The organism is Streptomyces sp. NPDC020983 (assembly GCF_044333485.1).
Taxonomy (GTDB): Bacteria; Actinomycetota; Actinomycetes; order Streptomycetales; family Streptomycetaceae; genus Actinacidiphila.
This window is the reverse complement of the sequence record NZ_JBIRRA010000005.1, coordinates 1-57,671: the sequence shown is the minus strand read 5'-3', so window position 1 is coordinate 57,671 and position 57,671 is coordinate 1. Positions and strand designations below refer to the sequence as shown.

Genomic DNA, 57,671 nt, shown 5'->3' with positions numbered 1-57,671 from the left:
GGGCAACAAGCGCAAGTGACGTCCGGCCGTACGCGGACCGCGTACGGGTGAGGGCGGAGACCGACAGGGACCCCCGGCGGCCGCCGGGGGTCCCTTCGTGTGACGGGCCGGGACGCGGGCCGGGGGCTGCCCGCGCGGTGGGCGGGCCCGCGGGCCGGGCGTCCCTTCGCGCGGCGGCTCGGGCAGACTGGAGCCCATGGCAATCCACGAGAACCTGCTCGGGGGCCCGGCCCCCACGCACCTGCCCGACGACCCCGGGCCGCGCGAACTGCTCGCATCCGGCGCCGCGCCCGCCGATGTGGCGGCGAAGTACCCGGCCTCCTCGCTGGCCTGGGCGCAGCTCGCGGACGAGGCGTTCGAGGGCGGCCGGGTGGTCGAGTCCTACGCCTACGCCCGCACCGGCTACCACCGCGGCCTGGACGCGCTGCGCCGGGCCGGCTGGCGCGGCCACGGCCCGGTGCCCTTCGAGCACGAGCCGAACCGCGGCTTCCTGCGGGCGCTGCACGCCCTGGCCCGGGCCGCCCGGTCGATCGGCGAGCAGGAGGAGTACGAGCGCTGCACGGCCTTCCTGCGGGACAGCTCCCCGACCGCCGCCGACATCCTGGGCTGAGACCGCCCGCCTTCCCTCCGTCCGGCCCGATCTGCCCCCGTCGTCGCGTACCGTCCTCCCCGGCTTGCTCAGCGTGGAGGAATGTGACGGTACTGCCACAGGAGGGGGGCAGTCGGCCCGGCCGCGTATCTGTGTGCGATTGTTGGCCCCGACTGGTTGTCGTTAGCACGCACATGTGAGGGCGTGTCCGCAGGCAGCACAGGAGTGCCGCAGCGATCCGGGCCGGGCCCGGGCACCTGCGCACCCGGCTGCGCGTACGCAGGGGGAGCCGTGGCAGGACCGGACAGGCATCGGCGTGGGCGCCGGCGCGCGAAGAAACGCGCATCCATAGCCGGGCCGCTCGCCCTCGCCGCCGTCCTCGTGCTCGGGGCCGGTGCCGGATACGCCGCCTGGCACAAATCCCGCGCGAGCGAGGGCAGCGCGAGGCTCGGCACCGACTCCGTCCCCGCCACGACCACGCCGCCCGCCCCCGCCACCACGGCGGACGGCGACCGCAGCCCCTCGCCCACGCCGACCACCACCAGCCCCAAGCCCTCGAAGAAGGCCGCCAAGCCCACCGCGTCGGCGACCACGAGCGCGCCCCCCGCGTCCGTGCCCAAGCACGGCACCGGCTACTTCACCGTCGCCCGCGCCTCCGGTGCCGCCTCCGGCCAAGGCACCATCCGCCGCTACAAGGTCGAGGTGGAGGGCGGGATCTCGCTGTCCGCGACCGACGCCGCACACGAGATCGCCGTCATCCTCGCCGACCCGCGCGGCTGGACCGCCGACGGCCACGACGGCTTCCAGCTGGTCTCCTCCGGCCCCGCCGACTTCGTCATCAAGATCGCCACGCCCGACACCGTGGACCGCATCTGCGGCGCCGCCGGCCTGGACACCGGCGGCGAGGTCAACTGCGACGTCGGTGCCACCGTCGTGGTGAACCTCAAGCGCTGGATGCTCGGCTCGCCCGAGTTCGACGGCCCGATCGCCGGCTACCGCGCGCTCATCATCAACCACGAGGTCGGCCACCGCATCGGCCACCATCACGAGGGCTGCCCCGGTCCCGGTAAGCCCGCCCCGGTGATGATGCAGCAGATCAAGGGCCTGCACGGCTGCGTCGCGAACCAGTGGCCGTACGACTCCCAGGGGCGCTACATCTCCGGGCCGCCGGTCGCCTGAGGCGCCCGGGCGCCCGCCGCGGGGTCCGGCCGGGCCGTACGGGCCCGGCGGCGCGCCGGGAGGGACCGGCCCTTGCCGGATCAGCACGCACCGCCGATGATCGCGGCGTGGCCCGGTGATCCCGGGTACCCGCACACGGAGGTACACCATGTCCGACCACCCGACCGACGAGGCGGCGACCCCGAACCTCGCGTTCGAGGGCAGCACACCGTACGAGGACTACGTCCAGGCGTCCGTCCTCACCCATCTGCAGCACCCGCTGTCCGACGAGCCCGGCGAGCTGGCCTTCCTCGTCACCACCCAGGTCATGGAGCTGTGGTTCACCCTGCTCGTGCACGAGTGGACCACCGCGGCCCGCGCGCTGCGCCAGGACGACCTGCCCACCGCGATGGCGGCGCTGCACCGCAGCCTGCCCGAGCTGGAGTCGCTCAACGCCTCCTGGAAGCCCATCGCGCACCTCACCCCCGGGCAGTTCAACGCCTACCGCTCCGCGCTCGGTGAGGGCTCCGGCTTCCAGTCGGCGATGTACCGCAGGGTCGAATTCCTGCTCGGCGAGAAATCCGCCTCCATGCTCGTCCCGCACCGCGGCACCCCGCGCGCCTACCGCGAGCTGGAGAAGGCCCTCACCGAGCCCAGCCTCTACGACGAGGCGCTGCGGCTGCTCGACCGGCGCGGCTACCGCATCCCCGCCGCCGTACTCGACCGCGACCCGACCCTGCCCTACGAACCGCACCCCGAGGTCGAGACCGCCTGGCAGCGCGTCTACGCCGCGTCCGACCAGGACTCCGACCTCATCCGGCTCGGCGAGACCCTCACCGACATCGCCGAGTACGTGTGGCGGTGGCGCAACGACCACCTCGTGGCAACCCGGCGCGCGATGGGCGCCAAGACCGGCACCGGCGGCTCCGCGGGGGTGGCCTGGCTGGAGAAACGCGCCACCAAGAACGTCTTCCCCGAGCTGTGGACGGCCCGAAGCCATGTCTGAGCCCACCGCACCGCCGTCCCCCGCCGCCGCCCTCGCCGCACGCGCCGCCGAGCTGGACGCGGCCGATCCGCTCGCCGCCGTCCGCGACCGCTTCGTCCTCGACGACGCCACCGTCTACCTCGACGGCAACTCGCTGGGCGCGCTGCCCCGCGGGGTGCTGCCGCGGCTGAACGACGTCGTCACCCGCGAATGGGGCGAGCTGCGCATCCGCTCCTGGGAGGAGAGCGGCTGGTGGACCGCCCCCGAGCGGGTCGGCGACCGCATCGCGCCCCTCGTCGGCGCCGCGGCCGGGCAGATCGTCGTCGGCGACTCGACCAGCGTCAACGTCTTCAAGGCGCTCGTCGCCGCCACCCGCATGGCCCGGAAGGGCCGCAGCGAGATCCTCGTCGACGCCACGACCTTCCCCACCGACGGCTACATCGCCGCCTCCGCCGCCCGGCTCACCGGCTGCACCGTCCGCGCCGTGCCGCCCGGCGAGATCGCCGCGGCGGCAAGCGGGCGGACCGCGGCGGCGCTGGTCAACCACGTCGACTACCGCACCGGGCGGCTCTACGACCTGCCCGGTATCACCGCCGCCCTGCACGAGGCCGGATCCGTGGCCGTCTGGGACCTCTGCCACAGCGCGGGCGCCCTGCCCGTGGGCCTCGACGACGCCGAGGTCGACCTCGCGGTCGGCTGCACGTACAAGTACCTCAACGGCGGGCCCGGCGCGCCGGCGTACCTCTACGTCAGGCGCGCGCTCCAGCCGCTCTTCGACTCCCCGCTGCCGGGCTGGAACTCGCACGCCGACCCCTTCGGCATGGTGCCCGGCTACCAGCCCGCGGACGGCGCCCCACGCGGCCGCGTCGGCACGCCCGAGATCCTCTCCCTGCTCGCCCTGGACGCCGCGCTCGACGTCTGGGACGGCGTCGACATCGCCGCCGTCCGCGCCAAGAGCCTCACGCTCACCGACTTCTTCCTCGGCTGCGTGACCGCCCTCGTCCCGCCCCGGGTCGTCGAGCCCGCCACGCCCGCGGGTCACGCCGACCGCGGCAGCCAGGTCTCGCTGCGCTGCCCGGACGCGGGCGCGGTGATGCGCGAGCTGACCGCGCGGGGCGTCATCGGCGACTTCCGCCGCCCCGACATCCTGCGCTTCGGCTTCACGCCCCTCTACACCCGCCACACCGACGCCCTCCACGCCGCCCGCACCCTGGCGGACGTGCTCTCCCCCGCCGGGACGGCCTGAGCGATGACCCACGACCCCGCCACGACGAAGCCAGCCGCCCCCCGGCCGCCGGCAACGGCGGCGCCCGTCGAGCCCGCAGCCGACACGACGGGGGCTGCCGTCCCGGGGGAGCGCGCCGGGGTGGCGCCGGGCGCGGTCGCGGCCGCGCGGCGCGCCGCCGCGGCCGCCGCCGAAGAGGCGTCGGCCTTCGCGCACCCCGCCGTGCCGCCCGACGCCACCGCGGCGTACGGGGAGCATCCCGAGCAGGTCGTCGACTTCTACCGGCCCCGCGCGGACGGCAGCGGGCGGGGCGCGCCGCTGGTGGCGCTGCTGCACGGCGGGGCCTGGCGGGCGCGCTACGACCGGGCCCACATCTCGCCGCTCGCGGCCCGTCTGGCGGGGCGCGGCTTCGCGGTGGCCTCGGTGGAATACCGGCGCGGCGCACCGCCGCCGGACGCCCAGGACGGCCCCGAGCCGCCCGTCGCCGGGCGCTGGCCGGAGACCTTCGACGACGTCGCCGCCGCTGTCGACGCGCTGCCCGCGCTCGCCGTCCGCACGCTGGGCACCGGTGTCGTCGATCCGCGGCGCTTCCTGCTCAGCGGGCACAGCGCGGGCGGCCACCTCGCGCTGTGGGCCGCCGCGCGGCATGTCCTGCCGCCCGGCTCGCCCTGGCGCACCAGCTCGCCTCCGCCGGTGCGGGGTGTCGTCGCCCTCGCCCCGATCGCCGACCTCACCTCCGCGATCCGGCTGGGGGTGTGCTCCGACGCCGTGACCCAGCTGCTCGGCGGCCCCGGCCACGTCGCCGCCCGGCTCCCGCACGCCGATCCCGCCGCGCTGCTCCCCACGGGTGTCGCCGTCACCGTCGTGCACGGCGCCACCGACACCGAGGTCCCGCCGGCCGTCAGCCGCGCGTACGCCGCCGCGGCGGCCGCCGCGGGGGAGGAGGTCACGGCGGTGTGGCTGCCCGGGCGCGGGCACTTCGCCCTCATCGACCCGGCGAGCCCCGCGGTGTCGGCTGTCGCCGACGAGCTCGACCAACTCGCCTGGTAGGCGGCCTCGGGCCCTCCCGGGCCGGGCACGGAGCGCCCCGGGGCGCTGCGGGCGCCTTCCCGGCGCCGCGGCCGCCCGTGCGGCCTGCCGCGCCCGGCGGGGGCCGCGCAGGCCCGCCGGGGGCACTGCGGAGCGCGAACCCCCGCTGAGAGCTAGCGGCTGCGCTTCGCGAGACGCTCGACGTCGAGGAGGATCACCGCGCGGGCCTCCAGGCGGAGCCACCCGCGGCCGGCGAAGTCGGCGAGCGCCTTGTTCACCGTCTCGCGGGACGCGCCCACGAGCTGGGCCAGCTCTTCCTGGGTGAGGTCGTGCACGACGTGGATGCCCTCTTCCGACTGGACGCCGAAGCGCCGGGAGAGGTCGAGCAGGGCCTTCGCGACGCGCCCCGGCACGTCGGAGAAGACCAGGTCGGACATGACGTCGTTGGTGCGCCGCAGCCGGCGCGCGACCGCGCGCAGCAGCGCGGTGGAGACCTCGGGCCGTACGTTCAGCCAGGGCTGGAGGTCGCCGTGGCCGAGGCCCAGCAGCTTGACCTCGGTGAGCGCCGTGGCGGTCGCCGTCCGCGGACCGGGGTCGAAGAGCGACAGCTCGCCGATGAGCTCCCCGGGGCCGACCACGGCCAGCATGTTCTCGCGGCCGTCGGGGGAGGTGCGGTGCAGCTTCACCTTGCCCTCGGTGACGACGTACAGCCGGTCCCCGGGGTCGCCCTCGTGGAACAGCGAATCGCCACGTGCGAGCGTGACCTCGGTCATGGAGGCGCGCAGTTCAGCCGCCTGCTCGTCGTCGAGCGCCGCGAAAAGCGGGGCACGGCGCAGAACGTCGTCCACGAGCTCTCTCCTTGTCGACATCGCTGGGTTGTCCCCATGATGCATGACGTATCAAACAGTGCGATCAATCACAAGGATGTCTTATCAGGGGCCGGATGAGTGCCCCGGGGGGCCGATTGGGGGCCGCGGGGCCTTCCGCCGGCGGCCGAACGAGTGGGCCGCCGCCCCGTTTTCCGCTCTCAGCGAACACCCCCGGCGGCGGGTCGGGCCTCCCCGGTCAGGACCGGCGCCGCGCCCGGCGGGGCGGGCTCGCCGGGATCACCGCCGGGTGTCGGTGGCGGCCCGTAGTCTGGCGTGCATGGCGACGAGGAGTGGCGCGGTGAGCCCGGCTCCGGCCGGTGCGGCCGCGGTCAAGAAGAAGGCGAAGGTCGCGCAGACGCACACCGGGCTCGTGCGGCAGGCCCGGCGGATCAACCGCGAGCTGGCCGAGGTCTATCCCTATGCCCATCCGGAGCTGGATTTCGAGAATCCCTTCCAGCTGCTGATCGCCACCGTGCTGTCGGCGCAGACCACCGACCTGAGGGTGAACCAGACGACGCCCGCGCTGTTCGAGGCGTATCCGACGCCGGAGGCGATGGCGGCGGCGAATCCGGCCGAGCTGGAGGAGATCCTGCGGCCCACCGGTTTCTTCCGCGCGAAGACGCGCGCGGTGCTCGGCCTGTCCGCGGCGCTGCGGGACGAGTTCGGCGGCGAGGTGCCCGGCCGCATAGAGGACCTGGTGAAGCTGCCGGGCGTCGGCCGCAAGACGGCCAACGTCGTCCTCGGCAATGCGTTCGGCGTGCCGGGGCTCACCGTGGACACGCACTTCGGGCGGCTCTCGCGGCGCTTCGGGTGGACGACGTCGGAGGATCCGGAGCAGGTCGAGAAGGACGTCGCCTCCCTCTTCCCGAAGTCGGAGTGGACGATGCTGTCGCACCGCGTCATCTTCCACGGCCGCCGTATCTGCCACGCCCGCAAGCCCGCGTGCGGCGCCTGCCCGATCGCCCCGCTGTGCCCGTCCTACGGGGAGGGCGAGATGGATCCGGAGAAGGCGCGCAAGCTGCTCAAGTACGAGAAGGGCGGCGCGCCCGGCCAGCGCCTGAAGCCCCCGCCCAACTACCCGGGCCGGCCCGCCCCGCCGCTGGCCGCCTCATGACCCGGGCGCGGGGCGCGGGGGCGGCGGACGCGCGGGTGAGCCGGGAGGGCCTGCCCGGCTGGCTCGCCCCGGTCGCGGACGCGGCGGAGCGGATACGCCCCGAGCAGCTCAGCCGCTTCCTGCCCCCGGAGTCGGGCGGGCGGCAGTCCGCCGTGCTGATCCTCTTCGGCGAGAGCCCCGAGCCCCCGCACGGGCCCGACCTGCTGCTCATCGAGCGCTCCGCCGCCCTGCGCTCGCACGCGGGCCAGCCGTCCTTCCCCGGCGGGGCGCTCGACCCGGAGGACGGCGACCCTGAGGGCGCGGGCCCGCTGCGTGCGGCGCTGCGTGAGGCCCGCGAGGAGACGGGCCTGGATCCGGCCGGGGTGCAGCTCTTCGGTGTCCTGCCGCGCCTCTACATCCCGGTCAGCGGCTTCGTCGTCACCCCGGTGCTGGGCTGGTGGCGCGAGCCCAGCCCCGTCGCGGTCGTCGACCCGGCGGAGACGGCCCGGGTGTTCCGCGTCACGGTCGCGGCCCTCACCGACCCGGCCAACCGCGCGACGCTCACCCATCCGAGCGGCTTCCGCGGACCGGCCTTCCTGGTCGAGGACGCCCTCGTGTGGGGCTTCACCGCGGGCCTGATCGACAAGATCCTGCACTACGCGGGCTGGGAGGTCCCCTGGGACCGCGAGCGGACGGTCCCGCTCGGCTGACGGCGCGCCCCGGCCGGCCCGGGTCCGTGGCGGATTCCGGCCGGATCCGGGCGGCCTGCTGCTCCGTACGCTCCCGCGCGCTCAGGTCGCCATGAGACCGTGTCCCTCGTGAACGTGCTGGACTTCCTGCTCATCCTCGCCGCTGCCTGGTTCGCCGTGGTCGGCTACCGGCAGGGCTTCGTCGTCGGCGTCATGTCGGTGGTCGGCTTCATCGGCGGCGGCCTCGTCGCGATCTACCTGCTGCCGCTGGTGTGGGACAAGGCGACCGGCGACGCCACCCCGGGCTCGGTCGCGATCATCACGGCGGTGGCGCTCGTCATCGTGTGCGCGTCGGTGGGGCAGGCGTTCACCACGCACCTCGGCAACAAGCTCCGTACGAAGATCACCTGGTCACCCGCCCGCGCGATCGACGCGAGCGGCGGCGCGCTGGTCAACGTGCTGGCGATGCTGCTGGTGGCGTGGCTGATAGGCAGTGCGCTGGCCACCACGGCGCTGCCGACGATAGGGCGCGAGGTGCGCTCGTCGAAGGTGCTGCTCGGGGTGTCCCGGGTGATGCCGTCGCAGGCCGACACCTGGTTCGACGACTTCAGCACGACGCTGGCGCAGAACGGCCTGCCGCAGGTCTTCGGCACCTTCGGCGCCGAGCCGATCACGTCCGTGCCGGCGCCCGACCCCGCGCTGGTCAACAACCCGGTGGTGGCCACCGCGCGGCGCAGCATCGTCAAGGTCGTCGGCACCGCGCCGGGCTGCGGCAAGGTGCTGGAGGGCTCCGGCTTTGTCTTCGCGCCGGGCAGGGTCATGACGAACGCGCACGTCGTCGGCGGCGTGTCGGAGCCGACCGTGCAGGTGGGCGGCAGGGGGAGGCTGCACGACGCGCGCGTGGTGCTCTACGACTGGCAGCGCGACATCGCGGTGCTGGACGTGCCCGGCCTGGACGCCCCCGCGCTGCGCTTCGCGACCACCGACGAGCACACGCGCGACGACGCGATCGTGGCCGGCTTCCCGGAGAACGGCGGCTTCGACGTGCGGGCGGCACGCGTCCGCGACCGGATCATGGCCAACGGTCCGGACATCTACCACCGCGGCACCGTCCACCGCGACGTCTACTCGCTGTACGCGACCGTACGGCAGGGCAACTCCGGCGGCCCGCTGCTCACCCCGGACGGCAGGGTCGCGGGTGTCGTCTTCGCCAAGTCGCTGGACGACTCCAACACGGGCTACGCGCTGACCGCGGACGAGGTCGCCCCCGACGCGAAGGCCGGGCGCACCGCGGACCGGCGGGCGGACAGCGAGAGCTGCGCGCTGTGAGGAGGGGCCGGGCGGCGGAGGCTGCCCGCGCCCACCGCCCGGCCCGTACGGCCGTCAGCCGCGCGGATGGCGGAGCCGGGCGCCGACCCAGCGGGCGCGGCGCCGGAGGATGCGGGGAATCCCCAGCGGGGTTTCGCCCGGCGGGAACAGTTCCATGGGCGCCGTACTGCTGACGGCGGCGGGGGTGCTTCGGCGAGTACGTGACCCATCACGGTAGTCGTGCGTCCAACCCATACCGAGCTACGTGCCCGCACCCGTTGGTCCGTAATCGCCGTTTGGTGGTCCTCTTGGCCTATGCGTCCGGCAATTCAGATGACCATGAGGTCGTCGTCCCGGCGTGTCCCGGCGTGTCGCGTTCTGGGGAGCGGAGGGTGACGGAGTGGTCGCTCAGCGGTCCGGCTCGGGGTCCCGCAGCCAGTTGATCAGCTCGGCGGAGAACGCCGCCGGGTCCTCCTCGTGCGGGAAGTGCCCGAGGCCGTCGAAGAGCCGCCACCGGTAGGGCGCCTCGACGTACTCCCCGCTGCCCGCCGCGCTGCCCGTGCGCAGCGCCGGATCCAGCGAGCCGTGCAGGTGCAGCGTCGGTACCCGGACCGGCCGCTTCATCCGGCGGTTGAACTGGATCCCGTCCGGCCGGGCCATCGACCGCACCATCCAGCGGTAGGGCTCGATCGAGCAGTGCGCGGTGGACGGGATCTGCATCGCCTTCCGGTAGACCTCCACGGCCTGCCCGTCCGGCAGCGAGGGCCCCGACCAGCTGGTGATCAGCTCCCCGACCAGTGCCGCGTCGTCCGCGACGAGCTGCCGCTCGGGGATCCACGGCCGCTGGAAGCCCCAGATGTACGCCCCGGCGCGGCTCTGCCGCAGGTCGGTGAGCATCGCGGTGCGCCAGCGGCGCGGGTGCGGCATCGAGACGACCGCGAGCCGGCGGATGAGCTTGGGCCGCATCGCCGCGGCCGTCCAGGCGAGGTAGCCGCCCAGGTCGTGGCCGACGACGGCGGCGTCCGGCTCGCCGAGCGAGCGGATCACGCCGGTGACGTCGAGGGCGAGGTTTCCCGGGTCGTAGCCGCGCGGGGTGCGGTCGCTGCCGCCGACACCGCGCAGATCCATCGCGACCGCGCGGAAGCCCGCGTCGGCGAGCGCGGTGAGCTGGTGCCGCCAGGTCCACCAGAACTGCGGGAAGCCGTGCAGGAGCAGGACGAGCGGGCCGTCGCCGGCCTCCGCGATGTGGAAGCGGGCGCCGTTGGCGGCGACGTCGCGATGGGTCCACGGGCCGTCCGGCCGGATCACCGACGCGCTCGGCCCGCCCCTGGTCCCCGGGCGTGCGGGCCGGTCGGCGGAGTTCATGCCCCAGAGCGTGTCACATCTTCGCCTTCACCGGGGCGTCGGCGGGGGGCAGGACGCGCCCGGAACGTGACGATTCGGTGGCACCGCTGCGCAGCGCCGCGGCGCCGTCCGGCAGCTCGCGCGGGTGGGGCTTGGCCTTCTGCAGCACCGCGGCCGTCTGCTTCGCCGAGTTGATCGACCGCTCCGGCTTCTTGACGGCCTTGAACCGCAGGAAGCCGATCCCGCCGACGATCAGGGCGAGGAGCACGTACGCGCCGAACACGATCAGGAACGCCCAGCCCGTCGTGATCCCGAGGGCCTTCAGGCCCCAGGCGGCCGCCAGGCTCAGCATGGGCACCGAGAACAGCGCGAGAGCCAGCGCGGCGACCATCGCGGCGCTGCCGAAGGCCACCCGTTTGGCGTCCGCCCGCAGCTCCGCCTTGGCGAGCGCGATCTCGTCGTGCACCAGGGCGCTCATCTCCGCCGTGGCGGCGGCGAACAGCTGTCCGATGCTGCGGCTGTCACCGTTGTGGGCTGCGCTCATCGCGTCGTCCTCCGTCTTTCCGTCGTCCACTGTGGAGCGGCCCGTTCCGTGGCGCTTCGACCCTCCGCTCACCCGATCATGCCTCAGATGGTGTCAGGTCCGCTGTCGCGGCGGGCCAGTTGGGCGAGCCTGCGGTGCTCGGCGGCCTGCGCCTCCAGGATCTCGGCCATCCTGAGGTGGTAGGCGGGGTCGTCCGCCTCGTAGATGTCGGGTACCCCGTCTCCGTCCCTGTCGCGCTCCTCGTCCTCCGCCAGCCGCCGGTAGGTGGTGTCGCGCAGCTTGAGCAGGACGGACGCCAGCACCGCGGAGACCGCCGAGCCCACCAGCACCGCCGCCTTGGTTTCGGCGGCGAGCGCGGGGTCGGAGCCGAAGGCCAGCTCCCCGATCAGCAGGGCGACGGTGAAGCCGATGCCGCCGAGCGCGGCCAGCGCGAAGACGTCCGGCCATGTCAGGTCCGGGTTGAGCGTCGCGCGGGTGAAACGGGCGGCGGCCCAGGTGCCGCCGAAGATGCCCACGGTCTTGCCGGCCACCAGGCCGAGGACGACGCCGAGCGTCTCCGGACGGGTGAAGACACCGGAAAGGGCCGTCCCCGACACCGTGACCCCGGCGGCGAACAGCGCGAAGAGCGGCACCGCGAGCCCGGCCGACAGCGGCCGCACCAGGTGCTCCACGCGCTCGGCCTGCGAGGGGCCGGCGCCCTGCGCGGCGTCGTGGCCGCCGTCTTCCGGACGCGGGGTGCAGCGCAGCATGAGCCCCATGGCCACGCCCGCGACGGTCGCGTGGATCCCGCTGTTGAGCGTCAGCACCCAGGTGACGACGGCGAGCGGCACGTACACGTACCAGCCGCGTACACGGGCGCGGAGCAGGATGCGGAACAGCGCCAGGCACGCGGCGGCGCCCACCAGCGCGGCGACGTTGATGGTGGAGGTGAAGAAGACGGCGATGACCAGGATCGCGCACAGGTCGTCCACGACGGCGAGGGTGAGCAGGAAGGCGCGCAGGGCCGCGGGCAGCGCGGTGCCGATGACGGCGAGCACGCCGAGCGCGAACGCGATGTCGGTGGCGGTCGGCACCGCCCAGCCGCGCAGCGAGCCGCCGCCTGCCGCCGCGGTCACCGCGTAGACACCCGCCGGGACGGCCATGCCGCACAGCGCCGCGACGACGGGGAGGGCGGCTGCGGACGGTGTGCGCAGCTCACCGACGACCAGCTCGCGCTTGAGCTCGATGCCGGCGACGAAGAAGAAGACGGCGAGCAGGCCGTCGGAGGCCCAGTGCCCGACCGACAGGTGCAGGCCGAGGGCGGCGGGGCCGAAGTGCTGGTGGACGACGCTCTCGTAGCCGTCGTGGGCGGTGTTGGCCCAGATGAGGGCGGCGGTCGCGGCCGCGAGGAGCAGCACGCCGCCCACTGTTTCGGCGCGCAGCGCGTCGAGGAGGGTGTTGCGTTCGGGGAGCGGCAGGCGGCCGAGCAGGACGGCGGGGCGGCGGCGCCGTGGCTCGGGCACGGGCGACCTCCTGGGCGTTCGGTGGCGTCGGTCCCTCATGGGGGCCTCTTGCCTCTGGGTGCTGCGCGTCGCCCTCCCAGCCTCCCCCGGACCCAGGGGCCGTGGGCCCCTGGGCTGGCCCGAACGGGGCGGGGCGGCGGGCGCCGGGCACGCGTGAGGGCGCTCCCACCGGTCACCGGCGGGAGCGCCCTCACGCGTGGGTCGCGGCGGTCAGTCCTCGCCGGCCGCGCTCGGCAGCTTGCTCTGGATCAGGTCCATCACGGACGAGTCGGTGAGCGTCGTGACGTCACCCAGCTCGCGGTTCTCCGCGACGTCCCGCAGCAGGCGGCGCATGATCTTGCCGGACCGCGTCTTCGGCAGCTCGGAGACCACCAGGACGCGCTTGGGCTTGGCGATCGGCCCGAGGGTCTTTCCGACGTGGTCGCGCAGCGACGCCACCAGTTCGGCGCTGTCCTCCGCCGAGCCGCGCAGGATCACGAACGCGACGATGGCCTGCCCCGTCGTCTCGTCGGCGGCGCCGACGACCGCGGACTCCGCGACCTTCGGGTGCGACACGAGCGCCGACTCGACCTCGGTCGTCGAGATGTTGTGCCCGGACACCAGCATCACGTCGTCGACCCGGCCGAGCAGCCAGATGTCGCCGTCGTCGTCCTTCTTGGCGCCGTCACCCGCGAAGTAGCGGCCGGGGAAGCGCGACCAGTACGTGTCCAGGTAGCGCTGGTCGTCGCCCCAGATGGTGCGCAGCATCGACGGCCACGGTTCGGTCAGCACCAGGTAGCCGCCGGAGCCGTCGGGCACCTCGTGGCCCTCGTCGTCCACGACCGTGGCCGCGATGCCGGGCAGCGGGGTCTGCGCCGATCCGGGCTTGGCGGCGGTCACGCCGGGCAGCGGGCTGATCATCATCGCGCCCGTCTCCGTCTGCCACCAGGTGTCGACGACCGGCGTCCTGCCGGCACCGATGTTCTCGCGGTACCAGATCCACGCCTCGGGGTTGATCGGCTCGCCGACGCTGCCCAGCACCCGCAGGCTGCTCAGGTCGAACTTCGCCGGGATCGCGTCGCCCCACTTCATGAACGTGCGGATCGCGGTGGGCGCGGTGTAGAGGATCGTCACGCCGTACTTCTGCACGATCTCCCAGAAACGGCCCTGGTGCGGGGTGTCCGGGGTGCCCTCGTAGATGACCTGCGTGGCGCCGTTGGAGAGCGGGCCGTAGACGATGTACGAGTGCCCGGTCACCCAGCCGATGTCGGCGGTGCACCAGTAGACGTCCGTCTGCGGCTTGAGGTCGAAGACGGCGTGGTGGGTGTAGCTCGCCTGCGTCAGGTAGCCGCCGGAGGTGTGCAGGATGCCCTTCGGCTTACCCGTGGTGCCCGAGGTGTAGAGGATGAACAGCGGGTGCTCGGCCTCGAAGGCCTCCGGGGTGTGCTCGGTCGACTGCCGGCCGGTCACCTCGTGCCACCACAGGTCGCGGCCCTCGGTCCAGGCCACCTCCTGCCCGGTGCGGCGGACCACCAGCACGTGCTCGACCTGCGGCGTGCGCGCGACCGCGTCGTCTATGGCGGGCTTCAGCGCGGAGGGCTTGCCGCGCCGGTAGCCGCCGTCCGCGGTGATGACCAGCTTGGCGTCGGCGTCGTCGATACGGGACGCGACGGCGTCGGCCGAGAAACCGCCGAAGACGACGGAGTGGGCCGCGCCGATCCGGGCGCAGGCCAGCATCGCCACGACGGCCTCGGGGATCATCGGCAGATAGACCGCGACCCGGTCGCCCTTGCCGACGCCCAGCTCGGCCAGTGCGTTGGCGGCGCGGCAGACCTCGTCCTTCAGCTCGGCGTAACTGATCGCCCGGCTGTCGCCCGGCTCTCCCTCGAAGTGCAGGGCGATGCGGTCGCCGTGGCCGGCCTCGACGTGCCGGTCGACGCAGTTGTACGCCACGTTTAGCTCGCCGTCCGCGAACCACTTGGCGAAGGGCGGGTTCGACCAGTCCAGCGTCTGGGTCGGCTCGGTCGCCCAGGTCAGCCGCCGGGCCTGCTCCGCCCAGAAGCCCAGCCGGTCCGCCGCGGCCTGCTCGTACGCAGCCGCGGTGACATTGGCGGCGGCGGCCAGCTCTGCCGGCGGCTCGAAGCGCCGCTCCTCCTTCAGCAGGTTGGCCAGGCTCTCATTGCTGCTCACGCCAGCTCCTTGTCAGGGTCTCCCAGATGTCCCGCCACTACCTCACCAGTCCGCGGGCACCCTGACAAGGGTTCACCCGGAAGTGGTTTAGACCTTTGTGGTCAGTCCGTACGCGGCCGGGCCGTCGCCACCGGGCGCGGCCGGGGGCGCCGTGGCCGCGGTCTCCGCAGAGGGCGCGGGATCCGGCCGTACCGCCGTGAATATGCCAGAGGCCTGATCGAGCGCATACGCCCGGGCCTCGCCGGCGTGGACGTACATTCCGTGCAGCTGGAGCCGGCCCTCGGCGATGCGCCGGGCCACGCCCGGATACGCCGCGAGGTGGTCGAGCTGCTGCAGCACGTTCGCCAGGGTGAGGCGCTCGTGGTCGTCGGCGGCCGGCCGGTCGGCCAGCGCCGCCCCGCCCGCTCCCGGGCCGCGCGCCATGCGGTCCAGACTCGGCCGCCCGTGCCGCAGCCAGCGCGCCAGCGGTGTCTGCGCGCCCGGCTCCGGGGCCGCGGCGAGCAGCGCGGCCATCGCCCCGCAGCCCGAATGCCCGCACACGGTCACGCCGGTGACCTCCAGCACCTCCACCGCGTACTCGACGGCGGCGGCCACCGAGTCGCAGGAGGCGTCACAGCCGGGCGGTGGCAGCAGATTGCCCACATTGCGCACGGTGAAGAGGTCGCCGGGACCGCTGGACGTGATCAGGCTCGTGGCCGGCCGGTAATCGGCGCAGGTGACGAAGAGCTGGGTGGGCCGCTGCCCTTCGCGGGCCGGCCGTGCGGGCTCCTCGCTCACCGGCGGCGCCGTGCGGCGCCGGAAGGCGCCGACGTCTCCGACCAGTTGCCCGCCACCGGCGACCGGCTGCTGCTCCGGGCACGCGCGGTGGTGGTGCCAGGGCGTCCAGGAGCGGCGGGCGCGCGGGTGCTCGGGCCCGCGCAGCGCGCGTTCCGCCGCCTCGCCGAGCCGGACCCGGCCGCCACGGCCGCGGTGCCGCGCGCACCAGCCGCGCAGCGCCTCGGAGACCGCGTGGTCCATGAACGTCCCGTCCAACTCCACCACCGCCTCCGCCCTTTCCGGTACCTGCGCGAGCGCCCGTGACAGCCGGGGCACCGCGAGGAAGGTCAACTGCCCCGTCACGCGTACCCGTACCCGCGCGCACGCGTCCTGCACCCTTTCCCGGGTTTCTTCTTTTTCTTCGGATTTATTGCTTTTTAGGTTTTCTTTGACGTCGGAGACGTATTCCCTGGTGACGCTGATCCGGGTGCGCGTCAGCCGCCGCAGGGCCAGAAGGGCCGCCACCACGACGCCCGCCGCCACTCCCTGGAGCACGCCGAACACCACGACAGTGCCCAGCGTGGCCGCGTAGACAGGGAATTCGCGGTGCCGGCGGACATGGCGGACGTGGGCGAGGCTCACCATGCGCAAACCGACCAGCATCACCAGTGCGGCCGGAGCCGCGAGCGGAATCGCCTCCAGCGCGCCGGCGGCCAGGCCCGCGCACAGCAGCACCCACACCCCGTGCAGCACGGTGGCCCGGCGCGTGCGTGCGCCCGCCGCGACATTCGCCGAGCCGCGCATCGCGCCGCCGGCGATCGGCAGCCCTGCCAGCAGGCCCGACACCACGTTGGCCGCGCCCTGCCCCAGCAGCTCGCGGTCCAGCCGGACCGGCGGCGCCTGCGCCTCCGGCGGCCGGGCGGCCTGGAGGGCGTCCACCGCGAGGGCCGACAGCAGCGACTCCATACTCGCCACGAGCGTCACCGTCAGCACCGCCGCGGCGACGCCGAGGACCGGCCCGTCCGGCAGCTCCGGCAGCCCGGGAGCGCGCCACGCGGGCAGTTCCACGCGGGGCACGGACAGCCCCGCGGCCGCCGCCGTCGCCACGGCGACCGCCGCGAGCGGCGCCGGGACCGCACGCAGCACTCCGCCCGCCCGGCCGCCCACCCGCTCGCGCAGCCGCGGCCAGCCGAGGAGGACGGTGACGGTGAGCGCGCCGACGACCGGCGTGACGGGATGACTGCCGGTCAACTGGCCCGGCAGCGCCACAAGGTTGCCGACCGCCGAGTTGTGCGGGCTGCCCCCGAGGACCACGTGCAGCTGGCCCACGGCGATGACGGCACCGATGCCGGCGAGCATGCCGTGCACGATGGCCGGGCTCACGGCGAGTGCCGCCCTGGCCACCCGCAGCGCCCCCAGCAGCAGTTGCGCGAGGCCCGCGAACACGGTGACGGCGCAGGTGGCGCGCCAGCCGTAGCGGTCGACGAGCCCGGCGGTGACGACGACGAGGCTGGTGGCGGCCCCGCTGACCTGGAGCGGCGCGCCGCCGAGCGAACCCGCGACGAGGCCGCCGACGACGGCCGCGACCAGTCCTGCCTGGAGCGGCGCGCCGGTGGCCAGTGCGATGCCGAGGGAGAGGGGGACGGCGATCAGGAAGACCGTGATCGAGGCGGGCAGGTCACCTGGCGTGCGGGCGGCCGGTGGAGGGCCGGGCCGCGTGCGGATGGGGGTGCGGAATCTCATGTCCCGTCTCCTTCGGTGGGCGGCGGGAGCCGGTGGCGCAGCGTCATCACTCGCTACTGCCAAGAGGCAGTAAAGAGACGGTAATGGATCGAATGCGGAGCGTGAGGTGCGGAGGGTGGATCCAGGGCTTTTTTACGTCTATCGAGTGATTTGAATGATGAAACGGCCCGGCGTGGAGGTTGCGCCGCGTGAGCGTGCCAGCGTGAGTCGGCGTGTGGCCACACGCCGCCCACGCCCTGCCGCGATGCGAGGTACGAATGCACTCCGTACGCAAGCCGCTCCCCGTCCCCCGCGCTTCCGGGGGCCGCGCCGCCGGCGCCGTCCGCGGGGACCGCCACCGCCGTGCCGCGCGGCTGCGCGCCGCCGCCACCGCCGTCGTCCTGGCGCTCGGCGCCGCCGCGTGCTCGTCGCCCGGCGGCGCCCGGTCCGCCGGACCGGGCGGCCGCGGGGTCGAGGACGCACCCCAGGTCCCGCCGGTGCTGCGGCTCATCGGCGACGGCTCCACCGCCGACACCGGCGACCAGCCGCGCCAGCCCGCCGCCCGCCGCCTGCACCCGGGGGAGCGGCCGCCGCAGTTCGTCGTCTTCTCCTGGGACGGCGCCGTGCAGGACGACCGGCGGCTGCTGTCGTACGTCCGCGAGTTCGGCGAGCGGGACGGCGCCGCGATGACGTACTTCGTGAGCGGCGTCAGCCTGCTGCCCGCCGCGCACGCGGACCGCTACGCGCCGCCCCGTCATCCGCGGGGCACCTCCGACACCGGTCTGCCGGCCGACCCGGCGACCGTCGCCGGCACCGTCGCGCAGATGAGGCTCGCCTGGGCGGACGGAAGCGAGATCGGCACGTACTTCAACGGGCACTTCTGCGGGCAGGACGCGGGCGCGCCGGTGGACGGTGCCGCCGCCGACGATGCGGACGGCCCTGACAGCGCGTCCGGGGGATGGACGTCGGCGGAGTGGGCGGCGGAGATCCGGCAGGCCGCGGATCTCACGCGGCAGTGGAAGACCGGCACGGGCCTGTCCGCGGCCGATCCGCTGCCCTTCGACTACGCCAAGGCCGTCGTCGGCGGCCGTCCGCCGTGCCTGACCGATCCGGCGGGCCTGCCCGCGGCAGCCGTGGCGGCGGGCTTCCGCTACCTCGCCGATCCGACGCCGCAGCCGCAGGTGTGGCCCACGAGGTCCGGCGGGCTGTGGCGCTTCCCGCTCCAGGAGGTGCCCGTCCCCGGGCGGGACACCGAGACGCCCGCCTCGGACCAGGGCTTCCTGTCCGTCCAGTCCGGCACACCGGTCGCCGGCGCCCAGGACCCGCAGCAGAACGCGGTGTGGCAGGAGCAGATGCACGACGGCCTGATGGCCGGCTTCGAGCGCGCCTACCGGGGCAACCGCGCGCCGCTGGTCGTCGCGAGCCACCTGGAGTCGTGGAACGGCGGCGCCTACCTGAAGGCCGTCGAGGACACCGTGCGGGACGTGTGCGGCAGGCCCGACGTGCGGTGCGTGTCCTTCAAGCAGCTCGCCGACTGGCTGGACGCGCAGGACCCCGAGGTGCTGGACCGGCTCCGCGGGCTGGACGTCGGGCAGGCCCCGCGGGGCGGGTGGGCCGCGCTGATGCGTCCGTCGCCGTCGCCCACCGCGGCGGGCGAGGGGGCGGCCGGCACACCCGGGGGGTCCGCCTCCGCCGCCACGCCGGCCGGGGCCGTCAGGCCGGACGGGCGCTGAGCGCCTCGCCGCGGGTCGCTGCGGGGACGCTTCGCAGCAGGCTCTCGTCGAGGACGAAACCGGGGTCGATCTGCGCCGCCAGGTCGGCCCCCGTCTTCGAGTTTCCCCAGCTCTCCGCGTTCTTCCTGTGGAAAAGTGCCATCTGCTGCGTGTAGCGACGCCAGTCCCGGCACTCGTAGGCCGCGTCGGCCCGCTCGTGCATGGTGCGCAGGGCCCGCCGGTTGGCTTCCTCCAGCTGGTCGAAGCGCGGCGGGCGCCCCTTCTCCATCGCCCGCACCCAGTCGGACTGCCCGACCGTGACCAGCAGGTCGTCACCGACCTCCGCGCGGAGGAAGGCCAGGTCGTCCGCGCCCTGCACCTTGTTGCCGATCACGGCGAGCGCGACCCCGTAGTCGCGCGCGTAGTCGCGGTACTGCCGGTAGACGGCGACGCCCTTGCGGGTGGGCTCGGCGACGAGGAAGGTCAGGTCGAAGCGGGTGAACATGCCGGAGGCGAAGGAGTCGCTGCCCGCCGTCATGTCGACGACCAGGTATTCGCCGCGGCCGTCGACGAGATGGTTCAGGCACAGCTCCACCGCGCCGACCTTGGAGTGGTAGCAGGCCACACCGAGATCCGACTCGTTGAAGGGGCCGGTCACCATCAGCCGCACCGTGCCGCCGTCCAGTGCCACCGGGCGGGCGCAGGCCGCGTAGACGGGGTTGTCGTCGTCCCCGGTCAGGCGCAGCAGGCGGGAGCCCGGGCCGGGCGGGGTCGTCTTGATCATCGTCTCGGCGGAGGCGATCCGCGGATTGGCGCCGCGCAGGTACTCCTTGATCTGCGGCAGGTGCGCGCCGAGCGCGGGAAGCGCGGCGGCCTCCTCCTCGCCGAGTCCGAGCGCCGGGCCGAGGTGCTGGTTGATGTCGGCGTCGACGGCGACGACCGGCACCTGCGAGGCGGCGAGATGGCGGATGAAGAGGGAGGACAGCGTGGTCTTGCCGCTGCCGCCCTTTCCGACGAAAGCGATCTTCATGTGCGCCAAGAGTAGTCGGATGACTACGCATCCTGTCCAAACGGAGTGGGCAAGGCCACTCGATCGTGGTCGTTTGCCGTGTCGCGGGGTGCGTAGGGTCTTGGGCATGGCTACGAACGCTGCCCAGTCCGCCGCCCAGGAACTCTCGGCGACCGACCCGCTGGCCGCCCTCGGCACCCTGCCGGGCGTTCCCGCCGCGGTCGACGCGGTGCGGCAGGCAGTGGACAGGGTGTACGGGCACCGGGTGATGCGTCGCAGGTCGGACGAGGTCGCCGCGGAGGCCGCCCTGCGCGGCGCCCGCGGCTCCGCGGCGCTGGCGGGCGCCGACTGGCCGCTCGAGGAGCTGCGCCGCCGCAGCGACTTCTCCGCGGACGAGCAGGCCCGTACGGTCGGCGCGGCGCTCCGGCTGACCGCCGAGGCGGGCGGGCTGCTCGGCGTCTGGCGGCGTTCGCCCCTGCAGGCGCTGGCCCGCCTGCACCTGGTGGCGGCGAGCGGTGCGGCAGCCGACCCCACCGTCGGCCGGCCGCGGCTCGCCGGGGAAGCGGTGGACGAGCCGCTGGTCGGCGCCGCCGAGCTGGACCTGCCGAAGCCGCCGGAGGTCACCGCGCGGCTGGACGGGCTCACCGCGCTGCTTCTGGCCGGGACGTCGGCACCCGCGCTGGTCGTCGCCGCGGTCGTCCACGGCGAGCTGCTGAGCCTGCGCCCCTTCGGCTCCTTCAACGGGCCCGTGGCGCGTGCCGCGGAAAGGATCGTCCTGGTCGGCGCGGGGCTGGACCCGAAGTCCATCTGCCCGGCCGAGGTCGGCCACGCCGAACTGGGCACGACCGCCTACCTCGCCGCCCTGGAGGGCTACGCCTCGGGCACCGCGGAGGGCATGGCCGAGTGGATCGGCCACTGCGGGCGGGCGCTGGAGCTGGGCGTACGCGAGAGCGTCGCCGTCTGCGAGGCGCTGCAGCGGGGCGCCGCCTGAGACCGGGCGGACCACCTGCGGGGCCGGCGAACCTCCTGGGGCCGGGCACGGAAATGCGGCGGCACCTCTCGGTGCCGCCGCTGGCACGTCCGCCGGGTGACCAGTGCGTGCGCGATATCTGCCGGATCAGGGCGGGGTCTTCGCCCGCTTCCTGGTACGGCTGGCCCGGTTGGCGGGTCGGCTCCGCGTGGGTGCCCGGCTTCCGTGCTCGGTCCGTGGGGCCTACTGCAGTGAACTGCGGTCTTCCTCCCGGAAGTCCGTGGTCTCGCGGGCCGCTTACCACCTTTGTACCCCCGACCGCGGCCCGGCGGAACCCCTGGCTCCCCTTCTTTACGTTCCCGGAACATTTCCGTCGATACGGGACATCCTGGCCGAGGCGGCTGGTGGGGCTGGTGGGCTGGGGGTGACGGGTGGGAACGGGGGCCGCGGGGGCTACGCCATGCCTGCCGGCCGGCGGCGCCGCGCCGCGAACCAGACCAGCCCCGCGGTCGCGGCGGCGGCGCCCACTGCGGCGGCGGCGAGCACCGGCGCGGACGGCATGGGAAGTGTGGGGATCCGCTGGTTCAGCCGGACGGGGCGGTTGAAGGTGAGCGTGGGCCACCCCCGGGCCACGGCCTCCTTGCGCAGCGCCCGGTCGGGGTTGACCGCGTAGGGGTGGCCGACCGACTCCAGCATCGGGACGTCGGTCGCCGAATCGCTGTACGCGAAGCAGCGCTCCAGGTCGTAGCCCTGCGAGCGGGCCAGCTCCTCGATCGCCTCCGCCTTCGCCGGACCGTAGACGTAGTGCTCGATCTCGCCGTTGTAGGCGCCGTCCTCGACGACCATCCGGGTGGCCACCACGTGGTCGGCGCCCAGCATCTCGCCGATCGGCTCGACCACCTCGGAGCCGGAGGCGCTGACGATGACGACGTCCCGCCCGGCGGCGTGGTGCTCCTCGATGAGCGAGGCCGCCTCGTCGTAGATGATCGGATCGATGAGGTCGTGCAGGGTCTCGGCGACGATCTCCCGCACCTGCTGGACATTCCAGCCCCTGCACAGGTCGGACAGGTATTTGCGCATGCCTTCCATCTGGTCGTGATCCGCGCCTCCGACCAGGTACACGAACTGGGCATATGCGGTACGCAAAACCGCCCGCCTGTTGATGAGGCCGCCCTGGTAGAAGGACCGCCCGAAGGCGAGTGTGCTCGACTTGGCGATCACGGTCTTGTCGAGATCGAAGAAGGCCGCGGTGCGCGGTGGCAGGTGGTTTTCCACGGGACGAGCATAGGCAACCACCATTCGGCGTAAGGTCAGGCGCGTGGGTTTGCTCTGGAAGGCCATCGGGTACACCATGGAAGTCACGGATCGTTCGCGACCGTGCTAACCCGGTCTGGCTCCTCCCCCCCCCGAGTCGGACCGTGGGGACGACCCCCGCTCTCCCCCCCGGCGGGGGTCGTCGCATGTCCGGACCCGTTTCTGCCGCTTCCGGCCGGGTCCTGCGGCGTCCTCGATCACACCAACCTCCCTCGTCCGCGTGTGTCCTCCCCTGCATACGACGTGTGACGGACCGTAATCGTTGCGAAGTCGGCGAGAAGTCACCTGTGTGAGTGACGAGTTATCCACAATCGCCGAGTTGTCCACAGATTCCGACCAAGATCATCGCAATTCCCGCTTCTCACCCCAAGCTGATGTCGGCGGCGCCCACCGGTGCGCCGCACGGCAAGCGAAGGGGAAGAGAAATGTTTGGTTCCACCATGCCCGGACCGCGGCACGAGGCCCTCGAAGGCCCTGGCGGACCGCTGATTGTCACGGAGGATGAAAGCCTCCTCGACGATCTGCTACGGCTCTGCGCGGCCGCCGGCGCGGAACCGGAAGTCGTCTTCGGCGCGCCCCCGCGCGCACCGGGCTGGGAGGGCGCGCCCCTCGTCCTGGTCGGTGCGGAGTCGGCGGCACGCATCCGCGGGGTCCCCCGCAGGAAGGGGGTCCTTCTCGTCGGGCGGGATCCGGACGACGCGGAGGTCTGGCGCACGGCCCACGACGTCGGGGCCGACCACGTTCTGCTGCTGCCGGACGCCGAACCCTGGCTCGTCGACCGGCTCGCCGACATCGTCGAAGGCGTCGGGCAGCCCGCCCTGACCGTCGGGGTGGTCGGCGGCCGCGGCGGCGCCGGCGCCAGCACCCTGGCCTGCGCCCTCGCCGTCACCTCCGCGAGGGCCGGGCGGCGCACCATGCTCATCGACGGCGACCCTCTCGGCGGCGGCCTCGACATCCTCGTCGGGGCCGAGCGCTCCCGCGGGCTGCGCTGGCCCGCGCTCGCGGACTCGCGGGGCCGCGTCAACAGCGGCGTCCTGGAGGAGTCGCTGCCGCGGCTCGACGCCCTGAGCGTCCTCAGCTGGGACCGCGGCGACTCCGTCGTCATCCCCGCCCCCGCCATGCGGTCCGTGCTGGGTGCCGCCCGGCGGCGCGGCGGCCTGGTGGTCGTCGACCTGCCGCGCCGGGTGGACGAGGCGGTGGCCGAGACGCTGGCGCAGATCGACATCGGCCTGCTGGTCGTGCCCGCCGAACTGCGCGCGGTCGCGGCCGCCGCCCGGGTCGCCGCGGCCTTCACGTTGGTGCTGAAGGACCTGCGGGTGGTGGTCCGCGGCCCCTTCGCCGACGGGCTCGACGGCCCCGAGACCGCCCGCCTCGTCGGACTGCCGGCAGCCGGCGAGCTGCCCTGCGAGCGCGGGCCCGGCACCCTCGGCAGCAGCGGCCCCCCGGGCTCCTCCGGCCGTGGCCCGCTCGCCCGCTTCTGCACCGCCTTCCTCGCCCGGGCCCTCGCGGACGGCGGGAGCGTGCCGGTATGACCACGCCCCTGCTCGACGCCGTACGCCTCCGCCTGGCCGAGCGCGGAGCCGAGGCGACGCCCGCCGGGGTCGCGGCCGCGCTGCGCGCGCAGGGCCGGCTGCTCGGGGACACCGAGGTCCTCGGGGTGGTCGGCGCCCTCCGCTCCGAACTGGTCGGCGCGGGCCCGCTGGAGGCGCTGCTCGCCGATCCCGAGGTCACCGACATCCTGGTCAACGGCCCGGAGGAGGTCTGGACCGACCGCGGCCGGGGCCTGGAGCGGGCCGGCGTCCGCTTCCCGGACACCGCCGCCGTCCGCAGGCTCGCCCAGCGGCTCGCGACCACGGCAGGCCGCCGGCTCGACGACGCCAGGCCCTGGGTCGACGCACGGCTGCCGGACGGCACGCGGCTGCACGCCGTGCTGCCGCCCGTCGTCGTCGGCTCCCCGTGCCTGTCCCTGCGCGTGGTGCGCTCGCGCGCCTTCACCCTCGCCGAGCTGGTCGCGGCCGGTACGGTCGACGCCGAAACGGCCGCGGTGCTGCGGGCGGTGCTCGACGCGCGGCTGTCCTTCATGATCAGCGGCGGTACGGGCTCGGGCAAGACCACCCTGCTCAGCTGCCTGCTGGGCCTGGTCGACCCCGGGGCGCGCATCGTGCTCGCCGAGGATTCCGCCGAGCTGCGCCCCGACCACCCGCACGTCGTCCGGCTGGAGGCCCGCCCGGCCAACCAGGAGGGCGCCGGCGAGGTCACCCTGCGGGAGCTGGTCCGGCAGGCGCTGCGGATGCGGCCCGACCGGCTCGTGGTCGGCGAGGTGCGCGGAGCCGAGGTGACGGATCTGCTCAGTGCCCTGAACACCGGCCACGAGGGCGGGTGCGGCACCGTCCACGCCAACGCCGCCTCCGACGTCCCGGCCCGCCTGGAGGCCCTCGGCTCCACCGCGGGCCTGGACCGGGCGGCCCTGCACAGCCAGCTGGCAGCTGCCCTGTCCCTGGTGATCCACCTGTCCCGCGATGCGGCGGGCCTGCGCCGCGTCGCCGAGATCCACGTCCTCACCCGCGGTGGCGACGGCCTGGTCACCACACTCCCCGCCCTCCACGGCAGCCCCGGCCCCCTGACCCGCGGCCCGGGCTGGCCCCGGCTCGCGGAGCTGTGCGCGCGGGGGATGTCATGAGGGCGCGGGGCACGGTGGAGCGGCGGGGCACGCCGGAGGAGGCCGCGCGGGACCGCGCGCCGGGCACGGTGCCGCGTCCGGCGGTACGCGGGTGCGGCCGGTTGTGCCGCTGGCGGCATGCCGTACGGGCCTCCGGTGCGGTCGTGCGGATGCGGGGCCCGATGGTCCGGCCGGCGGTGCGTCATGGCGGCTGAGGTGCAGGGGATGTGGGCCGCGGCGTTGTGCGCCGCCGCGTTGCTGGCCACAGCGCTGGAGGCGCGCGGGGAGCGGCACCGGGCCCGCCGGGTGCTGGGCCAGGTGGGCGGGGAAGGGGCCGCGGGGCGCGCGGGGCCGGGGGAGCGGCTGCGCGCGGGGCTCGCGGGGCTGCGCCGGAGCGCCGCCCCGGACGGGCGGTACGCGTGGGCCGCGCGGTGGGCGGGGCCGGAGGCGCTGTGCGTGCCGGCCGGCGCCCTGCTGGCGCTGCCGACGAGGTCGGTGCTGCCGCTGCTCGCCGGGATCGCCGCCGTACCCCTCGTGGGGCGGGCGCTGCGACGGCGGGCACGCCGGGCCGCCGCCGAGCGCGGGGCGGCGGCTGTCGCGGCACTGTGCGGCGCGCTGGCCGGTGAGCTGCGCGCCGGGTGCCCGCCGCACACCGCGCTGGGCGCGACGATCCTGGCCGCCGGGTGGCAGGAGACCCGCGAGCTGTCCGGTGCGGCCCGGCTGCTGCTCTCCGCCGCGCGGTTCGGCGGTGACGTGCCCCAGGCCCTGCGGGACGCCTCCCGGTCGGCCGCGGGCACGGAGGGCCTGACGGCGGTGGCGGCCTGCTGGCAGGTCGCGGTGGACGGCGGGGCGGGTCTCGCCGCCGCGCTCGACCGGGTGGCGGCGGCCCTGCGCGCCGAGGCCGACCAGCGGGAGGACCTGCGGGCCCAGCTGTCCGGGCCGCGCTCCACCGCGGTGATGCTCGCGCTGCTCCCGCTCTTCGGCGTCCTCCTCGGCGCGGGCCTGGGCGCCGATCCCGCAAGCGTGCTGCTCCACACCCCCGCGGGTCTGCTGTGCCTCCTGGCCGGGGGCGTCCTGGAAGGGGCGGGGCTCGCCTGGACGGCGCGGATCATGCGCGCGGCCGAATCCCCCGCGGCCGAATCCCCCGCGACCGGGGGCCCGAAACGCCGGGGCGGTCCGGCGCCGGGGCCGTACCTCCGGACGGGGGGCGGTCCCCGGGTGCCGGGCGGAGCCGACACGCTCGCGGTGGGGGTCGTCGGCGCCGCCGGGGTTGTCCACAGCCTGGGGACAGCGGTGGCGGCGGCCGTCGCGGCGGGCGGCGCGGTGGCCGCCGGGCTCGGGAGCGGGCGGCGGAAGCGGGCACGTCAGCTCGTGGCGGTGCTCGGCGGGCCACCGGTGCGCCGGGCGGGGCCGGGGCGCCTCCGGAGGGCGGTCGGCGGGGCGGTGCGGCAGTGGGGCGCCGCGCTCGTGGCCGGGCTGGTGGCGGTGGCGGCCGTCGGCGGGGCGCTGGGCCTCCTCGCGGGGCTGGTCGCGGCGCCGGCAGCCGGGTGGTGGCTGCGGGGACGCCGCCGGGCGGCAGCGGGCCGCAGGACTGCCGCCGGGCCCGGATCTGGGCAACTCCCGCTGTGCGCCGATCTGATGGCCGCGTGCCTGGCCGCCGGAGCGACACCCGGGGAGGCGGCGGGCGCGGTGGGCGGCTGCCTCGGCGGGCCGCTGGGAGCGGCGCTGATACGCGCACAGGCCGAACTGCGGCTCGGCGGGGACCCGGGGGAGTGCTGGCTGCGCTTCGGCGGCGGGTCGGCCGCGCGGGACCTGGGACGGTGCCTGGCCAGGGCCTCCACGACGGGCAGCGCGCCGGTGGCCGAGATGTCCCGGCTGGCCGCCGAACTGCGTGCCGCGCACGGCCGTACGGCGCTGGCCGCGGCCAGGCGGGCGGCGGTGCTGGCCACCGCGCCGCTGGGCCTGTGCTTCCTGCCGGCGTTCCTGCTGGTCGGCGTGGTGCCGGTGGTGATCGGCCTGTCCGGCGCCGTCCTCGGCCCCGCCGCGCCCTGACGGGTCGCACGCGGCGGCCACCGGCGCGGGACGGTCCACATGACCTGGGGGCGTGGTTCCGCACGCCCTCGTGCACGTCCGGGAGCACCCGGAGAAACCCACCCAACGGGAGGAAAAGGAAATGGAAATGGGCATGGTCAGCACGTCGAGCACGGTCAGCGCGTCGTCCGCGCGGACGGCGGACCGGCAGCGGCCGGGCGGGAGGAACCGGGCGGCCGCGTGGTGGAGGCGCAGGGCGCGGGCGTGCCGCGCGGCCGCCGAGGCCGGGATGAGCACGGCGGAGTACGCGGTGGGGACGATCGCCGCGTGCGGGTTCGCCGCCGTGCTCTACAAGATCGTGACGAGCGGTCCGGTGCGGGCCGCCCTCACCGGGGTGATCACGAAGGCCCTCCATGTGCCCTTCTGACGCCTCGCCGACGCCGGGTGCGGCCGCGGGGCCGCACCCTCCCCCGGGCGCGCCCTCCGACGCGCTTCAGGGCGCCCTGGAAGCCGGGGCCCGGCTGCGGGCGGGCGCGGACGGCGGCGCCCGCCCGGCCCGGGGCCGAGCCGTGCCGCGGGCGGGCACGTGGCGGTGGCCGTGCCCCGGCCCGTGGCACGCGCCGCCGGTCGCCGCCCCGCGGTACGCGGTGGTGTCGTGGCCGGGGGCGGTGCGCAGGCGGTGGCCGGGCGCGGCGGGGCGGTTGCCCGGCCGCGGTGGGGAGCACGGGTACGTGACCGCGGAGACGGCGATGTCGATCCCCGTGCTGGTCCTTGTGGCCGGCACGCTCGTCTGGGGCCTCATGGCCGCGGCCGCGCAGGTCGAGTGCGTGGACGCGGCCCGGGCCGGTGCGCGGGCGGCGGCCCGGTCGGAGGAGCCGGCGGCCGTGGTCCGGGCGGCGCGGGAGGCCGCTCCGAAGGGGGCGCGGGTCAGCGTGCGGCGGGCGGGCGGCATGGTCACCGTGCGGGTGACCGTTCCGCCGCCGCGATTCCCCGTGGGGCTGGGAGCGCAGGCCACCGCGCTCTCCGAGGACGCCGTGGACGGGGGTGAGGGGCCGTGACCGCGCCGCGGCGCGGGGGTGACCGGGGCTCGGCCACGGTCTGGTCGCTCGCCGTCGTGGCCGTGCTGCTCGTCCTCTTCTCGGCGGCGCTGATGCTCGCCCGGGCGGTCGTGCTGCGCCACCGGGCGGGTGCGGCCGCGGATCTCGCCGCCCTCGCTGCGGCCGACCACGCCCTCGACGGCGAGGGGCACGCCTGCGCGCTGGCCGAGCAGGTCGCCCGGGCCCAGGGTGCCCGCCTGGCGGTCTGCGTGGTGAAGGGCGAGATCGCCGACGTGGTGGCGGACGTCGGCGGAGCCCGCGTGCGGTCCCGCGCCGGCCCGGGACCGGCCGAGGACGCGGGCTCCGGCCGGCCTGCCGGATCCGCCCTCGGCCCGCTCAGCCGTGCCGTTCCCGTCGCCGGGCCCCGCCCCGGAGGCGCCGGGACGCTCGGGTCCGACGGCGGGCGCGTCCGGAAACCGGCCGCAGGCGCGGTCCGCACCGCCCCGTCCACCGGACCTCGCGCCCCAGGCCTCTCGCCGCCGGGCCCCGGCGGCGGCCCCGGCCTAACCGCCGGGTTCGGGTACGGGAGCAGGACCGCCGTCGCCGGCGCCCGGCGCCACCCCGGTGCCGCTCGCCGGGGAGCGGGGGGAGGGCCCCGGGGCGTCCCCGGAGGCACCCGCCGGGTCGGTGTCGGGTGGGGCGGAGGCCAGGAGGGAGGTGAGGAGCCGGAGGGAGGCGGCCTTGTCGAGGGGGTCGTTGCCGTTGCCGCACTTGGGGGACTGCACGCAGGAGGGGCAGCCGGCGTCGCATTCGCAGGAGGCGATGGCCTCGCGGGTGGCGGTGAGCCAGCCGCGGGCAGTGTGGAAGGCGCGTTCGGCGAAGCCCGCGCCGCCGGGGTGGCCGTCGTAGACGAAGACGGTGGGAAGGCCGGTGTCGGTGTGCAGCGGGACGGAGACGCCGCCGATGTCCCAGCGGTCGCAGGTGGCGAAGAGCGGCAGCAGGCCGATGGAGGCGTGCTCGGCGGCGTGCAGGGCGCCGGGCAGCTCCTCCGGGAGGATGCCGGCGGCGTCCAGCTGGTCGTCGGTGACGGTCCACCAGACGGCCCGGGTGCGCAGCGTGCGCGGCGGGAGGTCGAGCCGGGTCTCGCCCAGCACCTCGCCGGTCACCAGCCGGCGGCGCAGGTACGACACGACCTGGTGGGTGACCTCGACCGACCCGAAGTGGATGCGGGCCTCGCCCCACGGCTCGTCCACATCGGTGGCCAGCACCCGGATGGACGTGGTGTCGCGGGCCATCGTCGAGTAGTTCGGGTCCGCGCGTGTCACGAGGGCGACGGAGTCCTCCAGGTCCAGGTGCTCCACCACGTAGGTGCGGCCCTGGTGGAGGTGGACGGCGCCGTCGTGCACGGCGGTGTGGGCCGAGGAGGCGTCCACCGTGCCCAGCAGCCGCCCGCTGGCCGATTCCACGACCTGGACCGGCTCGCCGCCCCCGCCGCGGATGTCGGCGAGGTCGGCGGCCCTCTCCCGCCGCGTCCAGTACCAGCCGGTGGCGCGCCGGCGCAGCAGTCCGCGCCGCTCCAGCTGCGGGAGGAGCGCGGGCGCCTCGGGGCCGAAGTGCGGCAGGTCCTCCTCGGTGAGCGGCAGCTCGGCCGCGGCGGCGCACAGGTGCGGGGCGAGGACGTAGGGGTTGTCCGGGTCCAGCACGGTGGATTCGACGGGCTGCTCGAAGATCGCCTCGGGGTGGTGGACGAGGTACGTGTCGAGCGGGTCGTCGCGGCCGACCATGACCGCGAGCGCGCCCTGCCCCGACCGGCCGGCGCGCCCGGCCTGCTGCCACAGCGAGGCGCGGGTGCCGGGGTAGCCGGCCAGGATGATGGCGTCCAGGCCGGAGATGTCGACCCCCAGCTCCAGCGCGGAGGTGGACGCCAGGCCCAGCAGGCGGCCGGAGTGCAGATCCCGTTCCAGGGCCCGGCGCTCCTCCGGCAGGTAGCCGCCGCGGTAGGCGGCGACCCGGCGCGGCAGGGCGGAGTCGATCTCGGCGAGCCGCTCCTGCGCGATCACGGCGACCAGCTCCGCGCCCCGCCGGGAGCGGATGAAGGCGACGGTGCGCACCCCCTGGAGCACCAGGTCGGTCAGCAGGTCGGCGGCCTCGGCGGTGGCGGTGCGCCGCACCGGCGCGCCGTGCTCGCCGGACAGCTGCGTCAGCGGCGGCTCCCACAGCGCGAAGGCCAGTTCGCCGCGCGGCGAGGCGTCGTCGGTGATCTCCGCGACCGGCAGTCCGGTGAGCCGGGTGGCGGCGCGCGCCGGGTCCGCGGCGGTGGCGGAGGCGAGCAGGAAGACCGGCGCCGCCCCGTAGCGGGCGCACACCCGCCGCAGCCGGCGCAGCACCTGGGCGACGTGCGAGCCGAAGACCCCGCGGTAGGTGTGGCACTCGTCGATCACGACGTAGCGCAGGTGGCGCAGGAAGGAGGACCAGCGGGCGTGTCCGGGCAGGATGCCGCGGTGCAGCATGTCCGGGTTGGTGAGCACGTAGGTGGCGTACTGCCTGACCCATTCGCGTTCTTCGACGGGCGTGTCGCCGTCGTAGACCGCGGGCCGCACCGCCGTGCCCAGCGGGGCGGCGAGCGCGGCCACGGCCCGCCGCTGGTCGGCGGCCAGCGCCTTGGTGGGCGCCAGGTACAGCGCGGTCGCGCCCCGCCCCCCGGCGCCGGGCGCGTCTGCGCCGTCCAGCAGAGCGCTGAGCACGGGCACGAGATAGCCGAGCGACTTGCCCGAGGCCGTACCCGTGGCCACGACCACCGACTCGCCGCCGACCGCCAGCTCCGCCGCCCGCGCCTGGTGCTCCCACGGTTGACGGATCCCGGCCGCCTCGATCGCCGCCACGACCTCCGGCCGGACGCCGAGCGGCCACGAGGCATGACGCCCGACCCGCGGGGGCAGGTGCTCCGTATGGGTGATGCGCGCGGCCCGGTCCGCCCCCGTGGCGAGCCGCTCCAGAGCGGTGCGGGGGGACGGGCGCCCGTGCGCCGACTGCGGAAGATGATCCTGGGCCATCGGCACTCAGTGTGTCACCGGCGTGACGGACAAACGCATGAAGGCGTCGTGCTGGCCCGCTGCGAAGTGATTGAATGCCATCGCGGCTGAGGGCCCTTCCCCTACCTTCGGTGGGAGAAGGCTCCTACTCCTCGGTGGGGAGGCCCCTGGGGGAGTCGCGTCGATGCAAGGTGCTGGAGGATCCGTGGACCTGTCCCTGTCGACCCGAACCGTCGGCGATCGCACGATCGTCGAGGTCGGCGGCGAGATTGATGTGTACACCGCGCCCAAGCTGCGCGAGCAGCTGGTGGAGCTCGTGAACGACGGGAGTTACCACCTGGTCGTGGACATGGAAGGGGTCGACTTCCTCGACTCCACCGGACTGGGCGTCCTCGTCGGCGGGCTCAAGCGGGTGCGCGCGCATGAGGGATCGCTGCGTCTGGTGTGCAACCAGGAGCGCATCCTGAAGATTTTCCGTATCACCGGCCTGACCAAGGTGTTCCCGATCCACACCTCGGTCGACGAGGCCGTCGCGGCGACCGACTGATTCCTCGCCCGAGCGAAGGGGTCCCGGACGGGCACACCGTCCGGACCCCTGTGATGCCCGTGTGATGTCTGCCCATGGAACCGAGGGGGAGGCCATGCCCACCGTAGAACTGCTCTTCAGCGCCCAGCCGGAGCACGTGCGCACAGCACGGCTCGTAGCGGCTGCCGTGGCGCGCCGGGCGGGGGTGGACGAGGCGGCTCTCGACGAGGTGCGGCTCGCGGTGGGCGAGGCCTGCAGCCGTGCCGTGGGCCTGCACCGCAGCAACGGTGTCGAGGCACCCGTGCGGGTGATGCTCAACGAGGACGAGAAGACGTTCTCCATCGAGGTGGCCGACGAGGTGCCGGGGAACGCGCACGGCTCCTCCCCGGATTCCGGCGGTGACGAGGCCGCCGACGACGAGGGCGAGATGGGCCTTGCCGTGATCAGCGGTCTGGTCGACGACGTGGAGGTCATCGAGGGCGCCGTCGGCGGAGTCATCCGCATGAGCTGGCCGACCCCCTCCGCGTGAGATCCCGCGCGAGCGGCGGCGTGAGCCCCGCGTGAGACCCGGAAAGGGAATCTCCGCATAGAGGCAGAGCCCCTTCGCGCAAGGCCCCGTGGCGCCCTTCCGCGAAGCAGAACGCTGCCCTTCGGCCGTCCGGTCGTCCGATTGCGTCATTTACGGCGGGAATTACCGACCGATCCCGACCGGCACCTTTTTTGATCTTTCGCGGCTCCCTACAATCCGTCCATCATGCTCAGCTCGCCTGAGCGTCGCGGCTTTGCCGACTGCCGAGCCGTAAGAGCCGCACGCCCATGCGCCAAACGTCAAGGAGGACGAATGGCGGGGCTATTCACCCCTCGGACGCTTGCCGCGGATCCGATACCGGTGCTGACGGACGGAAACCGGCTGCTCGTCTGGATCATCGCGGTGGTCGCACTCGCGGCTCTGGCACTCGCCGCGGTGCTGGTGCGCCAAGTGCTCGCGTCGGACGAAGGAACCGACGCCATGAAGAAGATCGCCGCTGCCGTGCAGGAAGGCGCCAACGCCTACCTCGCACGGCAGTTCCGCACCCTGGCGGTCTTCGCCGCCGCCGCGTTCTTCCTGCTCATGCTGCTGCCCGCGGACGACGTCTCGCAGCGCCTCGGCCGGTCGATCTTCTTTCTCGTCGGCGCCGTGTTCTCGGCGATCACCGGATACGTCGGAATGTGGCTCGCGGTGCGCAGCAATGTGCGGGTGGCCGCGGCGGCGAGAGCGGCGACACCGGAACCCGGAGAAACGCCCGCGGATTTGGCGGAGGTGTCGCACCGGGCAATGAAGATCGCATTCCGCACGGGTGGCGTCGTCGGAATGTTCACCGTCGGACTCGGCCTTCTCGGCGCGTCCGCGGTCGTCCTGATCTACAAAGCCGACGCCCCCAAGGTCCTGGAGGGATTCGGATTCGGGGCCGCGCTGCTGGCGATGTTCATGCGCGTCGGCGGCGGAATCTTCACCAAGGCCGCCGACGTGGGCGCCGATCTGGTCGGCAAGGTCGAGCAGGGCATCCCGGAGGACGATCCGCGCAATGCCGCGACCATCGCGGACAACGTGGGCGACAACGTCGGGGACTGTGCCGGCATGGCGGCCGACCTGTTCGAGTCCTACGCCGTCACCCTCGTGGCGGCGCTCATCCTCGGCAAGGTGGCCTTCGGCGACGCCGGCCTCGCCTTTCCCCTGCTCATCCCGGCGATCGGTGTGCTCACCGCGATGATCGGCGTCTTCGCGGTCGTACCCCGCCGCTCCGACCGCAGCGGCATGACGGCGATCAACCGCGGCTTCTTCCTCTCCGCGGCCATCTCGCTGGCCGGGGTCGCCGTCGCCGTCCGCACCGCCCTGCCGTCCTCCTACGCCGGCCTGCACGGCGCCGGCCCCGCCGTCACCGGCCACGGCGGCGACCCGCGCGTGCTCGCGCTCGTCGCCGTCGCCATCGGCATCGTCCTCGCGGCGCTGATCCAGCAGCTCACCGGCTACTTCACCGAGACGGCCCGCCGCCCGGTCCGGGACGTCGGCCGGACCTCGCTCACCGGACCGGCCACCGTGGTGCTCTCCGGCATCTCGCTCGGCCTGGAATCCGCGGTCTACTCGGCGCTGCTCATCGGACTGTCCGTCTACGGCGCCTTCCTGCTCGGCGGCACCTCGGTGTGGCTCGCGCTCTTCGCGGTCGCGCTCGCCGGCACCGGACTGCTCACCACGGTCGGCGTCATCGTCGCGATGGACACCTTCGGCCCCGTCTCCGACAACGCCCAGGGCATCGCCGAGATGTCCGGCGACGTCCACGGCGAGGGCGCGCAGGTGCTCACCGACCTCGACGCGGTCGGCAACACCACCAAGGCCATCACAAAGGGCATCGCCATCGCGACGGCGGTGCTCGCGGCGACCGCGCTGTTCGGCTCGTTCAGGGAGGCCGTCGACACGGCGGTGGCCAGGGCGCATCCGGGAGCGTCGGACGCGCGCTGGCTGTCGCTCGACATCTCGCAGCCGAACAACCTGGTCGGGCTGCTGTTCGGGGCCGCGGTCGTCTTCCTCTTCGCCGGCCTCGCCATCAGCGCGGTCTCCCGCTCCGCGGGCGCGGTGGTCTACGAGGTGCGCCGCCAGTTCCACGAGCACCCCGGGATCATGGACGGCACGCAGACCCCGGAGTACGGCCGGGTCGTCGACATCTGCACCAAGGACGCGCTGCGCGAGCTGGCCACGCCCGGACTGCTCGCCGTCCTGGCGCCGATCGCGGTCGGTTTCGGCCTCGGCATCGGCTCGCTCGCGTCGTACCTGGCCGGGGCGATCGGCGCCGGCACCCTGATGGCGGTCTTCCTCGCCAACTCCGGCGGCGCCTGGGACAACGCGAAGAAACTCGTCGAGGACGGCCACCACGGCGGCAAGGGCAGCGAGGCCCACGCGGCGACCGTCATCGGCGACACGGTGGGCGACCCGTTCAAGGACACCGCGGGCCCGGCCATCAACCCGCTGCTGAAGGTCATGAACCTGGTCGCGCTGCTGATCGCCCCGGCCGTGGTCAAGTTCAGCTACGGCGTGGACGCCAACGCCGCGGTACGGACGGTGGTCGCCGGGGCCGCGGCCGCGGTCGTCGTCGGGGCCGTCTACGCGTCCAAGCGCCGCGGTGCGGCCGCGGCCGCCGGCCCCGGGAGCGGCAGCGCCGAACGGGCGGAGGGCGCGGCGAGCGCGGCCTGACGCCCCGGCGCCCGGCGGGCCGCGACACGCCCGCGGGGCATCGGGGGCGGCGTGAGTTCTGCCACACCGTCAGCCCCGCGGCGGGGGTCCGGCATCGGGCCGGGCTCCCGCCGTTCGGGCAGGTGGGCGGCACCGTACCGGGGCTTGCTACGAACGGCTTGAATATCGGACGAATGAGTGCGAAGTCCCCGCGGGATTCGTGGTCGCCACCCCCTCCCCGTGTAAGTTCCGGGGCCGTGACGCCACGGAAGGGACCTGAACGGTGAAGCTGAACCACGGACGCCGCGCCGCGCTGTCGGGCGCGGCCGTGCTGCTGGCGCTGGCGCCGCTGTCGGCCTGCTCCAGCGACGACACGGGCAAGAAGCTCGACACCTGGGCGCAGGGCGTGTGCGACCAGACCGCCGCGCAGACGAAGAAGATCAACGACGCCAACACCGCGCTGACCAAGGTCGACAGCGGAGGCAAGCCGCAGGACGTGCAGTCCGCGGACTCCGCCGCCTTCCAGCAGATTTCCGACGCCTACAAGTCGCTGGCCGGCATCTTCGACGCCGCGGGGCCCGCTCCCGGCGACAACGGCGACACCTTCCAGCAGAACGCCGTCACCTCCTTCACCGGCCTGTCCACGCAGTACGCGGCCCTCAAGAAGCAGGTCGACGGGCTGGACACCACGGATCAGGCCAAGTTCGCCGCGGGCCTGCAGGGCGTGTCGGACTCCTTCTCGAAGGCGACGACGGACGGCGACAAGGCGCTCAGCGCACTGCGCGAGGGCGACCAGGGCAAGGCGCTGGCCCAGCAGCCGGGCTGCCAGAGCGTCCCGCAGTCCCCGTCGACGGCCCCCACGCCGCGCGCTTCCTGACCCCCGCGACCACGGCGGGCGCGTGGCCGGGACCCGCCCGTTGCCGCGACAATGGCCTTCGTGACGACGCCCCGCCTCCCCGCCCCCGACAGCGCAGCCGCCCTGCGCGACGACCTGCTCGCCGCCGACTTCACCGCGGACGGCTGCCTCGACCTGCTGGGCGCGGTCGGCTACGCGGCGCTCTCGCGCGCCGAGACCGTGCCCGCGCTGCGCGCCACCCGCGGCGGCAGCCCGCTGGAGACCCTGGTCCGGCTCTTCCTGCTGCAGTGCCCCGTCCCGTACGGCCGCGCCCGTGTCGCGCTGCCGGGCCTGGAGCGCTACACGGCGGACGGCTGGCTCGTGCGTGACGGCGACGAGGTCCGCGCGGCCGCCGACGTACGCCCCTACGCCGGCGACGGCGGCGAGGACTGGTGGATCGTGTCCGACCTGGGCTGTGCGGTCGGCGGTGCGGGCGGCATCGGCGGAACGCCCGGCGGCACCGGCGTGGACCGCGCCGACCTGGTCCTGGGCGTCGGCGGCGCCTCGACCACGCTCGCCGGGCTGACCGTACGCGACCCGGTCGGCAGCGCCCTCGACCTCGGCACCGGCTCCGGCGTCCAGGCCCTGCACGCCTCCCGGCACGCCACCCGGGTCACGGCCACCGACGTCAACCCGCGCGCCCTGCACTTCGCCCGGCTCACCCTCGCGCTGTCCGGCGCCCGGACGCCCGACCTGCGCCGCGGAAGCCTGTTCGAGCCGGTCGGTGACGAGCGCTACGACCTCGTCGTGTCCAACCCGCCCTTCGTGATCTCCCCGGCCGGCCGCTTCACCTACCGGGACGGCGGAATGGGCGGCGACGACCTGTGCCGCACCCTGGTGGAGCAGGCCGCCGACCACCTCACCGAGGGCGGCTGGTGCCAGCTGCTGGCCAACTGGCAGCACATCGAGGGCCAGGACTGGCGCGAGCGGCTCGCCCAGTGGGTGCCGCGCGGCTGCGACGCGTGGATCGTGCAGCGCGAGGTCCAGGACGTCGCGCAGTACGCCGAGCTGTGGCTGCGCGACGGCGGCGACCACCGCGACGACCCTGCGGCGTACGCGGCCCGCTACGACACCTGGCTGGACGACTTCGAGCGCGCCAAGGTCGGTGCTGTGGGCTTCGGCTGGATCACGCTGCGCAGGACCGGATCCGACCGCCCCGCCGTCACCGCCGAGGAGTGGCCGCACCCGGTGGAGCAGCCGCTCGGCCCCCACATCGCCGGCTGGTTCGCCCGGCAGGACTTCCTGCGCCGCCACGACGACGCGGACCTGCTCGACGCGCGTTTCACCCTCGCCCCCGACGTGGCGCAGGAGCAGGTCGGGGTGCCGGGCGCGGAGGATCCCGAGCACGTCGTCCTGCGCTCGGGCCGCGGCATGCGCCGGGCCACCGAGGTCGACACCGTGGGCGCGGGCTTCGCCGGGGTGTGCGACGGGACGCTGCCGGCCGGCCGGATCGTGGACGCCATCGCCCAACTGCTCGGCGAGGACCCGGTGGTACTGCGCGACCGCACGCCCGCCGCGATCCGCACGCTGGTCGAGCAGGGCTTCCTGGAGCCGGTCACGCCGTAGCCCGGCGCCGGGGCACGGGGGCGTACGCCGGGGCGCTCAGCGCAGGTTGCGTACGACCCCCCACGCCACCAGCACCACCACCAGCGCCGCAGCCCCGCGCGGCCCCACCCGAACGCGCCACTGCCGCCCCCGCACCGCCGCCCACGCCCAGCCCCCGAAGGCGGCCAGCAGCAGCGGCGTGCAGAGCAGCAGCAGCGCGTTGTCGTGGAAGGCCCGTACGGGGTCGGCGTGCAGCAGGTCGTACGCCGTACGGGTGGCTCCGCACACCGGGCACAGCAGGCCGGTGGCCCAGTTGAAGGGGCAGCGCGGCAGCCAGTGGCCCGGCTGGTGCGGATCCGTGCGGTAGAGATACGCCGCCGCGGCGATCCCGGCGGCCAGCGCGGCCAGCGGCGCCGCGGCCGGATGCCGTACGGCGCGCCGCACCCCGTCACCGCCCACCCCGGCACCTCCGGTCCGCAGCACACCCCTCGGCCCCCCATCCTGGCACCCCGCCCGCGGCCCGCGCCGACCCCCTGCCGCGCACGTACGCATCCGGCCACCAGGCCCCCGGCCCGCCGCGCCCCGGCCGCCCCCTTCGGGTCTGACATGACCCGTCCATGCGGCAGACAGACCGCTTGTCGGGTTACCGTTCGGATGGCGTTGTTGACTTTTCCCGTTTGACACGGGACCGGGAGGTACGGTCACACTCCGCAGCGTCACCCCTTCGAACCGGAGAGAAGAGCGAAGTTGTCCCCGACCCGCGAGACCGCACCGGCCGGCCGCCGACTCGTCATCGTCGAGTCGCCTGCCAAGGCGAAGACGATCAAGGGCTATCTCGGCCCTGGATACGTCGTCGAGGCGAGCGTCGGGCACATCCGCGACCTGCCCAACGGGGCCGCCGAGGTGCCGGCGGAGTACAAGGGCCAGCCGTGGGCGCGGCTCGGCGTGAACGTGGACAGCGACTTCCAGCCGATCTACGTCGTCAACGCCGACAAGAAGGCCCAGGTCAAGAAGCTCAAGGAACTCCTGAAGGAATCCGACGAACTCTTCCTCGCCACCGACGAGGACCGCGAGGGCGAGGCCATCGCCTGGCACCTCCAGGAGATCCTCAAGCCCAAGGTGCCCGTGCACCGCATGGTCTTCCACGAGATCACCAAGGACGCCATCCAGGCCGCCGTCCGCAACCCGCGCGAGCTGAACAAGCGCCTCGTCGACGCCCAGGAGACCCGCCGCATCCTCGACCGGCTCTACGGCTACGAGGTCTCGCCGGTGCTGTGGAAGAAGGTCATGCCGCGGCTGTCCGCCGGCCGCGTGCAGTCCGTCGCCACCCGGCTCGTCGTCGAGCGCGAACGCGAGCGCATCGCCTTCCGCTCCGCCGAGTACTGGGACCTCACCGGCGTCTTCAACACCGGCCGGGCCGGTGACGCGTCCGACCCGTCCACGCTCAACGCCCGGCTCGTCTCCGTCGACGGCCGCCGCGTCGCCCAGGGCCGCGACTTCGACGCCTCCACCGGCGCCCTCAAGGCCGGCGCGACCGTCCTCCAGCTGGACGAGGCCGCCGCCCGCGCGCTGGCCGCAGCCCTCGCCGACGTGCCCTTCGCCGTCCGCAGCGTCGAGTCCAAGCCCTACCGCCGCTCTCCGTACGCGCCCTTCCGCACCACGACCCTCCAGCAGGAGGCGTCGCGCAAGCTGGGCTTCGGCGCCAAGGCCACCATGCAGGTCGCCCAGAAGCTGTACGAGAACGGCTTCATCACCTACATGCGTACGGACTCCACGACGCTGTCGGAGACCGCCGTCACCGCCGCCCGCGCCCAGGTCACCCAGCTCTACGGCGCCGACTACCTGCCCGACAAGCCGCGCACGTACGCCGCCAAGGTCAAGAACGCGCAGGAGGCGCACGAGGCCATCCGCCCCTCCGGCGACCGCTTCCGCACCCCCGCCGAGACCGGCCTGACCGGCGACCAGTTCCGGCTCTACGAGCTGATCTGGATGCGCACGGTCGCCTCGCAGATGAAGGACGCCGTCGGGCAGTCCGTCACCGTACGCGTCGGCGGCACCTCCACCGACGGGCGTGACACCGAGTTCAGCGCGTCCGGCAAGATCATCACCTTCCACGGCTTCCTCAAGGCCTACGTCGAGGGCGCCGACGACCCCAACGCCGAGCTGGACGACCGCGAGCGCCGCCTCCCGCAGGTCACCGAGGGCGACGCGCTCACCGCCGACCAGATCGACGCCGAGGGCCACTCGACCAAGCCGCCCGCCCGTTACACCGAGGCCTCGCTGGTCAAGGAGCTGGAAGAGCGCGAGATCGGCCGCCCCTCGACCTACGCGACGATCCTCGGCACGATCCTCGACCGCGGCTACGTCTTCAAGAAGGGCACCGCGCTCGTCCCGACCTTCCTCTCCTTCGCCGTCGTCAACCTGCTGGAGAAGCACTTCGGCTGGCTCGTCGACTACGACTTCACCGCCTCCATGGAGGACGACCTCGACCGCATCGCCCGCGGCGAGGCCGAGTCCGTGCCGTGGCTGCGGCGCTTCTACTTCGGCACCGAGGAACCGGACGCCGCCCCCGCCTCCGCGGCCAACGGCGACGGCGACCACCTCGGCGGGCTCAAGGAACTCGTCGAGGACCTCGGCGCGATCGACGCCCGGGAGATCTCCTCGTTCCCGGTCGGCGACGGCATCGTGCTGCGCGTCGGCCGCTACGGCCCCTACATCGAGAAGGGCGAGCGCGGCGAGGACGACCACCGCCGCGCCGACGTCCCCGACGACCTGCCGCCCGACGAGCTGAGCGTCGAATACGCCCAGGAGCTCTTCGCCCGCCCCAGCGGCGACTTCGAACTCGGCACCGACCCGGAGACCGGCCGCCCCATCGTCGCCAAGGACGGCCGCTACGGCCCCTACGTCACCGAGGTGCTGCCCGAGGACACCCCGAAGACCGGCAAGAACGCGATCAAGCCGCGCACCGCGTCGCTCTTCAAGTCGATGTCCCTCGACACCGTCACCCTGGAGGACGCCCTCCGGCTGATGTCCCTGCCGCGTGTCGTCGGCACCGACTCCGACGGCGTCGAGATCACCGCGCAGAACGGCCGCTACGGCCCGTACCTCAAGCGCGGTACGGACTCGCGCTCGCTGGCAACCGAGGACCAGCTCTTCACGATCACCCTCGACGAGGCCCTCGCCATCTACGCCCAGCCCAAGCAGCGCGGCCGCGCCGCCGCGAAGCCGCCGCTCAAGGAACTCGGCACCGACCCGGTGAGCGAGCGCCCCGTCGTCGTCAAGGACGGCCGCTTCGGCCCGTACGTGACCGACGGCGAGACCAACGCGACGCTGCGCCGTGACGACGACGTCGAGACGATCACCCCGGAGCGGGGCTACGAACTCCTCGCGGAGAAGCGGGCGAAGGGTCCCGCGAAGAAGGCCCCCGCGCGGAAGAAGGCCGCCCCGGCGAAGAAGGCGGCGGCGAAGAAGGCCGCGCCCGCGAAGAAGGCCGCTTCCGCCCCGGCGAAGAAGGCCGCGGCCAAGAAGCCGCCCACCGCGTAGGGCGGCGCTCGCCCGGGGGTCCGGGGCCGCCCCCCGTACGCGGCCGGCGCCGGGTGGGCGCGACCGCGGCGGTTGTCCACAGGGGGCGACGGGGGGCACCCGGCGGCCAGGAGCGGGGCGATAGGCTGAGGGAATGACGCCACCCACCCCGCAGCCGCAGCCCGCTGAGGCCTCGCCCGCGTTCGCGGACGACCTCGCCGCGGATTCGCGTGACCGCGCGGTCCGCGCGCTGCTCAGGATCCCGCCCTTGCGCAAGCTCTGGAACGCCCAGATGACCGGAGCGGTCGCCGACCGCCTCGGCCTGCTGGTGCTGATCTGGCTGACGGTCCAAGCGGCAGCCGGAGTCGGTGCCTTCGGGGGCGGTTACCGCGGAGTCGCCTTCGCGACCGCGGCGGTCTTCGCCGCGCGTCTCGTGGCGACGCTGCTCTTCGGCGCGGTTCTGCTCGGCCCGCTCTCCGCGGCCACCGCGAAGGACGGTCCGCTCGACCGCCGCTGGACGATGATCGGTGCCGACGGCGTACGCCTCGCGCTCTTCGTCATCGCCCCGCTGTGGGTGACGTGGACACCGGGCAAGGCGTACGTGTGGCTGCTGGCGACGGTCTTCGTCACCGGCGCGGCCGAACGGCTGTGGGCCGTCGCGAAGGACGGCGCCGCCCCCGTGCTGCTGCCGCCGCCGGGGGACACGTCGGTACGGCCCGCGCCCGACCACCTGGCCACGCTGCACCGCCTCGACCTGCGGACCAGCTTCGTCGCGCTGCCCCTCGCCGCCGCCTCCATGGTGGTCGTCACCCTCGTCAACACGCTCATCGCGACCGGCGTCGACTGGTTCGACCTGCACCAGGTCGCGCTGTCGTCGTACGTCGCCGCGGGCCTCTTCTCGTCGTCGATCGCCGTGCTCGCCGCGCTCGAACTGCCCTCGGGCACCGCGGCCCGGCCGCGCTCGCCGCTGGAGGGCCTGCGGCTGCCGAAGGGGCCCGCGGGCGCCGAGAACGGCAGGACCGGCGTGCTGCCGCTGCTGGTGCTGTCCACCGCCGCAGTCGCCGGCGCCGTCGCCGCGGCCGTGTCGGTGGCGGTGCTGCACGCCGCGGCCATGGGCTTCGGGCCCACGGGCTTCGCGCTGCTGGTCCTGGTGCTCACGGGCGGCACCGTCGCCGGTATCCGGCTCGCGCCGCGGGTCCTGCCGGGCCTGTCCCGGCGCCGGCTGCTGCCGCTCGCGATCGGCGTGACCGGTCTCGCCCTGCTGCTCACCGGCCTCGTCCCCGACCCGACGACGATGCTGCTGCTCGCGCTGCTGGCCGGTGTCACCGCCGGGGTCAGCGCCAACACCGGGCACGTCCTGGTCGAGCTGGAGGCGGAGGAGAGCCGCCGGGCCCGGACGACCGAGCACCTGCAGGCCGTCGCCCGCGCCGCACTCGGCCTCGCCGCGATCTGCGCCCCGCTGCTGGCCGCCGCGATCGGACCGCACCGCATCGCCGACGGCCGGTTCACCTTCGACCACGCGGGCGCCGCGTACACGCTGATGCTCGTCGGCGCGCTGCTGCTGCCGGTCGCCGCGCTCGTGCTCGGCAAGACCGACGACCGCGGCGGCGTCCCGCTGCGGCGCGACCTGCGCGAGGCGCTGCGGGGCGCCGACCCGGCGGCCGCGCCCTCCGCGACCGGCTTCTTCATCGCCGTCGAGGGCGGCGACGGAGCGGGCAAGTCGACCCAGGTGGAAGCGCTCGCGAGCTGGATCAGGGCCAAGGGCCACGAGGTCGTCGTCACCCGCGAGCCCGGCGCCACAGCCGTCGGCAAGCGACTGCGGTCGATCCTGCTCGACGTGTCCTCCGGCGGCATCTCGCACCGCACCGAGGCGCTGCTCTACGCCGCCGACCGCGCCGAGCACATCGACACCGTCGTGCGGCCCGCCCTCGAACGCGGCGCCGTCGTCATCTCCGACCGCTACATCGACTCGGCCGTCGCCTACCAGGGCGCCGGGCGCGACCTCGCGCCCACCGAGATCGCCCGCATCAACCGCTGGGCCACCGAGGGGCTCGTGCCGCACCTGACCGTGCTGCTCGACGTCACGCCCGAGATCGCGCGCGAGCGCTTCACCGAGGCGCCCGACCGGCTCGAGTCCGAACCCCCGGAATTCCACCAGCGCGTCCGCGCCGGCTTCCTGACGCTCGCCGCCGCCGACCCCGCCCGCTACCTCGTCCTCGACGCCGGCCAGGACCCGGAGGCCGTCACCACGCTCATACGGCACCGGCTCGACGAGCTGCTGCCGCTGTCCGAGCAGGAGATCGCGGCCCGCGCCGAAGCCGAACGCAAGGCCGCGGAAGAGGCCGCCCGCCTCGCCGCGGAGGAGGCCGCGCGCAAGGCGGAGGAGGAGCGGCAGGAGCGCGAACGCCGCGAGCAGTTGGAGAAGCTCCGCCGCGAGGAGGAGGAGCGCCGGCTCGCCGCCGAGGAGGCCGCCCGGCGGGAGATCGCCGAGCGCAAGGCCGCGCAGGAGGCGGAGGAGGCGCGCAGGCGCCAGGAGGAGGCGGACCGGCTCGCCGCCGAGGAGGCCGCGCGCCTCGCTGCCGAGGAGGCCGCGCGCGAGGCCGAGCAGGCCCGGCTGCGCCACCTCGCCGAGGAGCAGGCCCGGCTGCGCGCCGAGGCCGAGGCCCGGCGGGTGGAGAAGCAGCGCAAGGCGGAGGAGGCCCTCCTCCGCGCCGAGGCCGCGCGGGCCGCGGAGGCCGAGCGGAAGCCGCAGCCGGAAACCGCGGCGGACGACGCGACAACGGTCGTCACGCCGGTCGTGCCGGACGAGCCGCAGGAGCCCGAGGGCTCGTCGGACGAGACGGCGGTGCTGCCCGCGGTGCAGGAGCCGCCGGAGTCCGGTCGCGGCTCGGACTCCGGGTCCGACGAGACGGCGGTGCTGCCCGCGGTGCAGGAGCCGCCGGAGTCCGGGCGCGGCCCGGAATCCGGGTCCGGGCCGGACGAGACGGCGGTGCTGCCGCCCGTGCGGGACGAGCCGAAGCGCGAGGGGCCGCCGGAGAAGCGGGAGGGGCCGTCCGACGAGACGACCACGATGCTTCCGGCGGTCCAGGACCCCGGCCCCCCGCCGCCCGTGCCCGGTACGGCGCGGGACAGCGACCCGGCCGACCGCGTCCCGCCGTGGCTCTTCCGCCCCGAGACGCCCGAGTCCGAGCGCACCCGCGAACTCCCCGCGGTACGCCGCCCCCGCCCCGACTGGGCCGAGGAGACTCCCCTCGACGACCTCCCCACCCTCGCGGACGAACTCCTCGGCCCCCACGAGGACGACGACCCCCGCTAGACGCTGCGCCCGGCCCTGGGGGGAGATCCCCCGGGGCCGGGCCCTGTCCCGGTGGTCTGCCAGGTCCTGCCGGTGGCGGCACCGTCCGTGCGCGCGGGTCGGGTTGCGCCGTTCCCCGCGCTCTGGGGGCGTGCACCGTTCTGGACGGGGGACGTCCCCCCGGGGGCCGGGCCCTGTCCCGGTGGTCTGCTGACTCCCTCCGGTGGCGGCACCGTCCGTGCGCGCGGGTCGGGTTGTGCCGTTCCCCGCCCGCTTCGGGGACGTCCTCGACGTCCCCGGCCGGGCCCTGTCCCGGTAGGCTGCCGGGTCCTGCCGTGGCGGGCGCGGTGCGCTGGTGGGGCCCTGGTCGCGCCGTTCTCCGTGCCACTGGTGGCGTCCCTGCGCGGCACCACCGCCCCCACCGAAGGGCGCGTCCGGCCGTGGCCGGACACGCGGACCGGCGCGGGGCGCACGGCGGCGGCCCCTTCCCGCGGGGGCGGGGGAGGGCGGGGGCAGCCGGAGGGGCCGGGGGCAGGGGAGAATGCCCGGGTGCGGTATTTCGTGCTCGGGGTCACCGAGGTGAGGCGGGGCGACGGCGCCCCCGTCGCGCTGGGCGGCGGGCGCGTGCGGGCGCTGACGGCCGCACTGGCCCTCGGCGCCGGGCGCCCCGTCCCCACGAGCACCCTCATCGAGTACGTATGGGCCGCGGACCCGCCCGCGGACGCGACCGGCGCCCTCCAGGCGCTGGTCGCCCGGCTACGGAGGGCGCTGGGCCGGGACGCGGTGACGTCCGGGCCGGGCGGCTACCGCCTCGCCGCCGGGCCCGACGCGGTCGACCTCTTCGTTTTCGAGCGGCTGGTCGGGGAGGCCGAGGAAGCCCTCGCGGCGGGCGACCCGCGGCGCGCGTCGGAGGTCCTGGCCCGCGGCCTGGCCCTGTGGCGCGGCCCCGCGCTCGCCGACCTCCCGGAGCGCGCCGTCCCCGCGGCCCGCCCCGAGGCCCTGCGCCTCACCGCCCAGCGGCTCCGCGTGGACGCCGAACTCGCGCTGGGCCGCGCCGCGGACGTCCTTCCCGAGCTGCGCGAGGCCGTCCTCGCGTACCCCCTGGACGAGGCCTTCCGTGTGCAGCTGATCAGCGCGCTGCGGGCCACGGGCCGGACCGCGGACGCCCTCGTGGCGTTCGAGGAGGCCCGCGAGACGCTCGCGGACGTCCTGGGCGCGGACCCCGGCCCGGAGCTGCGCGCCCTGCACGCGGACCTGCTGCGGCAGGCCGAGGAGCCGGCGTCGGCCGCCCGGCGAGCGGCGCCCCCCGCGCGGCCACGGCCCCCGGGCAATCTGCGCGCCCGCCTGACGAGCTTCGTCGGGCGGGAGGCCGATCTGCGCGACCTGGGCGAGGAGATCGCCCGCGCCCGCCTCGTGACGCTGACCGGCCCGGGCGGTTCGGGCAAGACCCGGCTGGCGCAGGAGGCGGCGGAGGCGGCGGCCGCCGGCTTCCCGGACGGCGTGTGGCTCGCGGAGCTGGCCCCGCTCGACGATCCGGCCGCGATCCCGTACGCGGTGCTGAACGCGCTGGGCCGCCGCGACGCCCATGTCCTGGGCGCGGGGCCGATGCGATCGGAGCCGTACGGCGAGGACCCGTCGGCGCGGCTGCTGGAGCACTGCGCGTCCCGCCGCCTGCTGCTCGTGCTGGACAACTGCGAGCACCTGATCGCGCAGGCGGCCGCGCTCACCGCCGAGCTGCTCGCCGCCTGCCCGGCCGTGACGGTACTGGCCACGAGTCGCGAGCCGCTGGGCGTCCCCGGCGAGCTGGTCCGCCCGGTGGAGCCGCTGCCGCTGCCGACCGCGCACCGCCTCTTCGCCGAACGCGCCGCCGCCGTACGCCCTGGCGCGGCCCCGCACGCGGGCGGCACCCCGGGGAACGGGAGCGCCGCCGAGGACGAGGCGGTGACGGAGATCTGCCGGCGGCTGGACGGACTTCCGCTCGCGATCGAACTGGCGGCGGCCCGGCTGCGGGCGCTCACCCCGCAGCAGATCGCGCGGCGGCTGGACGACCGCTTCAGGCTGCTGACCAGCGGCAGCCGTACGGTGCTGCCGCGCCAGCAGACGCTGCGTGCCGTCGTCGACTGGAGCTGGGACCTGCTCACGGAGGCCGAGCGCGGCACGCTGTGCGCGCTGAGCGTCTTCGCGGGCGGCTGCACCCTGGACGCCGCCGAGGCGGTGTGCGGCCCGGACGCGCTGGAGACGGTCGCGCAGCTCGTCGACAAGTCCCTCGTCGTGGCGGACCTGCGCCCGTCCGGCAGCGGTGGTGGACCCTCCGGGGACGGCCCGCACGTGCGCTACCGCCTGCTGGAGACCATTCACGAATACGCCGTCGAACGCGCCGCCGAGCGCCCCGCCGAGCTGGCGCGTGCCGCCCGCGCGCACACCGCGTACTACCGCGATCTGGCGCGCGCCGCCGACGCCCGGCTGCGCGGCGCCGACCAGCTGCACTGGCTGGAGGTGCTGGAAGCCGAGCTGGACAACATCCGGGCGGCACTGCACCGTGCGATCGAGGCGGACGACGAGGCCGAGGCGCTCGCCGTCGTGCTGGCCATGGGCTGGTTCTGGTGGCTGCGCAATTACCGCGACGAGGCGGACGGCTGGCTTGCGCGTGCCCTCGCGCTGAGCGAGGACGCGCCGGAGGACCCCACCGACCCGCTGTACTGGCAGCGCACCGACGCGGCGATGGTGCTCTTCTTCGTCAGGAGCGACCAGGCCGCCGAGGCGCAGTTCACCACCCCGCAGTGGCTCGCCCTCGCCGAGCGCCTGGAGCGCGCCTACCGCGACGGCGGCCCGCACGCGGCCCGCTTCCCCGGCATCATCTGGCCCTTCACCGCCTACGTGGTGCACGGCGGCCCGGAGGCGCTGCTCGGCGGCACCCCGCAGATCCGCCGCAACGCCGCGAAGGTCGTCGCCAACTGCCGTGTGCACGGCGGCGAATGGGAGCTGGCCACGGCGCTCCTGCTGCACACCCACATGGCCGTCGACTCGCCCGGCGGACTGCCCACCGCAGATGCCGGCCGCGCCGAGCTCGCGGAGCTGGCGGGGCGGCTCCACGACCGCTGGATCCTCGCCCAGGTGCACGGCGTCGCCGGCGAGATCGCGATGGCCCGCGGCGAATACGCTGCCGCGCGCGCGGAGCTGGAGGAGGCCCAGCGGCTCGGCACCGAGCTGGGCGCCTTCGCCGAGTCCGCGTTCCTGCTCGCCCGGATGGCCGAGATCGCCCACCGCGACGGCGACGGCGCGGAGGCGCACCGGCTGCTCGCCCGCGCGAGGGATGCGGCCGAGCGCTACACCGTCTGGGACGCGCGCACCTATGTGCACTACCTCGACGGCACGATGCGGCTCCAGGAGGGCGACGTCGCCGGAGCGCGCCGGATGTGCGGGCTCGCGGCCGGGCACATCGCCGACGGCACGCCGCCACCGGTCTTCCACGCGCTCATCGCGGGCCTGTCGGCGCGCATCACCACGGCGGAGGGCCGGCCCCGCGCGGCTCTCGCCGAGCTGGACCAGGCGCTGCGGATCGCCCTGGCGGCGGGCGGCACCGAGCTGGTCGTCGGGTCGATGCTGGACATGGCCGCCGAGGCCCTCTCCGCCGCCGGCGACGCGTACTCCGCAGCCCGGCTGCTGTCCGCTGCCGACGCCGTACGCGGCTCGCTGCCGCGCAGTGCCCCCGAAAGTGCGGCCGCCGCCGCGGTCGCCGCGCGGGCGGCGCGGGCCCTGGCCCCGGAGCGGCTCGCGGAGGCGCGGGAGAGCGGCGCGGCGCTCGGCCCGGAGGCGGCCGCGGACCTGCTCACCGCGCTCGCCGTGCAGCCGGCGGAAACGGTGGGGGAATAGCCGCGGCGGGCGGCTGCCTTATGCCCTTGAAGCTTCAAGGAACACTGGAGCGCGGCCGCAGCCCCCACCGGAAGTGAGAGTCCCCCGTGAAGGTCGAGATCTACTCGGACATCGCCTGTCCCTGGTGCTACGTGGGCAAGGCCCGCTTCGAGCGCGCGCTCGCGGCCTTCCCGAAGGCGTCCGGCGTCGAGGTCGTCTACCGGCCCTTCCAGCTCGACCCGTCCGCGCCGCACGAGCCGCGCCCGCACCACGAGGTGCTCGCCGCCAAGTACGGTCCGCAGGCCCGGGCCATGGACGCACGTGTCACGGCGCTCGGCGCCGACGAGGGCATCACCTTCGACTTCGACACGGTGCTGGAGAACAACTCGCTGCTCGCCCACCGCCTGCTGCGCTTCGCGCTCGACACCTACGGCCCCGCCGTGCAGGCCCGCCTCAAGGGCAGGCTCATGGCCGGCCACTTCGGTGAGGGCCTCGACATCGGTGACCGCGCCCAGCTCGCCGACACCGCCGTCGCCGCCGGGCTCGACCGCGACGCCGTCACCGCCTTCCTCGCCGGCGACGACCTCACCGAGGAGGTCCTCGCGGACATCGACGAGGCCCGGCAGCTCGGCATCAGCGCGGTGCCGACGTTCGTCTTCGAGGGGAAGTGGGCCGTTCAGGGCGGCCAGGAGACGTCCGTCTTCCTCCAGGCACTGGAGCAGGTCTCCCGCGAGTCCTCCGCCGCCCCCGCCGCCCCCGCCGCCCAGGACGCCGACTCCTGCGCCGACGGCGCGTGCGCCGTCCCCCCGCCGGGGGAGTCCGCCCGCTGAGCGCCGCCCCGCGGGGAGGGCCGGGGGCGGCCGCGCTCAGGAGCAGGTGAGGACGGAGTCCGCCCAGTCCGCCAGCCCCGTGGGGCCGAGCCCCGCATCCGCCGGCGTGACGGTCAGCCGGATCACCGTGCGACCGGCGAGCGGGACGTGGAGGCGCACCGCGGGGTCTCCGGCGTGCAGGACCGGCGAGGTCCACAGCCGGGTGCCGTCGCCGTCGACCGAGAACCGCACGCCCGCCCGCAGGCCGCGGCCCAGGTCGTCCACGCCGGCCATCGCGTCGTACGCGACGCACGCCCGGTTGAGGTCGATCGTCACGCTCGACGGCGCGTGCACGCTGATGCCGTGCGCGTACGTCGTGCCGCCGATGCGCAGGCCCCAGCGGTCCCACCACCAGCTGCCGGCGGCGAGGCCGCCCAGCCGGATCGTGGGCTCGTCCCCGGCGCCGGGCAGGCCGCCGACACGCAGCGAGTTGACCTTGTACGCGACCGGCGCCGCAGTCGGCTCGGGGGAGGGCGGCGGCGGGGCGGGCGCCCGGGTGGGCGGGGGAGCCGGTGCCGGCGTGTGCGTGTGCGTGGGCCTCGGCGGCGGCGCCGGACGCGTCACGGCCGGCCCGGGCGGCGGCGGGGTCGTACGGACCGGTGCCGGGTGCGGCGGCTCGGGCGCGGGGTCGGGCCGCGCCGCGGGGGAGGGCGGCGGGGTCGTCGCCGCGGGCGCGGCCGGCGGGGCGGGGACGGGTGGCCTGGCCTGCGGCTTCGGCTTGCCGTCGCCGCCCGCGGTGAGGGCGAACGCGGTCGCGGCGGCGGCCACCACGGCGGCGGCCGCGATGCCGATCTTGGCGGGCAGCCCCAGACCCTCGCCCGCGGCCCCGCCCGCCGCGGCGGATCCGCCGGAGCCGGAGCCCGCGGCGGCGGCCGCGGCTCCTCCCGCGGCGCCCGCGGCGGCGGCACCGCCGGCGACGACCGCGGCCCCGGCGGCCTTGGCGGCGTAGACGGCGGCGAACCAGCCGATGTACGCGACCGGCAGCAGCCCCTTGAGCGTCGAGTTGAGGTCGGCGAGTTCGAGGGAGGCGGCGGCGCAGCGCTCGCAGTCCTTCAGATGGCGGTTCAGCTCCCGGTCGGCGCGCATCCGCAGACCGCCGCGTGCGTGGGCACCGAGCCGGTCGGCGTACCGCGCGCAGTCCCCGGCCCGGGTGAGGGACGAGCTGACGTGCGCCTGCAGATACGCCTGCCGCAGTCCCTCCCGCGCGCGGTGCGCGAGGACGGCGGTGGCGTTCGCCGTCAGCCCCAGCAGCGGCGCGACGTCGCTGGGCGACTCCTCCTCGACCGCCGTGTGCCACAGCACAGTCTGCCACCGCTCCGGCAGCGTCCTGAACGCCTTGACGGCGAGCGACCGCTCGGCCTCCCGCATGGCCCGCACGTCGGCGGCCGGCTCGCTGGCGGTGGCCACGGAGCCCTCGGCGGTGACGGCGAAGACGGCGAAGTCCTCGACGAGCTGCTCGCGCCGCGCGCTGCTGCCCCACGTCGCGGCGACCCTGCGGACGGTGGTGAGCAGGTACGCGCGCACCGCGGACTGCGGCCCGCTGCCGCCGCGGATGGCCTGGAGCGTACGGGCGAACACCTCGCCGGTGAGGTCCTCCGCGGTGTGCGCGTCGCGGCAGCACGTACGGGCGTAGCGGCGTACGGCCTGGGCGTGGCGGCGGTACAGCTCCTCGTAGGCGCTGTCCCGGCCGGCCCGGACCTGGTCGACGAGTTCGGCGTCGGAGCGCTCCGGCTGCCCGGACCCCGCGGGTCCGTTCGCGCCCCCGGGACCGTCGGGCGTGCCGTCGGCCGGGGGGCGCCGCGCGGCGGGCACCGGGTCCGGGCGCGCCGCCGCGTCGCGTTGACCGGGGACCCTGCGCGGTGGCTCCTCGCCGCCCTCCGCGCTTTCCGCGGCGGCGGAGGCGCCGGTCTCGCCGTTGGCCTCATCCACGCGGCCAAGCGTGGCACAAGCGGGGCGCCCCGGAGTGCCGGGCCCCTACGGAACCACCCTTCCGTGGGGGATCGTTCACGGTTCCTCCACGACCCCCGGACGGCCCCGCCGTCCCCGCGGGGCCGGCTCTTCCACCGCGCGGGGAAACCCACGTCCCCCCCGGGGCCGCGCCCGCAGCCCACCACCGTGGTGCACGGCCGCACCGCCCCGAGGGAGCGGTGCGGCCGCGCCGCCGGACGGCGGCGGGTTGCCGGCGTGGTTTCCCGCTCCCGGCGGGGACGCCCGCGGCGCGGGCGCACCCGCGGACGGCCCCGGCAGGGATCAGCGGGAGCGCAGGCCCTCGAGGAGGATGTCGAGGAGCCGGGCCGAAGCCGCCGCCTGCTGCGCGGCGTCCGGCAGGGACGGCGCCGCCGTCGCGATGACGAGCAGCACGTCCGCGACGGACACGTCCGCCCGCAGCTCGCCCGCGGCGCGGGCCCGCTCGACGAGCTGGCCCACCACGTCGAGCAGCGTGCGTATCCCGTCCTGTTCCTCGGCCGCGTCGTTCGGCCCCGCCGCGGGGGCCGGTGCGGCCGCGTGCTCGTGCAGGACACCCGAGAGCAGGGCGTCCCCGTCGGAGCGGGCGCGCTGCTGCGGCACCCGCGCCGCGTCGTCCTCCGGCCCGTCGTGCGGCTGCACCCGGAGCACCTGGGGCGGCAGCAGCCGCCCCGCGCCGGAGGCGACAGAGGTGCGCAGGAAGCGGGCCAGCGCGGACCACGCCTCCTCCTCCTGGCCCAGTGCGGCACGCGCCTGCTCCGTCAGCCGCGCGGTCTCCTCCTCGGCGATCCGCCGGACCAGCACGTCCTTGCTCGGGAAGCGGCGGTAGACGGTGCCGACCCCGACGCGGGCGCGCCGGGCGACGTCCTCCATCGGCGCGCCGTAGCCGAGCTCGCCGAAGACCTCACGGGCGGCGCGGAGCACGTGCTCCAGATTGCGCTGGGCGTCCACCCGAAGGGGTGCCGCCCGGCCCGTCCCCCCGTCCGCTGCCGCGGCAGATGTCAATTTTGCGTACTCGAGATGCATATGTGTCTCCCCCGGTAATCCGAATGTCTCCCCCCGGAGACTCCCCACCCTTAAAGATCGTGCAGGCGTGTCACCGCCGACACTACGAGAAACGAACATAGTTGAGGCTGCGTCAAGAATGAAGGGGGTGTGGTCCCTGGGACAGGAGATCGTTGCGTACGAGGCGGGGCGGCTTCCCGCGTCTGCGGCGTTTGCCCGATGATCACCCCATGCGCACGCGGGCTCCCTGCCTGCGGGGACGCCGGTTCCGGCGAATCGCGCCGTCCGCCCTGTGGACAAACGGCGTCCGCCCATTGCGTCATGGAGCAATGACGACGGAGTCGGCGGCCATGGCCAGGGCAAGCACACCGCGCATTCTTGTGGTCGGCGGTGGTTATGTCGGCATGTACACGGCGTTGCAGCTCCAGCGAAAGCTGCGGCTGAAACGCGGTGAGGCCGAGATCGTGGTCGTCGAACCCCAGCCGTACATGACCTACCAGCCGTTTCTCCCCGAAGCGGCCGCCGGGTCGATCTCCCCGCGCCATGTCGTCGTGCCCCTGCGCCGGGTCCTGGGCGAGTGCCGGATCATCGTCGGCGAGGTGCGGTCCGTCGACCACGACAAGCGCGTCGCGGCCGTCGTCACGCCCGCCACCGAGGAGGAGGGCGGCGGCGCCACCGAGATCCGCTACGACCACCTCGTCCTCGCGCCCGGCTCGATCTCCCGCATCCTGCCGGTCCCGGGCCTGGCCGAGTACGGCATCGGCTTCAAGACCGTCGAGGAGGCCATCGGGCTGCGCAACCACGTCCTCGAACAGCTCGACATCGCCTCCTCCACCCGGGACGCCGACGTCCGCGAGGCGGCCCTGACCTTCGTCTTCGTCGGCGGCGGCTACGCGGGCGTGGAGGCCCTCGGCGAGCTGGAGAACATGGCCCGCTACGCCCTGCGCTACTACCACAACGTCCGCCCCGAGGACATGAAGTGGGTGCTCGTCGAGGCCACCGACCGCATCCTGCCCGAGGTCGGCGAGCGGCTCGGCCGCTACGCCGTACGGGAGCTGCGCGGCCGCAACATCGACGTGCGCCTCGAAACGCGGCTGGAGTCCTGCGAGAACCGCGTCGCCGTCCTGTCCGACGGCTCCCGGCTGTCGACCAGGACGGTGGTGTGGACCGCGGGCGTCAAACCCGCGCGGCTGCTCGCCGCCACCGGCCTGCCCCTGGACGACCGCGGCCGGCTGCGCGCCGACGCGACGCTGCGCGTCACCGGCCACCCCGGCGCCTGGGCCGCCGGCGACGCGGCCGCCGTCCCCGATCTCACCGCCGGCCGCGAGGGCGCCCTGTGCGCGCCCAACGCCCAGCACGCCGTGCGCCAGGCCAAGGTGCTGGCCCGCAACATCACCGCCGAGCTGCGCGGCGAGCCGCTGACCGAATACCGCCACAAGTACGTCGGCTCCGTCGCCTCGCTCGGCCTGCACGAAGGCGTGGCGCTGCTGTACGGGCGCCGCCTCACCGGCTACCCGGCGTGGCTGATGCACCGCGTCTACCACCTCAGCCGGGTGCCGACGGCGAACCGCAAGTCCAAGGTGCTCGCGGAGTGGATCCTGTCCGGCCTGTTCAAGCGTGAGATCGTCTCGCTCGGCTCCCTGGAGCACCCGCGCGCCGAGTTCGAGCAGGCCGCGGGCCGCAACGGAGGCACCCCCCGCGGCAACGGCGGTACGGGCGGCGACACCGACCCGCCGCGGGCGTGAGCGCCCCCGCGCGCGCCGGGCGCACCACGGCGCGATTCCCTCGCAGGCCCACATTCGGCCACACTGGACGAGTGACGACCCGTGCGGCAGCACTTGCAAAGAGTGACAAATACGAGGAATCGGACGTTTGAACCTCACGCGTTGGAGCGCCCGGCTCCCCGGAACACAGCGACGCGGAGCCGTCCCGGCGGCCCGCGGCAAGACCGCCGATCCCGCCGCCGCACCGGTGGGCAACGCGACCGGCGGCCCGGACCCCGGCCTCACCCCGGCCGACCCCGCCGACCCCTCCGCAGCAGGTCACCCCGGCACTCCCAGCGCCCCGCACGGCCGGCCCGCCGCCCTCGACGGGGCCGGCCAGGCCGTCGCCGCGATGCTCAGCCAGCTGCCCGCGCTGATCGCCGTCACCCACGGCCCCGACCACACCGTGGGCTTCGTCAACGACGCCTACACCGACGTCTTCGGCCCCCGCTCCACCGGCACCCCCGCCCGCGAGGCCCTCCCCGAGCTCTCCGAACTCGGCCTGCTCCCGCTCATGGACCAGGTCCACCGCAGCGGCCGCCCGCGGACGGTCAAGGCCCGCAGGGTCACCCGGGCGGACCACGCCGCCGTCACCCGTCAGGGTTACTTCACCTTCACCTGCACCCCCGTCCACGCCGACGACCCCGACCCCGCCCGCCGCGGCGTCCTGGTCTTCGCCGCCGACGTCACCGACCAGGTCCAGTCCGCCGAACGCCTCCGGGAGAGCGAGCGGCGCATCCACGAGACCGCCGTCACCCTCCAGCGCAGCCTGCTGCCCCAGCAGCTCGAACAGCCCGACGACCTGCGCCTCGCCGCCACCTACCAGCCCGGCGGCACCGACGCCGCGGTCGGCGGCGACTGGTACGACGTGATCACCCTCGGCGCCGGCCGCACGGCCCTCGTCATCGGCGACGTCATGGGCCGCGGGGTGCGCGCCGCCGCCGTCATGGGCCAGCTGCGCACCGCCGTACGCGCCTACGCCCGCCTCGACCTGCCCCCGCACGAGGTCATCCAGCTGCTCGACGGCCTCGCCGCCGAGATCGACGCCACCCAGATCGCCACCTGCGTCTACGCCGTCCACGACCCGAGCGAGGGCCGCCTCGCCTACGCCAGCGCCGGCCACCTCCCGCTCCTCATCCGCCACCCGGACGGCACGGTCGAGCGCACCGACGAGCCCACCGGCCCGCCCCTCGGCACCGGCGGCTGGACCCACACCTCCGCGACCGTCCCCTTCGGCCCCGGCTGCACCGCCGTCCTCTACACCGACGGCCTCATCGAACGCCGCGGCGAGGACATCGAGGACGGCGTCACCACCCTCATGCGCGCGCTCGCCGGCGCCACCGGCGCCCCCCAGGTCGTCTGCGACCGCCTGATGCGCGCCCTCGGCGTCACCGGCCAGCACGACGACGACGTCGCCGTCCTCGTCCTCCAGTACCCCGACCACACCGGCCTCCCCGACGGCGAGGTCTTCCGCAACGCCTCCCTCGACCTGCTCGGCGGCATCGAAGCCGCCCCCCGTGCCCGCGCCTTCGCCACCGGCGTCCTCGCCTCCTGGCGCTTCCCCGTCGAACTCCGCGACCTCGGCGTCCTCGCGGCGAGCGAACTCGTCGCCAACTCCCTCAAGCACGGCACCCCGCCCATGAAGCTGCGCCTGCGCCGCACCGACCGCCGCCTCGTGATCGAGGTCACCGACGGCGACGAGCACCTGCCGCGGCGCCGCCGCGCGGAGCCCGCGGACGAGGCGGGCCGCGGCATCTCGATCATCGCGACGATCGCCACCTCCTGGGGCTCCCGCCGCACGCCCGGCGGCGGCAAGGCCGTCTGGTGCGAGTTCGCCCTCCCGGGCTGAGACGGCGGGGGCCCGTCCCCCCGCGGGGAACCACCCCCACGGGTACCCCACGGCCCACCACCGGACCGAACCTCCGGCCGGGAGACCACGTGCACCGCAGTGGTGGGCCGGTCACGCCCGCGCACACGGCCCCGCACGCCGCCCGAGGAAGCGCTCGCCCGGTGGCGTGACGCCGGGGTCAGGCCACCGGGGCCGGCGAGACGGTCTGCTCGCCCGCGGGGTGGACGGCCACCACGCGGGAGCGGTGCGGCGCGTCCTGCTCGGCCGAGAGCGTGCGGCCCAGCCGCACGGCCAGCACCGAGACGGCGAGCGAGCACCCCACGAGCAGCACGACGTACACGTCGTACGCCCTCGCGGCCGCGATGAGCCCGCCCACCGCGGGCCCGATCGCCAGCGCGAGCTGCTTGACCAGCGCAAACGCCGCGTTGTAGCGCCCGACCATGCCCTCGGGGGCGAGATCGGCGACGAGCGGCGACACGGTCGGCGCGAGCATCGCCTCGCCCAGCCCGAACAGCGCGTACGTGCTGATGATCGCCACGACGGCCACCGCGTGGTGCCCGTGCAGCAGCCCGGACGCCCCGGCGACCAGCCAGGCCGCGGCCCAGACGACGCCGACGACCGCGATCACCGCGCTGCGCCGCCTCCGCTCGACGAGCCGCAGCACCACGAACTGCGCGAGCACGATCGCCGCCGTGTTCGCGGCCAGCGCCACGCCGAGCATGGCGGGCGAGATCCGCGTGACGGTCACCGCGAAGGCCGAGAGGCCGGACTCGAACTGCCCGTAGCACGCGAAGAACAGCACGAAGCCGAGCACGCACAGCAGCACCATCGCCCGGTGCCGCAGCAGGGCGCCCCAGCCCCCGCCGGCACCCGCCCCCGGCACCCGCCCGTCCGCGACGGCGCTCCTCGGCAGCCGCACGGTGGCGACGACCGCGCCGAGCACCAGGAACATCGCCGCCTCGATCGCGAAGAGCCGGATGAACGACGACGGGTGCGCGGTGTCCACGATCAGGCCGCCCATGAGCCCGCCGACACCGAGCCCCAGGTTGGCCAGGAAGAACTGCGTGGCGAACGCGCGGGACCGCGTCGCCGGCGTCGAGCACCACACGATCATCGTGGCCAGCGCGGGCTGCACCACGGAGATACCCGCTCCCAGCGCGCCCGCGGCAGCGATCACGACGGCCTCGCTGCCGGAAAGCCCGAGCCCGAGCGACCCCACGGCCGCGAGGACGGTGCCCGCGACGGCGACCGGTACGGGCCCGCGCCGGTCGATGGCGCGCCCGGTGAAGGGCAGCACGAAGAGCGCGGCGACGGCGAAGGTCGCCAGCACCGCCCCGGCGACCCCGGCACCGAGCCCGCGGACCTGCGACACGTAGACGAAGGTGAAGGGCACGGTGAAACCGTTCCCGAACGCGCTCAGGGCGTTGCCCAGCTGAATACGGCGCAGCGCGGCGCCCATGGCGTTGTTCACGGCTCTCCCTCCGGGTCGTCCCGAGCGGTACGGCTTCGGTTCGAAGACTTCATGAGTAAAGTTCGAAGCTAAAGAGTACATGCCGAAGGGCTTTAGAGCAAAGGCTCCATGCCATACTCGGGAGCATGACCTCAGCCGCAGGCTCCGCCGGTGCGCCCCAGGAACTGGACCTCGACGCCCAGATCGCCGCCTACCAGCGCGAATTCCCCGAGGTCGACCCCCAGGTCGAGAAGGTCGTCACGGCCCTGGGCCGGCTCAACCGCCGGATGAACGTCGCCTACGGCCGGCAGCTCGTCGACCTCGGCATCAGCAACGCCGAGTGGGAGGTCCTCAAGGCCCTCGTGGTCGTGGGCACCCCCTACCAGCTCGGCCCCGGCGACCTGGCCAAACGCCTCGGCCTCACCCCGGCCGCCATGACCCACCGCATCGACCGCCTCGTCACCGAGGGCCTGGTCACCCGCGAACGGGACGAGGCCAACCGCGTCCGCGTCATCGTCGAGCTGACGAACGAGGGCCGCGAGAAGTGGCTCCAGACGATGCGCCTGGCCGCCGCCTTCGAGGACGACCTCCTCCAGGACCTCAGCACGGCCGAACGCGCCACCCTCGGCGACATGCTCACCCGCCTCCTCCGCCGCGTCGAGACCAGCCAGCCCGACGCCGGCGGCCGCCTGGAAGACCTCGACTGACCCCTCCTGACCGGCCCGGACAGCCCGCCCGGGCCGCCCGCCGGGCGCGCCGACCGCCGAGAGTTGACACGCACGGAGGACGTGCGTAAAGTTCTTCGGGTTGTCCGACGTGAGCGCCGATCTCTGGTCGGTCCCCGGACAGCCATCCCGCAGGAACCATCTCGATTCGACCGCGTCGTCGGCCGTTGTGCCGTCGTCCTCGCTGTCGTCCCGTCGTGTGTTTTTACGGAATGCAGGCAGGCTTTCGCTCGACCGGCCGATTTGGCCGCGGCGAAGGAAGTCCGCTAAAGTCTCACTCGTCGGAACGGCCGAACGGCCGAAAAGACAAACCCCGCTGACTGGGGGTCAGGCACTGGAAAGCGTCTGATAGAGTCGGAACACGACGAAGGGAAAGCCCGGAGGGGCCGGTGAAACGGTCTCGAAGGAAGCTTCCGTTCCTTGAGAACTCAACAGCGTGCCAAAAGTCAACGCCAGATA

42 protein-coding genes and 1 pseudogene (1 of these 43 running past the window's edge) are annotated in these 57,671 nt (G+C 74.9%); 29 read left to right on the top strand and 14 right to left on the bottom strand.

Annotated features, from left to right (window positions below; all coding sequences use genetic code 11):
• The 6 genes from fbaA to ACH4SE_RS12080 all read left to right on the top strand — a co-directional run.
• Positions 1-19 carry the 3' end of a class II fructose-bisphosphate aldolase gene (fbaA, locus tag ACH4SE_RS12105; protein WP_398543247.1) on the top strand. 1,004 nt of this gene lie to the left of the window's left edge, so the window shows 19 of its 1,023 coding nt (coding positions 1,005-1,023); the start codon falls outside the window, past its left edge; its stop codon occupies positions 17-19.
• Between the two features lie 177 nt (positions 20-196).
• Positions 197-610 (top strand): DUF3151 domain-containing protein, encoded by a 414-nt coding sequence (locus ACH4SE_RS12100; protein WP_398543246.1) that lies wholly within the window; start codon positions 197-199, stop codon positions 608-610.
• A gap of 270 nt (positions 611-880) precedes the next feature.
• The gene (locus tag ACH4SE_RS12095; protein WP_398543245.1) at positions 881-1,768 is read left to right on the top strand and encodes a DUF3152 domain-containing protein; all 888 of its coding nucleotides are present in this window, start codon (positions 881-883) and stop codon (positions 1,766-1,768) included.
• A 148-nt stretch (positions 1,769-1,916) separates the two neighbouring features.
• On the top strand, positions 1,917-2,753 hold the full coding sequence (locus ACH4SE_RS12090) for a tryptophan 2,3-dioxygenase family protein (protein WP_398543244.1): 837 nt from the start codon (positions 1,917-1,919) through the stop codon (positions 2,751-2,753).
• Positions 2,746-3,978 carry a kynureninase gene (kynU, locus tag ACH4SE_RS12085; protein ID WP_398543243.1) on the top strand — a complete coding sequence of 411 codons (1,233 nt, stop codon included), beginning with the start codon at positions 2,746-2,748 and terminating at the stop codon, positions 3,976-3,978. The genes ACH4SE_RS12090 and kynU overlap by 8 nt, the downstream gene beginning before the upstream one ends.
• A 3-nt stretch (positions 3,979-3,981) precedes the next feature.
• Positions 3,982-5,007: an alpha/beta hydrolase family protein gene (locus ACH4SE_RS12080; protein ID WP_398543242.1), complete on the top strand. Its 1,026-nt coding sequence runs from the start codon at positions 3,982-3,984 to the stop codon at positions 5,005-5,007.
• Between the two features lie 152 nt (positions 5,008-5,159).
• Here the strand turns inward: ACH4SE_RS12080 and ACH4SE_RS12075 are convergent, their stop codons facing one another.
• A complete protein-coding gene (locus ACH4SE_RS12075) occupies positions 5,160-5,834 on the bottom strand; it encodes a Crp/Fnr family transcriptional regulator (protein WP_031520125.1) in 675 nt (224 codons plus the stop codon).
• A gap of 298 nt (positions 5,835-6,132) precedes the next feature.
• Between ACH4SE_RS12075 and nth the strand changes: the two genes are divergently transcribed.
• The 3 genes from nth to ACH4SE_RS12060 all read left to right on the top strand — a co-directional run bounded on the left by nth (position 6,133) and on the right by ACH4SE_RS12060 (position 8,966).
• A complete protein-coding gene (gene nth / locus ACH4SE_RS12070) occupies positions 6,133-6,969 on the top strand; it encodes an endonuclease III (protein ID WP_398543241.1) in 837 nt (278 codons plus the stop codon).
• A complete protein-coding gene (locus tag ACH4SE_RS12065; RefSeq protein ID WP_398543240.1) occupies positions 6,966-7,658 on the top strand; it encodes an NUDIX hydrolase in 693 nt (230 codons plus the stop codon). Before nth ends, ACH4SE_RS12065 begins: the two co-directional genes overlap by 4 nt.
• 108 nt (positions 7,659-7,766) lie before the next feature.
• Entirely contained in the window at positions 7,767-8,966 is a 1,200-nt protein-coding gene (locus ACH4SE_RS12060) for a MarP family serine protease (protein ID WP_398543663.1), read from the top strand.
• 54 nt (positions 8,967-9,020) lie between these two features.
• Here the strand turns inward: ACH4SE_RS12060 and ACH4SE_RS12055 are convergent, their stop codons facing one another.
• From ACH4SE_RS12055 to ACH4SE_RS12030, 6 genes are all read right to left on the bottom strand, one after another.
• The gene (locus ACH4SE_RS12055) at positions 9,021-9,200 is read right to left on the bottom strand and encodes a hypothetical protein (RefSeq protein WP_398543239.1); all 180 of its coding nucleotides are present in this window, start codon (positions 9,198-9,200) and stop codon (positions 9,021-9,023) included.
• A gap of 153 nt (positions 9,201-9,353) precedes the next feature.
• Positions 9,354-10,310 (bottom strand): alpha/beta fold hydrolase, encoded by a 957-nt coding sequence (locus tag ACH4SE_RS12050; RefSeq protein WP_398543238.1) that lies wholly within the window; start codon positions 10,308-10,310, stop codon positions 9,354-9,356.
• Positions 10,311-10,323: 13 nt separating this feature from the next.
• Entirely contained in the window at positions 10,324-10,833 is a 510-nt protein-coding gene (locus ACH4SE_RS12045; protein ID WP_398543237.1) for a phage holin family protein, read from the bottom strand.
• An 83-nt stretch (positions 10,834-10,916) separates the two neighbouring features.
• Positions 10,917-12,374: a Na+/H+ antiporter NhaA gene (nhaA, locus tag ACH4SE_RS12040; protein WP_398543236.1), complete on the bottom strand. Its 1,458-nt coding sequence runs from the start codon at positions 12,372-12,374 to the stop codon at positions 10,917-10,919.
• A gap of 171 nt (positions 12,375-12,545) precedes the next feature.
• On the bottom strand, positions 12,546-14,504 hold the full coding sequence (acs, locus tag ACH4SE_RS12035; protein ID WP_398543235.1) for an acetate--CoA ligase: 1,959 nt from the start codon (positions 14,502-14,504) through the stop codon (positions 12,546-12,548).
• A gap of 87 nt (positions 14,505-14,591) precedes the next feature.
• Entirely contained in the window at positions 14,592-17,003 is a 2,412-nt protein-coding gene (locus ACH4SE_RS12030; protein WP_398543234.1) for a bifunctional SulP family inorganic anion transporter/carbonic anhydrase, read from the bottom strand.
• A gap of 257 nt (positions 17,004-17,260) precedes the next feature.
• Between ACH4SE_RS12030 and ACH4SE_RS12025 the strand changes: the two genes are divergently transcribed.
• Entirely contained in the window at positions 17,261-18,715 is a 1,455-nt protein-coding gene (locus ACH4SE_RS12025; protein WP_398543233.1) for a hypothetical protein, read from the top strand.
• Here the strand turns inward: ACH4SE_RS12025 and ACH4SE_RS12020 are convergent.
• Complete coding sequence (locus ACH4SE_RS12020) at positions 18,696-19,724, bottom strand: ATP-binding protein (RefSeq protein ID WP_398543232.1); 1,029 nt, start codon at positions 19,722-19,724, stop codon at positions 18,696-18,698. The two genes, ACH4SE_RS12025 and ACH4SE_RS12020, sit on opposite strands and share 20 nt — an antisense overlap.
• Before the next feature lie 106 nt (positions 19,725-19,830).
• On the opposite strand from ACH4SE_RS12020, the gene ACH4SE_RS12015 reads away from it, so the two are divergent.
• A complete protein-coding gene (locus ACH4SE_RS12015) occupies positions 19,831-20,694 on the top strand; it encodes an oxidoreductase (protein WP_398543231.1) in 864 nt (287 codons plus the stop codon).
• 432 nt (positions 20,695-21,126) lie between these two features.
• On the opposite strand, the gene ACH4SE_RS12010 is transcribed toward ACH4SE_RS12015, so the two are convergent.
• On the bottom strand, positions 21,127-21,972 hold the full coding sequence (locus ACH4SE_RS12010) for an HAD family hydrolase (protein ID WP_398543230.1): 846 nt from the start codon (positions 21,970-21,972) through the stop codon (positions 21,127-21,129).
• Positions 21,973-22,412: 440 nt separating this feature from the next.
• Here ACH4SE_RS12010 and ssd point away from each other — a divergent pair, with 440 nt between their 5' ends.
• The 6 genes and pseudogenes from ssd to ACH4SE_RS11980 form a co-directional block, all read left to right on the top strand.
• Positions 22,413-23,519 (top strand): septum site-determining protein Ssd, encoded by a 1,107-nt coding sequence (gene ssd, locus ACH4SE_RS12005; RefSeq protein ID WP_398543229.1) that lies wholly within the window; start codon positions 22,413-22,415, stop codon positions 23,517-23,519.
• A complete protein-coding gene (locus ACH4SE_RS12000) occupies positions 23,516-24,667 on the top strand; it encodes a TadA family conjugal transfer-associated ATPase (protein ID WP_398543228.1) in 1,152 nt (383 codons plus the stop codon). Before ssd ends, ACH4SE_RS12000 begins: the two co-directional genes overlap by 4 nt.
• Before the next feature lie 183 nt (positions 24,668-24,850).
• Positions 24,851-26,698, top strand: coding sequence for a type II secretion system F family protein (locus tag ACH4SE_RS11995; RefSeq protein ID WP_398543227.1), 1,848 nt, complete (start codon positions 24,851-24,853; stop codon positions 26,696-26,698).
• Positions 26,699-26,825: 127 nt separating this feature from the next.
• Positions 26,826-27,104 (top strand): DUF4244 domain-containing protein, encoded by a 279-nt coding sequence (locus ACH4SE_RS11990; protein WP_398543226.1) that lies wholly within the window; start codon positions 26,826-26,828, stop codon positions 27,102-27,104.
• Positions 27,105-27,408: 304 nt separating this feature from the next.
• Positions 27,409-27,735, top strand: a complete 327-nt coding sequence (locus ACH4SE_RS11985) for a TadE family type IV pilus minor pilin (protein WP_398543225.1) — start codon at positions 27,409-27,411, stop codon at positions 27,733-27,735.
• Positions 27,732-27,986, top strand: a pseudogene (locus ACH4SE_RS11980) (Rv3654c family TadE-like protein); the annotation flags it as partial. The gene ACH4SE_RS11985 and the pseudogene ACH4SE_RS11980, both read left to right, overlap by 4 nt.
• 291 nt (positions 27,987-28,277) lie before the next feature.
• Here the strand turns inward: ACH4SE_RS11980 and ACH4SE_RS11975 are convergent.
• Positions 28,278-30,767, bottom strand: a complete 2,490-nt coding sequence (locus ACH4SE_RS11975; RefSeq protein ID WP_398543224.1) for a DEAD/DEAH box helicase — start codon at positions 30,765-30,767, stop codon at positions 28,278-28,280.
• 184 nt (positions 30,768-30,951) lie between these two features.
• On the opposite strand from ACH4SE_RS11975, the gene bldG reads away from it, so the two are divergent.
• From bldG to ACH4SE_RS11950, 5 genes are all read left to right on the top strand, one after another.
• Positions 30,952-31,293 carry an anti-sigma factor antagonist BldG gene (bldG, locus tag ACH4SE_RS11970; protein WP_031520166.1) on the top strand — a complete coding sequence of 114 codons (342 nt, stop codon included), beginning with the start codon at positions 30,952-30,954 and terminating at the stop codon, positions 31,291-31,293.
• A 94-nt stretch (positions 31,294-31,387) separates the two neighbouring features.
• Positions 31,388-31,801, top strand: a complete 414-nt coding sequence (locus ACH4SE_RS11965; RefSeq protein ID WP_398543223.1) for an ATP-binding protein — start codon at positions 31,388-31,390, stop codon at positions 31,799-31,801.
• A gap of 312 nt (positions 31,802-32,113) precedes the next feature.
• Positions 32,114-34,498, top strand: a complete 2,385-nt coding sequence (locus ACH4SE_RS11960; protein WP_398543222.1) for a sodium-translocating pyrophosphatase — start codon at positions 32,114-32,116, stop codon at positions 34,496-34,498.
• A gap of 262 nt (positions 34,499-34,760) precedes the next feature.
• Positions 34,761-35,354: a small secreted protein gene (locus ACH4SE_RS11955; protein ID WP_398543221.1), complete on the top strand. Its 594-nt coding sequence runs from the start codon at positions 34,761-34,763 to the stop codon at positions 35,352-35,354.
• A gap of 51 nt (positions 35,355-35,405) precedes the next feature.
• The gene (locus tag ACH4SE_RS11950; protein ID WP_398543220.1) at positions 35,406-36,938 is read left to right on the top strand and encodes a methyltransferase; all 1,533 of its coding nucleotides are present in this window, start codon (positions 35,406-35,408) and stop codon (positions 36,936-36,938) included.
• 36 nt (positions 36,939-36,974) lie between these two features.
• Here ACH4SE_RS11950 and ACH4SE_RS11945 read toward each other — a convergent pair whose 3' ends face one another.
• Complete coding sequence (locus ACH4SE_RS11945) at positions 36,975-37,376, bottom strand: DUF2752 domain-containing protein (protein WP_398543219.1); 402 nt, start codon at positions 37,374-37,376, stop codon at positions 36,975-36,977.
• A 288-nt stretch (positions 37,377-37,664) separates the two neighbouring features.
• Here ACH4SE_RS11945 and topA point away from each other — a divergent pair, with 288 nt between their 5' ends.
• The 4 genes from topA to ACH4SE_RS11925 all read left to right on the top strand — a co-directional run bounded on the left by topA (position 37,665) and on the right by ACH4SE_RS11925 (position 48,416).
• A complete protein-coding gene (topA, locus tag ACH4SE_RS11940; protein WP_398543218.1) occupies positions 37,665-40,460 on the top strand; it encodes a type I DNA topoisomerase in 2,796 nt (931 codons plus the stop codon).
• 133 nt (positions 40,461-40,593) lie between these two features.
• Positions 40,594-43,755 carry a dTMP kinase gene (gene tmk, locus ACH4SE_RS11935; protein WP_398543217.1) on the top strand — a complete coding sequence of 1,054 codons (3,162 nt, stop codon included), beginning with the start codon at positions 40,594-40,596 and terminating at the stop codon, positions 43,753-43,755.
• Positions 43,756-44,283: 528 nt separating this feature from the next.
• A complete protein-coding gene (locus ACH4SE_RS11930; protein WP_398543216.1) occupies positions 44,284-47,607 on the top strand; it encodes a BTAD domain-containing putative transcriptional regulator in 3,324 nt (1,107 codons plus the stop codon).
• 86 nt (positions 47,608-47,693) lie between these two features.
• On the top strand, positions 47,694-48,416 hold the full coding sequence (locus ACH4SE_RS11925; RefSeq protein WP_398543215.1) for a DsbA family oxidoreductase: 723 nt from the start codon (positions 47,694-47,696) through the stop codon (positions 48,414-48,416).
• Between the two features lie 36 nt (positions 48,417-48,452).
• Here ACH4SE_RS11925 and ACH4SE_RS11920 read toward each other — a convergent pair whose 3' ends face one another.
• Both ACH4SE_RS11920 and ACH4SE_RS11915 read right to left on the bottom strand, forming a co-directional pair.
• Positions 48,453-50,384, bottom strand: coding sequence for a sigma-70 family RNA polymerase sigma factor (locus tag ACH4SE_RS11920; RefSeq protein WP_398543214.1), 1,932 nt, complete (start codon positions 50,382-50,384; stop codon positions 48,453-48,455).
• A 321-nt stretch (positions 50,385-50,705) separates the two neighbouring features.
• Positions 50,706-51,446 carry a TetR/AcrR family transcriptional regulator gene (locus ACH4SE_RS11915; protein ID WP_398543213.1) on the bottom strand — a complete coding sequence of 247 codons (741 nt, stop codon included), beginning with the start codon at positions 51,444-51,446 and terminating at the stop codon, positions 50,706-50,708.
• Between the two features lie 308 nt (positions 51,447-51,754).
• On the opposite strand from ACH4SE_RS11915, the gene ACH4SE_RS11910 reads away from it, so the two are divergent.
• Positions 51,755-53,170 carry an NAD(P)/FAD-dependent oxidoreductase gene (locus tag ACH4SE_RS11910; RefSeq protein WP_398543212.1) on the top strand — a complete coding sequence of 472 codons (1,416 nt, stop codon included), beginning with the start codon at positions 51,755-51,757 and terminating at the stop codon, positions 53,168-53,170.
• 127 nt (positions 53,171-53,297) lie between these two features.
• Positions 53,298-55,037, top strand: coding sequence for a SpoIIE family protein phosphatase (locus ACH4SE_RS11905; RefSeq protein WP_398543211.1), 1,740 nt, complete (start codon positions 53,298-53,300; stop codon positions 55,035-55,037).
• Between the two features lie 178 nt (positions 55,038-55,215).
• On the opposite strand, the gene ACH4SE_RS11900 is transcribed toward ACH4SE_RS11905, so the two are convergent.
• On the bottom strand, positions 55,216-56,508 hold the full coding sequence (locus tag ACH4SE_RS11900) for an MFS transporter (protein ID WP_398543210.1): 1,293 nt from the start codon (positions 56,506-56,508) through the stop codon (positions 55,216-55,218).
• A 125-nt stretch (positions 56,509-56,633) separates the two neighbouring features.
• On the opposite strand from ACH4SE_RS11900, the gene ACH4SE_RS11895 reads away from it, so the two are divergent.
• Positions 56,634-57,194, top strand: a complete 561-nt coding sequence (locus ACH4SE_RS11895; protein ID WP_398543209.1) for a MarR family winged helix-turn-helix transcriptional regulator — start codon at positions 56,634-56,636, stop codon at positions 57,192-57,194.
• Positions 57,195-57,671: the final 477 nt, after the last annotated feature.

Bases quoted from the DNA above. Each gene is read 5' to 3' on its own strand.
- ACH4SE_RS12090 (WP_398543244.1), top strand. From the start codon at position 1,917: ATGTCCGACCACCCGACCGACGAGGCGGCGACCCCGAACCTCGCGTTC.
- ACH4SE_RS11995 (WP_398543227.1), top strand. From the start codon at position 24,851: ATGGCGGCTGAGGTGCAGGGGATGTGGGCCGCGGCGTTGTGCGCCGCC.
- kynU (WP_398543243.1), top strand. From the start codon at position 2,746: ATGTCTGAGCCCACCGCACCGCCGTCCCCCGCCGCCGCCCTCGCCGCA.
- ACH4SE_RS12010 (WP_398543230.1), bottom strand. From the start codon at position 21,972: ATGGTGGTTGCCTATGCTCGTCCCGTGGAAAACCACCTGCCACCGCGC.
- ACH4SE_RS12045 (WP_398543237.1), bottom strand. From the start codon at position 10,833: ATGAGCGCAGCCCACAACGGTGACAGCCGCAGCATCGGACAGCTGTTC.
- ACH4SE_RS12025 (WP_398543233.1), top strand. From the start codon at position 17,261: ATGCACTCCGTACGCAAGCCGCTCCCCGTCCCCCGCGCTTCCGGGGGC.
- ACH4SE_RS11910 (WP_398543212.1), top strand. From the start codon at position 51,755: ATGACGACGGAGTCGGCGGCCATGGCCAGGGCAAGCACACCGCGCATT.
- ACH4SE_RS12020 (WP_398543232.1), bottom strand. From the start codon at position 19,724: ATGAAGATCGCTTTCGTCGGAAAGGGCGGCAGCGGCAAGACCACGCTG.
- nhaA (WP_398543236.1), bottom strand. From the start codon at position 12,374: ATGAGGGACCGACGCCACCGAACGCCCAGGAGGTCGCCCGTGCCCGAG.
- ACH4SE_RS12100 (WP_398543246.1), top strand. From the start codon at position 197: ATGGCAATCCACGAGAACCTGCTCGGGGGCCCGGCCCCCACGCACCTG.
- ACH4SE_RS11975 (WP_398543224.1), bottom strand. From the start codon at position 30,767: ATGGCCCAGGATCATCTTCCGCAGTCGGCGCACGGGCGCCCGTCCCCC.
- ACH4SE_RS12055 (WP_398543239.1), bottom strand. From the start codon at position 9,200: ATGGGTTGGACGCACGACTACCGTGATGGGTCACGTACTCGCCGAAGC.
- ACH4SE_RS12030 (WP_398543234.1), bottom strand. From the start codon at position 17,003: ATGAGATTCCGCACCCCCATCCGCACGCGGCCCGGCCCTCCACCGGCC.
- ACH4SE_RS12000 (WP_398543228.1), top strand. From the start codon at position 23,516: ATGACCACGCCCCTGCTCGACGCCGTACGCCTCCGCCTGGCCGAGCGC.
- ACH4SE_RS12065 (WP_398543240.1), top strand. From the start codon at position 6,966: ATGACCCGGGCGCGGGGCGCGGGGGCGGCGGACGCGCGGGTGAGCCGG.
- ACH4SE_RS11990 (WP_398543226.1), top strand. From the start codon at position 26,826: ATGGGCATGGTCAGCACGTCGAGCACGGTCAGCGCGTCGTCCGCGCGG.
- nth (WP_398543241.1), top strand. From the start codon at position 6,133: ATGGCGACGAGGAGTGGCGCGGTGAGCCCGGCTCCGGCCGGTGCGGCC.
- ACH4SE_RS12080 (WP_398543242.1), top strand. From the start codon at position 3,982: ATGACCCACGACCCCGCCACGACGAAGCCAGCCGCCCCCCGGCCGCCG.
- ACH4SE_RS11950 (WP_398543220.1), top strand. From the start codon at position 35,406: ATGGCCTTCGTGACGACGCCCCGCCTCCCCGCCCCCGACAGCGCAGCC.
- ACH4SE_RS11915 (WP_398543213.1), bottom strand. From the start codon at position 51,446: ATGCATCTCGAGTACGCAAAATTGACATCTGCCGCGGCAGCGGACGGG.
- ACH4SE_RS11965 (WP_398543223.1), top strand. From the start codon at position 31,388: ATGCCCACCGTAGAACTGCTCTTCAGCGCCCAGCCGGAGCACGTGCGC.
- ssd (WP_398543229.1), top strand. From the start codon at position 22,413: ATGTTTGGTTCCACCATGCCCGGACCGCGGCACGAGGCCCTCGAAGGC.
- ACH4SE_RS11960 (WP_398543222.1), top strand. From the start codon at position 32,114: ATGGCGGGGCTATTCACCCCTCGGACGCTTGCCGCGGATCCGATACCG.
- ACH4SE_RS12015 (WP_398543231.1), top strand. From the start codon at position 19,831: ATGGCTACGAACGCTGCCCAGTCCGCCGCCCAGGAACTCTCGGCGACC.
- tmk (WP_398543217.1), top strand. From the start codon at position 40,594: ATGACGCCACCCACCCCGCAGCCGCAGCCCGCTGAGGCCTCGCCCGCG.
- ACH4SE_RS11895 (WP_398543209.1), top strand. From the start codon at position 56,634: ATGACCTCAGCCGCAGGCTCCGCCGGTGCGCCCCAGGAACTGGACCTC.
- ACH4SE_RS12050 (WP_398543238.1), bottom strand. From the start codon at position 10,310: ATGAACTCCGCCGACCGGCCCGCACGCCCGGGGACCAGGGGCGGGCCG.